Source organism: Streptomyces sp. NPDC032091 (assembly GCF_055580265.1).
In genome coordinates this window covers 7157-63266 of record NZ_JBVILR010000032.1, presented here as the reverse complement: position 1 = coordinate 63266, position 56110 = coordinate 7157, and the positions used below count along the sequence as shown (strand labels likewise).

The 56110-nt window shown below is 72.3% G+C and carries 49 protein-coding genes (1 of these 49 only partly in view); 11 read left to right on the top strand and 38 right to left on the bottom strand.

Annotated elements, in window-relative coordinates; genetic code table 11:
- The 7 genes from ACZ5NJ_RS34625 to ACZ5NJ_RS34595 all read right to left on the bottom strand — a co-directional run.
- A protein-coding gene (locus ACZ5NJ_RS34625) for a TetR/AcrR family transcriptional regulator (protein ID WP_468770319.1) crosses the window boundary here: on the bottom strand, positions 1–550 show its 5' portion. The gene continues 77 nt to the left of window position 1, outside the view; the window shows 550 of its 627 coding nt (coding positions 1–550); it begins with the start codon at positions 548–550; its stop codon lies beyond the left edge, outside the window.
- 97 nt (positions 551–647) lie between these two features.
- Positions 648–2237 (bottom strand): phosphoglycerate dehydrogenase, encoded by a 1590-nt coding sequence (gene serA, locus ACZ5NJ_RS34620; protein WP_468770318.1) that lies wholly within the window; start codon positions 2235–2237, stop codon positions 648–650.
- Between the two features lie 306 nt (positions 2238–2543).
- Positions 2544–3545 carry a ketol-acid reductoisomerase gene (gene ilvC / locus ACZ5NJ_RS34615; RefSeq protein WP_468770317.1) on the bottom strand — a complete coding sequence of 334 codons (1002 nt, stop codon included), beginning with the start codon at positions 3543–3545 and terminating at the stop codon, positions 2544–2546.
- 126 nt (positions 3546–3671) lie between these two features.
- Positions 3672–4196 (bottom strand): acetolactate synthase small subunit, encoded by a 525-nt coding sequence (ilvN, locus tag ACZ5NJ_RS34610; RefSeq protein ID WP_042816067.1) that lies wholly within the window; start codon positions 4194–4196, stop codon positions 3672–3674.
- Positions 4197–4228: 32 nt separating this feature from the next.
- Complete coding sequence (locus tag ACZ5NJ_RS34605; protein ID WP_468770315.1) at positions 4229–6115, bottom strand: acetolactate synthase large subunit; 1887 nt, start codon at positions 6113–6115, stop codon at positions 4229–4231.
- A 227-nt stretch (positions 6116–6342) separates the two neighbouring features.
- The gene (locus tag ACZ5NJ_RS34600) at positions 6343–9306 is read right to left on the bottom strand and encodes a putative bifunctional diguanylate cyclase/phosphodiesterase (protein WP_468770313.1); all 2964 of its coding nucleotides are present in this window, start codon (positions 9304–9306) and stop codon (positions 6343–6345) included.
- Positions 9307–9499: 193 nt separating this feature from the next.
- Positions 9500–10447: a 2-hydroxyacid dehydrogenase gene (locus ACZ5NJ_RS34595; protein WP_468770311.1), complete on the bottom strand. Its 948-nt coding sequence runs from the start codon at positions 10445–10447 to the stop codon at positions 9500–9502.
- 85 nt (positions 10448–10532) lie between these two features.
- Between ACZ5NJ_RS34595 and ACZ5NJ_RS34590 the strand changes: the two genes are divergently transcribed.
- Positions 10533–11540 (top strand): aldo/keto reductase, encoded by a 1008-nt coding sequence (locus ACZ5NJ_RS34590; protein WP_468770310.1) that lies wholly within the window; start codon positions 10533–10535, stop codon positions 11538–11540.
- Positions 11541–11696: 156 nt separating this feature from the next.
- Positions 11697–12947, top strand: a complete 1251-nt coding sequence (locus tag ACZ5NJ_RS34585) for a PQQ-dependent sugar dehydrogenase (RefSeq protein WP_468770308.1) — start codon at positions 11697–11699, stop codon at positions 12945–12947.
- A 66-nt stretch (positions 12948–13013) separates the two neighbouring features.
- Here ACZ5NJ_RS34585 and ACZ5NJ_RS34580 read toward each other — a convergent pair whose 3' ends face one another.
- The 6 genes from ACZ5NJ_RS34580 to ACZ5NJ_RS34555 form a co-directional block, all read right to left on the bottom strand.
- Positions 13014–16061 (bottom strand): helix-turn-helix transcriptional regulator, encoded by a 3048-nt coding sequence (locus ACZ5NJ_RS34580; RefSeq protein ID WP_468770357.1) that lies wholly within the window; start codon positions 16059–16061, stop codon positions 13014–13016.
- A gap of 80 nt (positions 16062–16141) precedes the next feature.
- Positions 16142–16309, bottom strand: coding sequence for a hypothetical protein (locus tag ACZ5NJ_RS34575; RefSeq protein ID WP_468770307.1), 168 nt, complete (start codon positions 16307–16309; stop codon positions 16142–16144).
- A 189-nt stretch (positions 16310–16498) separates the two neighbouring features.
- A complete protein-coding gene (locus ACZ5NJ_RS34570) occupies positions 16499–17110 on the bottom strand; it encodes a hypothetical protein (protein ID WP_468770305.1) in 612 nt (203 codons plus the stop codon).
- 103 nt (positions 17111–17213) lie between these two features.
- Positions 17214–17768, bottom strand: a complete 555-nt coding sequence (locus ACZ5NJ_RS34565) for a GNAT family N-acetyltransferase (RefSeq protein ID WP_468770303.1) — start codon at positions 17766–17768, stop codon at positions 17214–17216.
- Between the two features lie 27 nt (positions 17769–17795).
- Positions 17796–20027: an MMPL family transporter gene (locus ACZ5NJ_RS34560; RefSeq protein WP_468770302.1), complete on the bottom strand. Its 2232-nt coding sequence runs from the start codon at positions 20025–20027 to the stop codon at positions 17796–17798.
- A gap of 138 nt (positions 20028–20165) precedes the next feature.
- Positions 20166–20675 carry a cupin domain-containing protein gene (locus ACZ5NJ_RS34555; RefSeq protein ID WP_468770300.1) on the bottom strand — a complete coding sequence of 170 codons (510 nt, stop codon included), beginning with the start codon at positions 20673–20675 and terminating at the stop codon, positions 20166–20168.
- 4 nt (positions 20676–20679) lie between these two features.
- On the opposite strand from ACZ5NJ_RS34555, the gene ACZ5NJ_RS34550 reads away from it, so the two are divergent.
- The 4 genes from ACZ5NJ_RS34550 (at position 20680) to ACZ5NJ_RS34535 (ending at position 24810) form a co-directional block, all read left to right on the top strand.
- Entirely contained in the window at positions 20680–21465 is a 786-nt protein-coding gene (locus ACZ5NJ_RS34550; protein ID WP_468770355.1) for a GNAT family N-acetyltransferase, read from the top strand.
- Between the two features lie 114 nt (positions 21466–21579).
- On the top strand, positions 21580–22092 hold the full coding sequence (locus ACZ5NJ_RS34545) for a DinB family protein (RefSeq protein ID WP_468770299.1): 513 nt from the start codon (positions 21580–21582) through the stop codon (positions 22090–22092).
- A gap of 76 nt (positions 22093–22168) precedes the next feature.
- Positions 22169–24229: a penicillin acylase family protein gene (locus ACZ5NJ_RS34540; RefSeq protein ID WP_468770297.1), complete on the top strand. Its 2061-nt coding sequence runs from the start codon at positions 22169–22171 to the stop codon at positions 24227–24229.
- Complete coding sequence (locus ACZ5NJ_RS34535; protein ID WP_468770296.1) at positions 24226–24810, top strand: GNAT family N-acetyltransferase; 585 nt, start codon at positions 24226–24228, stop codon at positions 24808–24810. Before ACZ5NJ_RS34540 ends, ACZ5NJ_RS34535 begins: the two co-directional genes overlap by 4 nt.
- Here ACZ5NJ_RS34535 and ACZ5NJ_RS34530 read toward each other — a convergent pair.
- A complete protein-coding gene (locus ACZ5NJ_RS34530) occupies positions 24788–25591 on the bottom strand; it encodes an alpha/beta fold hydrolase (RefSeq protein WP_468770295.1) in 804 nt (267 codons plus the stop codon). The two genes, ACZ5NJ_RS34535 and ACZ5NJ_RS34530, sit on opposite strands and share 23 nt — an antisense overlap.
- A gap of 158 nt (positions 25592–25749) precedes the next feature.
- Here ACZ5NJ_RS34530 and ACZ5NJ_RS34525 point away from each other — a divergent pair, with 158 nt between their 5' ends.
- From ACZ5NJ_RS34525 to ACZ5NJ_RS34515, 3 genes are read left to right on the top strand one after another with little or no spacing between them, the layout of a single operon-like run.
- Entirely contained in the window at positions 25750–26574 is an 825-nt protein-coding gene (locus tag ACZ5NJ_RS34525) for a helix-turn-helix domain-containing protein (RefSeq protein WP_468770294.1), read from the top strand.
- On the top strand, positions 26571–26813 hold the full coding sequence (locus ACZ5NJ_RS34520; RefSeq protein ID WP_468770292.1) for a DUF397 domain-containing protein: 243 nt from the start codon (positions 26571–26573) through the stop codon (positions 26811–26813). The genes ACZ5NJ_RS34525 and ACZ5NJ_RS34520 overlap by 4 nt, the downstream gene beginning before the upstream one ends.
- Before the next feature lie 60 nt (positions 26814–26873).
- The gene (locus ACZ5NJ_RS34515; protein ID WP_468770291.1) at positions 26874–28391 is read left to right on the top strand and encodes a protein kinase domain-containing protein; all 1518 of its coding nucleotides are present in this window, start codon (positions 26874–26876) and stop codon (positions 28389–28391) included.
- A gap of 13 nt (positions 28392–28404) precedes the next feature.
- Here the strand turns inward: ACZ5NJ_RS34515 and ACZ5NJ_RS34510 are convergent, their stop codons facing one another.
- The 13 genes from ACZ5NJ_RS34510 to ACZ5NJ_RS34450 form a co-directional block, all read right to left on the bottom strand.
- Positions 28405–28929 (bottom strand): hypothetical protein, encoded by a 525-nt coding sequence (locus ACZ5NJ_RS34510; RefSeq protein WP_468770289.1) that lies wholly within the window; start codon positions 28927–28929, stop codon positions 28405–28407.
- A gap of 16 nt (positions 28930–28945) precedes the next feature.
- Complete coding sequence (locus tag ACZ5NJ_RS34505; RefSeq protein WP_468770287.1) at positions 28946–29320, bottom strand: type II toxin-antitoxin system VapC family toxin; 375 nt, start codon at positions 29318–29320, stop codon at positions 28946–28948.
- On the bottom strand, positions 29317–29565 hold the full coding sequence (locus tag ACZ5NJ_RS34500; RefSeq protein ID WP_468770286.1) for a type II toxin-antitoxin system Phd/YefM family antitoxin: 249 nt from the start codon (positions 29563–29565) through the stop codon (positions 29317–29319). The genes ACZ5NJ_RS34505 and ACZ5NJ_RS34500 overlap by 4 nt, the downstream gene beginning before the upstream one ends.
- A 143-nt stretch (positions 29566–29708) precedes the next feature.
- Positions 29709–31223: an Asp-tRNA(Asn)/Glu-tRNA(Gln) amidotransferase subunit GatB gene (gene gatB / locus ACZ5NJ_RS34495; RefSeq protein WP_468770284.1), complete on the bottom strand. Its 1515-nt coding sequence runs from the start codon at positions 31221–31223 to the stop codon at positions 29709–29711.
- A 16-nt stretch (positions 31224–31239) separates the two neighbouring features.
- Positions 31240–31419 carry a hypothetical protein gene (locus ACZ5NJ_RS34490; protein WP_468770353.1) on the bottom strand — a complete coding sequence of 60 codons (180 nt, stop codon included), beginning with the start codon at positions 31417–31419 and terminating at the stop codon, positions 31240–31242.
- Between the two features lie 62 nt (positions 31420–31481).
- On the bottom strand, positions 31482–32981 hold the full coding sequence (gene gatA, locus ACZ5NJ_RS34485; RefSeq protein ID WP_468770283.1) for an Asp-tRNA(Asn)/Glu-tRNA(Gln) amidotransferase subunit GatA: 1500 nt from the start codon (positions 32979–32981) through the stop codon (positions 31482–31484).
- A 5-nt stretch (positions 32982–32986) separates the two neighbouring features.
- Positions 32987–33283, bottom strand: coding sequence for an Asp-tRNA(Asn)/Glu-tRNA(Gln) amidotransferase subunit GatC (gatC, locus tag ACZ5NJ_RS34480; RefSeq protein ID WP_007266718.1), 297 nt, complete (start codon positions 33281–33283; stop codon positions 32987–32989).
- A gap of 160 nt (positions 33284–33443) precedes the next feature.
- Entirely contained in the window at positions 33444–35624 is a 2181-nt protein-coding gene (locus ACZ5NJ_RS34475) for a putative bifunctional diguanylate cyclase/phosphodiesterase (RefSeq protein WP_468770282.1), read from the bottom strand.
- A 356-nt stretch (positions 35625–35980) separates the two neighbouring features.
- On the bottom strand, positions 35981–38182 hold the full coding sequence (gene ligA / locus ACZ5NJ_RS34470) for an NAD-dependent DNA ligase LigA (protein ID WP_468770281.1): 2202 nt from the start codon (positions 38180–38182) through the stop codon (positions 35981–35983).
- 31 nt (positions 38183–38213) lie between these two features.
- Complete coding sequence (locus ACZ5NJ_RS34465) at positions 38214–39197, bottom strand: methionine synthase (RefSeq protein WP_468770280.1); 984 nt, start codon at positions 39195–39197, stop codon at positions 38214–38216.
- Positions 39194–39883 (bottom strand): SDR family oxidoreductase, encoded by a 690-nt coding sequence (locus tag ACZ5NJ_RS34460; RefSeq protein ID WP_468770279.1) that lies wholly within the window; start codon positions 39881–39883, stop codon positions 39194–39196. The genes ACZ5NJ_RS34465 and ACZ5NJ_RS34460 overlap by 4 nt, the downstream gene beginning before the upstream one ends.
- A gap of 64 nt (positions 39884–39947) precedes the next feature.
- The gene (locus tag ACZ5NJ_RS34455; RefSeq protein ID WP_468770278.1) at positions 39948–40292 is read right to left on the bottom strand and encodes a DUF1330 domain-containing protein; all 345 of its coding nucleotides are present in this window, start codon (positions 40290–40292) and stop codon (positions 39948–39950) included.
- Positions 40293–40346: 54 nt separating this feature from the next.
- Entirely contained in the window at positions 40347–41405 is a 1059-nt protein-coding gene (locus ACZ5NJ_RS34450) for a GlxA family transcriptional regulator (protein WP_468770276.1), read from the bottom strand.
- A 127-nt stretch (positions 41406–41532) separates the two neighbouring features.
- Between ACZ5NJ_RS34450 and ACZ5NJ_RS34445 the strand changes: the two genes are divergently transcribed.
- Positions 41533–42456 carry an NADP-dependent oxidoreductase gene (locus ACZ5NJ_RS34445; protein ID WP_468770274.1) on the top strand — a complete coding sequence of 308 codons (924 nt, stop codon included), beginning with the start codon at positions 41533–41535 and terminating at the stop codon, positions 42454–42456.
- A gap of 41 nt (positions 42457–42497) precedes the next feature.
- Here the strand turns inward: ACZ5NJ_RS34445 and mnmA are convergent, their stop codons facing one another.
- Complete coding sequence (mnmA, locus tag ACZ5NJ_RS34440) at positions 42498–43634, bottom strand: tRNA 2-thiouridine(34) synthase MnmA (protein WP_468770272.1); 1137 nt, start codon at positions 43632–43634, stop codon at positions 42498–42500.
- Between the two features lie 68 nt (positions 43635–43702).
- Here mnmA and ACZ5NJ_RS34435 point away from each other — a divergent pair, with 68 nt between their 5' ends.
- Positions 43703–44377 carry an N-acetylmuramoyl-L-alanine amidase gene (locus tag ACZ5NJ_RS34435; protein WP_468770270.1) on the top strand — a complete coding sequence of 225 codons (675 nt, stop codon included), beginning with the start codon at positions 43703–43705 and terminating at the stop codon, positions 44375–44377.
- Here ACZ5NJ_RS34435 and ACZ5NJ_RS34430 read toward each other — a convergent pair.
- From ACZ5NJ_RS34430 to ACZ5NJ_RS34385, 10 genes are all read right to left on the bottom strand, one after another.
- On the bottom strand, positions 44374–45537 hold the full coding sequence (locus ACZ5NJ_RS34430) for a cysteine desulfurase family protein (RefSeq protein WP_468770268.1): 1164 nt from the start codon (positions 45535–45537) through the stop codon (positions 44374–44376). The two genes, ACZ5NJ_RS34435 and ACZ5NJ_RS34430, sit on opposite strands and share 4 nt — an antisense overlap.
- Positions 45538–45832: 295 nt before the next feature.
- A complete protein-coding gene (locus tag ACZ5NJ_RS34425) occupies positions 45833–46684 on the bottom strand; it encodes a thioesterase family protein (RefSeq protein ID WP_468770267.1) in 852 nt (283 codons plus the stop codon).
- Between the two features lie 60 nt (positions 46685–46744).
- Positions 46745–47401 carry a trimeric intracellular cation channel family protein gene (locus ACZ5NJ_RS34420; RefSeq protein WP_468770265.1) on the bottom strand — a complete coding sequence of 219 codons (657 nt, stop codon included), beginning with the start codon at positions 47399–47401 and terminating at the stop codon, positions 46745–46747.
- 224 nt (positions 47402–47625) lie between these two features.
- Positions 47626–48675, bottom strand: a complete 1050-nt coding sequence (locus tag ACZ5NJ_RS34415; RefSeq protein ID WP_468770263.1) for an ABC transporter ATP-binding protein — start codon at positions 48673–48675, stop codon at positions 47626–47628.
- Between the two features lie 5 nt (positions 48676–48680).
- Positions 48681–49742 (bottom strand): ABC transporter ATP-binding protein, encoded by a 1062-nt coding sequence (locus tag ACZ5NJ_RS34410; protein ID WP_468770352.1) that lies wholly within the window; start codon positions 49740–49742, stop codon positions 48681–48683.
- Between the two features lie 32 nt (positions 49743–49774).
- Complete coding sequence (locus ACZ5NJ_RS34405; RefSeq protein ID WP_468770262.1) at positions 49775–50776, bottom strand: ABC transporter permease; 1002 nt, start codon at positions 50774–50776, stop codon at positions 49775–49777.
- A 105-nt stretch (positions 50777–50881) separates the two neighbouring features.
- Complete coding sequence (locus ACZ5NJ_RS34400) at positions 50882–52591, bottom strand: ABC transporter substrate-binding protein (protein WP_468770351.1); 1710 nt, start codon at positions 52589–52591, stop codon at positions 50882–50884.
- Positions 52592–52686: 95 nt separating this feature from the next.
- Positions 52687–53679, bottom strand: a complete 993-nt coding sequence (locus tag ACZ5NJ_RS34395; RefSeq protein WP_468770260.1) for an ABC transporter permease — start codon at positions 53677–53679, stop codon at positions 52687–52689.
- Positions 53680–54315: 636 nt separating this feature from the next.
- The gene (locus ACZ5NJ_RS34390) at positions 54316–55056 is read right to left on the bottom strand and encodes an enhanced serine sensitivity protein SseB C-terminal domain-containing protein (RefSeq protein WP_468770258.1); all 741 of its coding nucleotides are present in this window, start codon (positions 55054–55056) and stop codon (positions 54316–54318) included.
- A 63-nt stretch (positions 55057–55119) separates the two neighbouring features.
- Entirely contained in the window at positions 55120–55854 is a 735-nt protein-coding gene (locus ACZ5NJ_RS34385) for an enhanced serine sensitivity protein SseB (protein ID WP_468770256.1), read from the bottom strand.
- Positions 55855–56110 lie beyond the last annotated feature (256 nt).

Genomic DNA, 56110 nt, shown 5'->3' with positions numbered 1-56110 from the left:
CCAGCCGCCGCAGCCCCTCCGCGAACTCCTCGCCCGACGGGGCGGTGGCGGGGTCGAAGAGCCACTGGATCATCAGGCCGTTGAGCAGCGCCTGGTAGACCGCTCCGAGCGTGCGCTCGTCGCGCTCCGTCAGCTGCTCCTCTGGGGTGCCGGTCATCATCGAGACCAGGCCGCGGCGCCCTTCGAGCTGCGAGGCCGCCAGCATCGACTTCAGTTCCGGCTTCTGGTCCCGGCTCAGCGCGACCTCCAGGCTGGCCGCCCAGACCGGGCCGGCCGTGCCGTGCTCGGCGACGACCCCGTCCCACAGCGCGCGCAGCCGCTCCAGGGAGCCCGCGGCCCCCGCGAGCCCGGCCTGCCGGTCCTCGCCCCACTCCTCGATCAGGGCGATGAACGCCTGGGTGAGCAGTGCGTCCTTGGAGCCGTAGTGATAGCCGATGGACGCCAGGTTGGTCCCGGAGGCGCTGACGATGTCGCGTGCGGTGGTCCGCACGAACCCCTTCTCGGTGAGGCACTTCTTGGCGCCTTCGAGCAGATCTTCACGGTGTCCCATGCCGCTACGGTATCAAGACATCCGTTTAATACATGCGTATACACGGAGGGGCCCGGGGTGTGCACCCCGGGCCCCTCCACCAGCGAACGCGCGACGGTCAGACGAGGTTGACCGTACGGGCCGACACGGCGCCGATCTCCGCAGAGATGGCGGCGAGGACGTCCACCGGGACCTCCGCGTCGACGGTGAGGACGACGAGCGCCTCGCCGCCCTCCTCCGCACGGGCGACCTGCATGCCCGCGATGTTCAGGCCGGCCTCGCCGAGCAGCTGGCCGACCTTGCCGACCACGCCGGGGCGGTCGGTGTAGCGGAGCACGATCATGTGGTCGGCCAGGGCCAGGTCCACGTCGTACTCGCCGACGCCCACGATCTTCTGAAGGTGCTTCGGGCCCGCGAGCGTGCCGGAGACCGACACCTCCTGACCGTCCGCCAGGGTGCCGCGGACGGTCACCACGTTGCGGTGGTCGGGGGACTCCGAGCTGGTGGTCAGGCGTACCTCGACACCGCGCTCCTGCGCGAACAGCGGGGCGTTGACGTAGGAGACCGTCTCGTCGACGACGTCCTCGAAGACACCCTTGAGGGCGGAGAGTTCGAGCACCTTGACGTCGTGCTGGGTGATCTCGCCGCAGACCTCGACGTCGAGGCGGACCGCGACCTCGCCCGCGAGGGCGGTGAAGATGCGGCCGAGCTTCTCGGCGAGCGGCAGGCCGGGGCGCACGTCCTCGGCGATGACACCGCCCTGGACGTTGACCGCGTCCGGCACGAGCTCACCGGCGAGGGCCAGGCGCACCGACTTGGCGACCGCGATGCCGGCCTTCTCCTGGGCCTCGTCCGTGGACGCGCCGAGGTGCGGGGTGCAGACGACCTGGTCGAGCTCGAAGAGCGGGGAGTCCGTGCAGGGCTCCTTCGCGTACACGTCGAGGCCAGCGCCGGCGACGCGGCCCTCCTTGATGGCCGAGTACAGCGCGGCCTCGTCCACGATCCCGCCGCGGGCGGCGTTGACGATGCGGACGGACGGCTTGACCTTGTGCAGGGCCTCGTCCCCGATGAGACCGACGGTCTCGGGGGTCTTGGGCAGGTGCACGGTGATGAAGTCGGCGGCTTCGAGGAGCTCGTCGAGCGTCAGCATCTTGACGCCCATCTGGGCGGCGCGCGCGGGCTGCACGTAGGGGTCGTACGCGACGACCTTCATCCCGAAGGCCGACATGCGCTGGGCCACCAGGACGCCGATGCGGCCGAGACCGACGACGCCGAGGGTCTTCTCGCTGAGCTCGACGCCCGTGTACTTGTTGCGCTTCCACTCGCCGTTCTTCAGCGCGGTGTTGGCCTGCGCGATGTTGCGGGCGGTGGCGACGAGGAGGCCGCAGGCGAGCTCGGCGGCGGTGACGATGTTCGAGGTCGGGGCGTTCACGACCATCACGCCGGCCTTGGTGGCGGCGGAGACGTCCACGTTGTCGAGGCCCACGCCGGCGCGGGCGACGACCTTCAGCTTCTTGGCGGCGGCGACGGCCTCGGCGTCCACCTTGGTGGCGGAGCGGACCAGGATGGCGTCGACGTCGACGATGGCGGGCAGCAGCTCCGCCCGGTCGGCGCCGTTGACGTGCCGGATCTCGAAGTCCGGACCGAGCGCGTCCACCGTGGCGGGCGACAGCTCTTCGGCGATGAGTACGACAGGTTTCGAGCTCACGTGGGTCCTCACAAGTCCAGTGCGGACGGCCGTCCCGACGGCCGCAGGCGGTGGAGGGGGTAGCCGCGTGGAAGACGCACGACACTGTGGGCCTGACGCGTTGTGTTGAGCAGTGTAGTAGCGCTTCCGGCGCGGGATTCCGCCTGTACGGAAGGATCACCCGTCCGAGATTGGCCGGGGTGGACAATCCGCTCGATTCGAGGTCTACATTCCGTCGATTTTCGACCGGGCCGCAAGGGAGCGGCCGGCCGAGGCGGATGCGCGGCGGGGCCGGGACCTCGTGTCCCGGCCCCGCCGTGCGCGAGATCAGCTCTCGTCGTTGTCGACCCAGCTCATCAGCTTGCGGAGCTTCTTGCCGGTGGTCTCCAGCAGGTGCTCGGAGTCGGCCTTCTTGTACTCGTTGTACTTCGGCAGACCGGCCTTGTACTCGGCCATCCACTCCTCGGCGAACTTGCCGCTCTGGATCTCCTCCAGGACCTTCTTCATCTCGGCCTTGGTGGCGTCGGTGATGACGCGGGGGCCGGTGATGTAGTCGCCCCACTCGGCGGTCTCGGAGACCGACCAGCGCATCTTCTCCAGGCCGCCCTCGTACATGAGGTCCACGATGAGCTTCAGCTCGTGCAGGCACTCGAAGTACGCGATCTCCGGCTGGTAGCCGGCCTCGGTCAGGGTCTCGAAACCGGCCTTGACCAGGGCGGAGGCGCCACCGCAGAGGACGGCCTGCTCACCGAACAGGTCGGTCTCGGTCTCCTCGGTGAAGGTGGTCTTGATGACGCCGGCGCGGGTGCCGCCGATGCCGGCCGCGTACGACAGGGCCAGGGCGAAGGCGTTGCCCGAGAAGTCCTGCTCGACGGCGGCGATACACGGAACGCCGCGGCCCTCCTCGTACTGGCGGCGGACCAGGTGGCCCGGGCCCTTCGGGGCGACCAGGGCGACGTCCACGTTGGCCGGGGGCTTGATGAAGCCGTAGCGGACGTTGAAGCCGTGGCCGAAGAAGAGCGCGTCGCCCTCCTGCAGGTGGTCCTTGATGGACGCCTCGTAGATCTCGGCCTGGAGCGGGTCCGGGGTCAGGATCATGATGACGTTCGCCCACGCGGCCGCCTCGGCCACGGAGAGGACCTTCAGGCCCTGCTCCTCGGCCTTGGCCTTGGAACCGGAGCCCTCCTTGAGGCCGACGACGACGTCGACGCCGGAGTCACGGAGCGACAGCGCGTGGGCGTGGCCCTGGCTGCCGTAACCGATGACCGCGACCTTGCGGCCCTGGATGATGGACAGGTCGGCGTCGTTCTCGTAGAACAGCTCGGCCACTGGGATATCTCCTTGGTGCGCTGATGTTGCACCCACCGTACGGCGGGGAACGGAATAAGAGTTTGTCGGTCTCGCCATGCGAACCGGGCGTGTCCCGCCCGGTCCAGGCGTGGCGTCAGGCGAGTGTCAGGCGCTGCGTTCCAGGGAGCGCAGGCTGCGGTCCGTGATGGACCGGCCGCCGCGCCCTATGGCGATGGTGCCGGACTGCACCAGCTCCTTGATGCCGAAGGGCTCCAGCATCTTGAGCATGGCGCTGAGCTTGTCGCTGCCGCCGGTGGCCTCGATGGTGACGGCCTCCGGGGACACGTCGACGGTCTTGGCGCGGAACAGCTGGACGATCTCGACGATCTGCGAGCGCGTCTCGTTGTCGGCGCGGACCTTCACCAGAACGAGTTCGCGTTCGATGGCGTTCGACGGCTCCAGCTCGACGATCTTGAGCACGTTGACCAGCTTGTTGAGCTGCTTGGTCACCTGCTCCAGCGGGAGGTCCTCCACGTTCACGACGATGGTGATGCGGGAGATGTCGGGGTGCTCGGTGACACCGACCGCGAGCGAGTCGATGTTGAAGCCGCGGCGGGAGAACAGGGCGGCGATCCGGGCGAGGATGCCGGGGGTGTTCTCGACCAGGACCGAGAGCGTGTGCTTGGACATGTGAGTCGTTCTCTCTCTCAGGCTCTCTCGGCTCAGTCGTCTTCGTTGTCGCCGAAGTCGGGGCGGACGCCCCGGGCCGCCATGACCTCGTCGTTGGAGGTGCCGGCGGCGACCATCGGCCACACCATGGCGTCCTCGTGGACGATGAAGTCGACGACGACCGTGCGGTCGTTGATCGCGTTGGCCTCGGCGATGACCTTGTCCAGGTCCGCCGGGTCCTCGCAGCGCAGCGCGACGCAGCCCATGGCCTCGGACAGCTTGACGAAGTCCGGGACGCGGGTGCCCTGGCGGGGGGCGACGGACTCGCCGAGCTGGGAGCCCACGGTGTCGTGGCCGGTCTCGTCGCCGTGCAGGACGGTGTTGGAGTAGCGCTGGTTGTAGAACAGCGTCTGCCACTGGCGGACCATGCCGAGGGCGCCGTTGTTGATGATGGCGACCTTGATCGGGATGTTGTTCAGCGCGCAGGTTGCCAGTTCCTGATTGGTCATCTGGAAACAGCCGTCGCCGTCGATCGCCCAGACCGCGCGGTCCGGCATGCCGACCTTGGCGCCCATCGCGGCGGGGACCGCGTAGCCCATGGTTCCGGCGCCGCCGGAGTTCAGCCAGGTGCGGGGCTCCTCGTACTTGACGAAGTGGGAGGCCCACATCTGGTGCTGGCCGACGCCGGCCGTGAAGATCGTGCCCTGCGGGGCGAGGGCGCCGATCCGCTCGATGACCTGCTGCGGCGAGAGCGAGCCGTCCTCGGGCAGGTCGTAGCCCAGGGGGTAGGTCTCGCGCCAGCGGTTGAGGTCCTTCCACCAGGCGGTGTAGTCGCCCGTGTGGCCCTCGTTGTGCTCGGCCTGGACCGCCTGGACGAGGTCGGCGATGACCTCGCGGGCGTCGCCCACGATCGGGACGTCGACCTCGCGGTTCTTGCCGATCTCGGCCGGGTCGATGTCGGCGTGGATGACCTTGGCGAAGGGGGCGAAGCTGTCCAGCTTGCCGGTGACGCGGTCGTCGAAGCGGGTGCCGAGCGCGATCAGCAGGTCCGACTTCTGGAGCGCGGTGACGCCGGTGACGGAGCCGTGCATGCCCGGCATGCCCACGTGCAGCGGGTGGCTGTCGGGGAAGGAGCCCAGCGCCATCAGGGTGGTGCAGACCGGGACGCCGGTCAGCTCGGCGAGGACCTTCAGCTCGGCCGTGGCGCCGGACTTCATCACGCCGCCGCCGACGTACAGGACCGGGCGCTTGGCCTGGACGATGAGCTTGGCGGCCTCGCGGATCTGCTTGGCGTGCGGCTTGGTGACCGGCCGGTAGCCGGGCAGGTCCAGGGCCGGCGGCCAGGAGAAGGTGGTCTTCGCCTGGAGGGCGTCCTTGGCGATGTCGACCAGGACCGGGCCGGGGCGGCCGCTGGAGGCGATGTGGAACGCCTCGGCGATGGTCTTGGCGATGTCCGCGGCCTTGGTGACCAGGAAGTTGTGCTTGGTGATCGGCATCGTGATGCCGACGATGTCCGCCTCCTGGAAGGCGTCGGTGCCGATCGCCTTGGAGGAGACCTGGCCGGTGATCGCGACGAGCGGGACGGAGTCCATGTGGGCGTCGGCGATCGGGGTGACCAGGTTGGTGGCGCCCGGGCCGGAGGTGGCCATGCAGACGCCGACCTTGCCGGTGGCCTGGGCGTAGCCGGTGGCGGCGTGGCCGGCCCCCTGCTCGTGCCGGACCAGGATGTGACGGACCTTCTTGCTGTCCATCATCGGGTCGTAGGCCGGGAGGATGCAGCCGCCCGGGATGCCGAAGACGGTGTCGCACCCCACCTCTTCGAGAGAGCGGATGAGGGACTGCGCGCCCGTGACGTGCTCAACTGCGGTGGGCTGGTGCCCACCCGTACGGGGCCGCGGCTGCGGATGGTGGGCCCCGGAGGCCTGCTCGGTCATCGGCATTCTCTTCTCGAAGCTGAGGGTTTTACGAGGAGCGGGGGTGCCCGGGTTCTCGTCCGGGTGCGTGTGCCAGTGCAACAAAAAACCCCTCGTGCCAGGTGGCAAGCGAGGGGAGCGCGTCGGCGGTGTGGAGCGGGGACATGCAGGCCCCAGCTTCAGCCGACGCGCTTTCCAAGTACGAGAATTCGGGTGCGCATGGCATTGACCCTCCCTCCGGCGGGAGGTCGATGTCAAGCGGGTGGGACGGGCGTCTCATTATTTGAGCCTCTATGGATGACCATCGAGCCACCGGACGAGCCCCCGGCCAAGGCGGGCTGGGCCGTACCGCCCGGTACTGGGAACGTACCTCTCACGAGCGCGCGGCGCAGCCTGTATTCGTCGAGCGGGCCGGAAAACGCCATTCCCTGTCCATGGGTGCAACCCATGGCGCGCAGGGCCGCCACCTGCTCGGGGAGGTCCACGCCGTCGGCCACGGACTGCATGCCCAGATCGTTTGCGATGCGCAACAATCCGGCGGTGATCTTGTGCAGGCGGGCGGACTCGACGACGCCCTCGACCAGGCCCCGGTCCAGCTTGAGGAGGTCCACCGGGAGGCGCCGGAGGGCGCTGATGGCCGCGTAGCCGCTGCCGAAGCCGTCGAGGGCGATCCGGACGCCGAGCCGGTGCAGGGCCGTCAGGCGGCGCTCCAGCTCGTCGAAGGGGACCCTGGGGTCGGAGGCGGCCAGTTCGAGGACGAGGGCGCCGGAGGGCAGCCCGTGCCGGCCGAGCAGGGCCTCCACGGAGCCGCCGGGCACCGAGCGGTCGAGCAGCCGCTGGGCGGTCATCCGTACGACCACTGGTACGTCGTGTCCCGCGAGATGGCGCTCGGCGGCCTCGGCCACCGCCTCTTCGAGCAGCCATCGGCTCAGTTCGGCGGCGCGGGAGGGGTCCGGGCCGCATCCGGGGCCGCCCTCGCTGTGTTCGGCCACTCGGAGGAACTCGGACGGGGTGAAGAGGATCCCCTGGGCGGAGCGCCAGCGGGCCTGCGCGGCCACCGCGCTGACCTCTCCGCCGGCCAGGGAGACCACGGGCTGGTGCAGCAGGGCGAACTCGCCCTCGTGCAGCGCGGTGCGCAGCTTCCCGGCCAGCTCGGCCTTGCGGACGACCTCGGCCTGCATCTGTGGGGCGTACAGCTCGACGCGGTCCTTGCCGCCCGCCTTGGCCCGGTACATCGCGAGGTCGGCGTTGCGCATCAGGTCCGAAGGGGTGATGCCGGGGTCGGCGAAGGCCACGCCGATGCTCGCGGCGACCCGGACCTCGCTGCCGGCGATGCGGTAGGGCTGGGAGAGGGTGGCGCGCAGCCGGTCGGCGATCTCGTGGACCTGGTACTCGCGGGCGCTGCGGTCGCGGCTGCCGTCACCGAGGATGAGCGCGGCGAACTCGTCCCCGCCGAGCCGGGCGGCGGTGTCCCCGGCCCGGACGGCGTCCTGGAGGCGGCGGGCGGCCTCGACGAGCAGCTCGTCGCCCGCCTGGTGGCCGATGGTGTCGTTGACGGCCTTGAAGCCGTCGAGGTCGATGAAGAGCACGGCGGTGCTGTGGTCGCCCGCGCGGCGGCCGGTGAGGGCCTGGCGGACGCGGCGGGTGAACAGGGCCCGGTTGGGGAGGTCCGTGAGCGGGTCGTGCTCGGCGCTGTGCTGGAGCTGGGCCTGGAGGCGGACCCGCTCGGTGACGTCCCGGCTGTTGAGGATGAGTCCGCCTTGGTGCCGGTTGACGGTGGACTCCACGTTGAGCCATTCCCCGCCGCCGGATTTGAACCGGCATTCGATGCGGGTGGTGGGTTCTTCGGCGGGCGGGGCGGCCAGGAAGCGGCGCACCTCGTGGACCACGCGGCCGAGGTCGTCGGGGTGGATGAGGGCGGCCAGTTCGGTGCCGACCAGCTCCTCCGCCTCGCGGCCGTAGACGCCGGCGGCGGCGGGGCTGACGTAGCGCAGGGTCCCGGTGGGGGCGGCGATCATGATCACGTCGCTGGAGCCCTGGACGAGGGAGCGGAAGTGGTTCTCCTTCTGTGCCAGTTCCTGGGTCAGCGCGATGTTGTCGAGGAGCATGATGCCCTGCCGGACGACGAGGGCGAGCACCACGGTGCAGCCGGTGAAGACCACCATCCGGTCGACCTTCCGGCCGTCCACCACGTTGTAGAGGATGCCGAGCGTGCAGACCGCGGCGGCGAGGTACGGGGTGAGGGCGGGCAGGGAACCGGTGATGGGTCGGCTGTGGGGCCGGTCGGCGCGCGGGGGCGCGGGCCTCGGGAGGGGTTCCGGGCGGCGGGCCCCCCAGGGGGCGTAGGCGAGCAGCAGGGAGCCCGCGAACCAGCCGGCGTCGAGGATCTCCCCGGAGCGGTAGGTGGTGTTGAGCAGCGGCGAGGTGAACAGGGCGTCGCTCAGGACGGTCAGGGCGAGGGCCGCGATGGCCGTGTTGACCGCCGAGCGGTTGTTGGCCGAGCGCCGGAAGTGCAGCACCAGGACCATCGAGACCAGCGCGATGTCGAGGAGCGGGTAGGCGAGGGAGAGCGCGGCGCGCGGGACGCTGCCGGGCGCCCCGGACTGGGCGGTGCGCGCGGCGTTGGCGAGGGCCAGGCTCCAGGAGAGGGTCAGCAGGGAGCCGCCGATGAGCCAGGAGTCGAGCGCGAGGCAGACCCATCCGGCACGGGTGACCGGGCGTTTGGCGAGGACGAGCAGGCCCACGATGGCGGGCGGGGCGAAGCAGAGGAAGGCGAAGTCCGCGAGCGAGGGCTCGGGGACCTTCCGGTCGAGGACGACTTCGTACCAGCCCCAGATGCCGTTCCCCAGGGCCCCCATGAGCGAGGAGAACGCGAACATCAGCCAGGCGGGGCGCTCGCGGCGGTCGATCGCGCGGGCGTAGTGGTAGCAGGAGACGGCGGCCAGTAATCCGGCGGTGCTGAGACCGAAGTCGCCCATGACCTTGGCGAGATCTTCCGAGCCCCAGCCGAGGGCGGCCCCGACGGCGTAGCCGCCGCTGACCACCGCGAGGAGGAGTTGCGCCCCCAGGCCCTTGCCCCCGCCGCCGGCGACCGGCGGCCGGGTCAGGAGCGCCACCCCCGGGGGGCTCACCGGTCCCCCTCGCCCGCTCGTTCCGGCGCGGTCCAGTCCCGGCAGCGCCGCCTCCGGCGGCTCTGCCGCATCGGATCCTTCGTCCATTGGCCGTGCATCGCCCGTCGCCCCCCAAAGTGTCCGTTCACCCCAGCGCCAGACGTACGTGGCGCAGCCCCTTGTTCCGGACGATACACCACTTTCGTCACTCAGCGACATAGCTTCTCTACTCTCCGTCACCAACGGGAGGCGTGCGACAACTGCTCGCATACGTATGGACGCGGAGAGTGGGCGTCGTGGTTCAGTTGGTGATCAGAACGGTGTTCTCGACGGGCTCCCCCGCGGCGAACCGGGTGAGCTGGCGGGCGATCAGCCGCTTCGCCCGGGGCTCGAAAGCCGAGCTGCTGCCGCCCACGTGAGGCGTGATCAGAAGGTTCGGGGCGTGCCAGAGCGGGTGCCCCGGGGGCAGCGGCTCCGGGTCGGTGACGTCGAGGGCGGCGCGCAGCCGGCCGGACTCCAGTTCGGCCAGCAGGGACTTGGTGTCGGCGACGGGGCCGCGCGCCACGTTGACCAGGAGGGCGCCGTCCTTCATCCGGCCGAGGAACGCGGCGCCGGCCAGGCCCTGGGTGTCCTCGGTCAGCGGGGTGGAGAGGATGACCACGTCCGCGTCCGGGAGGAGGGCGGGGAGGTCGTCGAGGGCGTGGACGGGCCCGTGCGGGGCGGTGCGGGCCGAGCGGGCGACGCGGGTGATCCGGCCGCACTCGAAGGGCAGGAGCCGGTCCTCGATGGCCGCGCCGATCGCCCCGTAGCCGACGATCAGGACGGACTTGTCGGCGAGGGCCTCGTAGAAGCCGCCGCGCCACTCCTCGCGGTCCTGGCCGCGGACCATGCCGGGGATGCCGCGCAGGGAGGCGAGGGTGAGGGTCAGGGCGAGTTCGGCGGTGCTGGCCTCGTGGACGCCGCGCGCGTTGCACAGCCGGACCCCGGGGCGCAGGAGGCCGACGCCGGGCAGGACGTGGTCGATGCCGGCGGTGAGGGTCTGGACGACGCGCAGGGCGGGCATCGCCGGGAGCGGGCGCAGGGTCACGCTCTGGGACTTCATGTACGGGGTGACGTAGAAGACGCAGGCGGCCGGGTCGGCCGGGAACTCGTCCTCACCGTCCCACCGTCGGTAGCGGAAGGAGTCGGGGAGGCCGTCGATCTCCCCGGGCGGGAACGGCAGCCAGACGTCCGCGGTCGTTGCAGTCATGATCCCGAGGCTATGCGAAGCCCGCGTGATCAAGCCGTTAGTTTGAGGGCCGGACCGGGACAGGGCCGGGAGGGGGGACGCAGGGGTGGAGCGCAGGTCGATCGGGTCGGGACCGCTGACGGTGGGGGCCATCGGGCTCGGCTGCATGCCGATGAGCTGGGCCTACGCGCCGTCGCGGCGCCGGGGCGAGGAGTCGCTGCGGACCCTGCACACGGCGCTGGACCTCGGGGCGAACCTGCTGGACACGGCCGACCTGTACGGGCCGTTCACCAACGAGCTGGCGGTGGGGCGGGTGCTGCGCGAGCGGCGGGCCGAGGCCTTCGTGTCGGCGAAGGTGGGGCTGCGGGCGGGCGAGGGGCACGTGGTGGCCGACGGGCGGCCGGAGTACGTGCGGCGGGCGTGCGACGCCTCGCTGCGGCGGCTGCGGACGGACGTCATAGACCTCTACCAGCTGCACCGGGTGGATCCGGAGGTACCGGTGGAGGAGACCTGGGGGGCGATGGCGGAGCTGGTGCAGGCGGGGAAGGTGCGGGCGCTGGGGTTCTGCGCGCTGGGCGCGGGGGCCGGGCCGGGGGCGGGGCGGCGCGGGGACCGGGCGTACCGCTCGACGCTGCGGCACCTGGAGCGGGCGCAGCAGGTGTTCCCGGTGACGGCGGTGCAGGCGGAGCTGTCGGTGTGGTCGCCGGAGGCCGCGTGGCAGCTGCTGCCGTGGTGCGCGGCGCGGGGGGTGGGGGTGCTGGCGGCCATGCCGCTGGGCAGCGGGTTCCTGACCGGGACGCTGACACCGGGGCAGGGGTTCGAGGAGGCGGACGTGCGGGCGCGGCACCCTCGGTTCACGGCGCACGCGATGGCGTCGAACCAGGTGCTGGTGGCGGAGCTGCGGCGGGTGGCCCGGCGGCACGGGCCGGAGGTCACCGCGGCGCAGGTGGCGCTGGCGTGGGTGCTGGCGCAGGGGCCGCACGTGGTGCCGGTGCCGGGGGCGGACCGGGCGCGCTGGGCGGCGGAGAACGCGGGGGCGGCGGAGGTGCGGCTCACGGCCGGGGAGCTGGCCGGGTTCGCGGCGCTGCCGGCGGCGGTGGGTGCCTGGGACTGAGCCTGGGACCGGGACGGCCCCGTTGGAACGGCCCTGTCGGGACGGCCGCGACAACCACTCGATCGGGTGTACGAGCGATGGAACTCGGGCACCCGCCGGATCTGTTGAGTCTGGTGAAGGGCAGGACTGGAGGGCCGACCGGAGGGGAGCGGGACGATGCGGTACGGAGTGCGGTACGGAGTACGGGGCGCGGTGCGGGAAGGGCGTTTCGGTACGGGGGTCCTGGGGGCCCGGGGGGCGCGGCGCCGGGGGGCGCTGGCCGGGGTCGCGCTGGCGGGGTGCGGGGCGCTGCTGGCGGCGGGATGCTCCGGGCCGGGCGGGGCGCCGCCGGGGGCGGGGGGCTCACCGCCGGGGGCGCCGGCGGCGGTGTCCGCGGGGGCTTCGCCGGGGGCGGGGGCGTCGGCGCCGCCCGCCAGGGGCTCCGTGACGGTCACGGCCGAGGTGGCGAAGGGTCTGGACTCCCCGTGGGGCGTTGCCCCGCTGCCCGGAGGGGACCTGCTGGTCGGCTCCCGGGACAAGGGCACGATCAGCAGGGTCCGGGCGGACACGGGCGAGGTGACGCAGATCGGCAGGGTGCCCGGGGTGGCGCCCGGCGGGGAGGGCGGGCTGCTGGGGCTGGCGCTGTCCCCGCACTTCGCCTCGGACCGGCTGGTGTACGCGTACTTCACGACGGAGTCCGACAACCGCATCGCCCGGATGCGGTACGACGAGCAGAGGCCGCCCGGCCAGCAGCTGGGGGCGCCGGACACGGTGCTGAGGGGCATCCCCAGGGGGGTCTTCCACAACGGCGGGCGGATCGCCTTCGGCCCGGACGGGATGCTCTACGCCGGGACGGGCGAGACCGGGAACACGGCGCTGGCGCAGGACAGGAAGTCGCTGGGCGGGAAGATCCTGCGGATGACCCCCGACGGGAAGCCGGTGCACGGGAATCCCGAGCCGGACTCGGTCGTCTACTCCTGGGGGCACCGCAATGTGCAGGGCCTCGCCTGGGACGCGGACAAACGGCTGTGGGCGTCGGAGTTCGGGCAGCACACCTGGGACGAGCTGAACCTCATCGAGCCGGGCGGCGACTACGGCTGGCCGGTGGTGGAGGGGAAGGGCGGCAAGGCGGGCTTCCGGGACCCGGTGGCCGTCTGGAGGACGGACGAGGCCTCGCCGAGCGGGATCGCCTGGGCGGAGGGCTCGATCTGGATGGCGTCGCTCAAGGGCGAGCGGCTGTGGCGGATCCCGCTGAAGGGGGCCGTGCCGGCGGCGGAGCCGGAGGCCTTCCTGACGGGGAAGTACGGGCGGCTGCGGACGGTGGTGGCGCTCGGCGGCGACAGACTGCTGCTGGTCACGAGCGAGACGGACGGGCGCGGGTCGCCTCAGGCGGGCGACGACAGGATCCTGGGTCTGACGGTGCGTTGACCGACGGATCCCCGGTGGGGGGCGGTCCGGGGCGGGGCCCGATGGACCCCGACTCAGGAACCGTCCTCATACGCCCGGCCGCTGCGGCGACAGGGGGGTGAACAGGCGCAGCCGGTGGGCGAGCGCCGCGGCCTCCCCCCGGCTCGCGACGCCCAGCTTGGCCAGGATGTTCGAGACGTGCACGCTGGCCGTCTTGGGGGAGATGAACAGCTCCTCCGCGATCTGACGGTTGGTGCTGCCCGTCGCGACCAGGCGCAGGACGTCGCGTTCGCGGCTGGTGAGTCCCAGGGCCTCGATCGGGTCGGTGTCCGGGGCCGGCGCGGCGGGGCGGGCCTCGTCCGGGGTCAGCGGGAGCCGGGCGCGCTGGGCGAGCAGGGCCAGGTCCTCACGGAGCCGCCGGGAGCCCAGCCGGTCGGCGGTGGCGTGGGCGTCGCGAAGGAGGCCGGCGGCCGTCTCGCGGTCCCCTCCGGAGCCCAGGAGCGCCTCGGCGAGCCGGTGGCGGGCGCGGGCCAGCAGGTAGGGGCGTTCCAGGGGGCTGACGGCCGCCTCGACGGCCCTCCAGTCGGCGGCGGTGTCGCGGCCCTCGGCGCGCAGCAGCTCGGCCCTGAGGTACTCGGAGTGGGCGGTCCACAGGGGGGTCGGGGTGGCCAGGGAGCGGGCGGCGGTGCGCAGGGCCTCCAGGGCGGCGGCGCGGCCTTCCTCGGTGCCGGGCAGGCCCCGGGCGTCCGCCTCGGCGGTGGCGGAGGCGAGGAGGAGGGGCCAGGCGTAGCGGTGCTGGCCGAGCGGGAAGCCGTAGGCGATGGCCTGGGCCGTCTCGGCCCGGACGTCGGCGAGGCGGCCCTCCCCCTGGGCCACGCCGATGGCCAGCCGGAAGAGCGGTATCCGGTGCTGGGGCTGGGTGTCGTGGGTGCCGAAGTGGGCGTGTGCGGCGGCCACCTGGGTCGCGGCCTCGGCGAGTTCGCCGCGGCCCAGGGCCAGGTAGGCCAGGCGGGCGGAGGCGGAGCCGCGGGGGGCGGCGCCGTGGCCGACCTGCAGGGTGCGCCGGGCCGCCTCGGCGGCCTCGTCCCAGCGGCCCAGGCTGTAGAGGCTCTCGGCCATGTTCCCCCGGACCCAGGCCTCGGTGTCCAGGAGCCGGGCCCGGCTCACGAGTTCGACCCCTTGTTCGGCCAGTTCCACGGCTTCGCGGGACCGGCCCATGGATTCGAGTTGGGAGGTGATGTTGATATGGGCGCGGCCCGCGACGACGGTGAAACCGAGCGCGGTGGCACGGTCCTTGACCTCGTGGAGTTCGGCGAGGCCGGTGGCTCCGTCGCCGGAGTCCATGAGCAGGCAGCCGTAGGTGATCCGGGCGTTGAGCTCGGTCTCCTCGGCGCCGATCATGCGGGCGTACTCCACGGCCCGTTCGGCGGCGGCGAGGTTGCCGGGGCCCGGGTTGTGGAGCATGCCCCAGCCCGCGACCCGGACGAGGACGTCCGCGTGCACCTGGGACGGGGGCAGTCCCTTGACGAGTTCCTGCGCGGTGGCGATCTCCTGCCAGCCGTCGCCCCGGCCGAGGTTGGCGATGAGGCGGGAGCGCTCGGTCCAGAACCAGGCGGCGCGCAGCGGGTCGCCGCCGTCCTCGTCGAGGATGCGCAGGGCCAGTTTGGTGAGCTTCAGGGCGCGTTCGCGTTCGCCGCCGTATCGGGCGGCGACGGTGGCCTCGGCGAGGAGGTCGACGCGGTGGAGCGGGGTGGCGGCCGGGTCGCAGCCGCAGGGCGGGTAGGCCTCGGTGTAGTCGGCGGGGCGCAGTGCGTCGCGTACCTCGTCGGGGACGCTGTCCCACAGGTCCATGGCCCGTTCGAGCAGGCTGAGCTGTTCGGAGTAGGCGTGCCGGCGGCGGGCGGTGACGGAGGCGGCGAGGACGGCGGGCAGGGCCTTGGCCGGGTCGTTGGCGGCGTACCAGTAGTTGGCCAGCCGGATGATCCGCTCCTCGGCGCGGAGCAGGGTCTCGTCGTCCTCGACGGCTTCGGCGTAGCGCCGGTTGACGCGGGCGCGTTCGCCGGGGAGCAGGTCGTCGCTGACGGCCTCGCGGACCAGGGAGTGGCGGAAGCGGTATCCGTCGCCGTCGGCGGTGACGAGGAGGATGTTGGCGCCGACGGCGGCGCGCAGGGCCTCGATGAGCTCGTCCTCGCCGAGCCGGGAGACGGCGAGCAGCAGCGGGTACTCGACGGCGGAGCCGCCCTCGGCGACGATGCGGACCACGCGCTGCGCGGCGTCGGGCAGGACCTCGACGCGGACGAGGAGCAGGTCGCGCAGGGATTCGGTGAGTCCGGTGCGGCAGCCGCTCTCGTGGGAGGCGACGAGCTCCTCGACGAAGAAGGCGTTGCCGTCGGAGCGTTCGAAGACGGAGTCGACGAAGGCCTCGTCGGGCCGGGAGGCGAGGATGCCGGCGAGCTGGCGGCGCACTTCGCCGCGGTTGAAGCGGGCCAGCTCGATGCGCTGGACGGTCCGGAGCCGGTCGAGTTCGGCGAGCAGGGGGCGCAGCGGGTGGCGGCGGTGGATGTCGTCGGCCCGGTAGGTGGCGACGAGGACGAGCCGGCCCCGGCCGAGGGCGCGGAAGAGGTAGGCGAGCAGGTGCCGGGTGGAGGTGTCCGCCCAGTGCAGGTCTTCCAGGACGAGGACGACGGTGCGGTCGGCCGCGAGGCGTTCCAGCATCCGGGCCGTCAGTTCGAAGAGGCGGGCGGTGCTCTCCTCGTCGTGGGGGCCTCGGGGGGTCTCGCCGAGTTCGGGGAGGATGCGGGCGAGTTCGTCCTCCTGGCCGGCGGCCGCGGCGGCGAGTTCGGCAGGGAGCAGGCGGAGCAGGGTGCGCAGGGCCGTCGAGAAAGGGGCGAAGGGAAGGCCCTCCGCCCCGATCTCCACACAGCCTCCGACGGCCACCACGGCTCCGCGCCGGGCGGCCTCGCCGAGGAACTCCTCGGTCAGCCGGGTCTTGCCGACTCCGGCCTCACCTCCGATCAGGAGGGCCTGCGGCTCCTGGTCCGCGGCGCGGGCCAGGGCGTCGACGAGTACGGCCAGTTCGTCGGCTCGGCCGACGAACACCGGGCTGACAGATCTGGTTTCCACGCCGCCGAGCATCGCACACGGGTGCGGCCGGGCGGCAGTCGTCATCGGTGCGCTCGTCATCTCGCGTCATTCCACGTGCTGCGTGGCGCGGGTTACGCGGCGCGGGTGAAGAGGCTCCGGTGGCGATTCACCGACCTCTCGGGTTCCTGGCCGCGCGAGAAGGCGCGGGAGGCCTTCTTGGCCTCGCGGGCCACGCGGTACTCGTCGGCCTGGCGGATGAGGTCGGCGCGGCGGGCGGTGGCGATCTCGTACTCGAACATCTCGTTCTCCCTGGCTGCTCTTCTCGGGCACCTCGTTCGGTGTGATCCAAGATTCGCGTCCCAGAGGGGTGCGGCACATGGGGCTCATGCCGCATCTGTGCGGCCGCGGGGTCCTTAGGCGGGGGGCCGGGGGCCCTGAGAAGGCCTGGAGCCGCCCAGGGGCGGCCTAAGACACGGGTAAGGCGGTGCCTATTCGGCGGCCGTCGGGAGGGGTACGAGGAGGTCGAAGTACATGAGTCCGAAGAGCAGCGCACCGAGGACGCCGAGGACGACGGCGGCCCAGGAGACGGAGCGGACCCAGGCGGGGTGGACCCGGCCCGGGGCGCCGAAGGCGGGGGCCGCGAGGACGACGGCGGCGAGCAGCAGGGCGAGGGTGGACAGCAGGCCGTTGACGAGGGCGGTCATGTGCCAGGCGTCGCCGTACAGGGCGGCGATCTTCTCCTTGGCGGTGGTGGCGTTGGCCGAGTCGATCTGGCCGATGAGGGTCTGGCGCTCGCCCATGACGCGGGCGACCCAGCTGCCGCTGAGGGCGATGAGTCCGAGACCGGCGGCGGTGAGGGCGGCGGCCGCGGAGCCGACGCCGGTGGGCCGCTCGGGGAGGTCGTCCGCCGCGTCGTCGTCGGGGTCCTCGCCGGGCTCCTCGCCTGCGGGTTCCTCGACGGCGGTTTCGGCGGGGGCGGTTTCGGCGGCGGGTGCTTCGGCGGCGGTGTCCGCGGCCTCGGCCGGGGTGCCGGTGACCGGCTTGTCCTCGGCGGCGTCCGTCTCGGGAGCGGTCGGGGCGGCGGTCTTGGTGGTGTCCATGGCGCGCACCGTAGGCGGCGTTTCTGAGAGGCTCCTGAGAGGGCGGGCCCCCGGCCGGGCCGGGTGGGCCGCAGGTGCCGTGCGGTTCCTGCGGCCGTGGCGGCTACGCGGTGCGGGCGGCGGCCCATTCGGGGGCGAGGACCGACCAGACCTCGGTGTCCTGGCGGACGCCGCGGTGCAGGTGGTTCTGCCGCAGGACGCCCTCGCGGGTGAGGCCCAGGCGCTCGGCGACGGCGATGCTCTTGGCGTTGCCGCTGGCGACGTGCCACTCGACGCGGTGCATGCCGCGCACGTCGAAGGCCCAGTCGATGAGCACCCGGCAGGCCTGGGTGACCAGGCCGCGGCCGGTGCCGGCGGGCTCCATCCAGCAGCCGACCTCGCAGTTGCCCGCGGCGGCGTCGAAGTTCGGGAAGAGGACCCCGCCGACGAGCGTGCCCTCGACCCGGATCCCGTAGAGGCGGGCGCCGTCGGCGGCGCTCTTCTCGGCGTTGGAGCGCAGCAGCCGCCGGGCGGATTCGAGGTCGGTGGCACGGTCGGGGAAGCCGATGAACTGCCCGATGAACTCCCGGCCCCGGTCGATGTGCGCGAGGAACTCCTCCGCGTGCCAGATCTCCAGCGGGAAGAGCTGGGCGTCGTCGGCCAGGTCTGTCGCGAACATGTGTGCTTCCTTGTGGTGGGTGACCGGTCAGTGGGAGAGGTCGGCCGGTGCCTCGTGGTCGGCGGCCGGCCGCTGCGCGGGGAGTACGGCGCGGGGGCGGCACTCCGGGGGTTCGATGCTGATCCTGGGCAGCCGGCGCTCCAGCCAGGCGGGGAGCCACCAGTTCGCCCCGCCGAGCATGTGCATGAGCGCGGGGACGAGGAGAGTGCGCAGGACGAAGGCGTCGAGGGCCACGGCCACGGCGAGCGCGATGCCGAACATGGCGATGATCCGGTCTCCGCTGAGCACGAAGGCCAGGAACACCGAGATCATGATGACGGCCGCCGAGTTGATCACGCGGCTGGTCTCGGTGAGACCCACGCGCACGGCCCGCCGGTTGTCGCCGGTCTCCAGCCACTCTTCGTACATCCGGCTGACCAGGAAGACCTGGTAGTCCATGGAGAGCCCGAAGAGCACGGACACCATGATCACCGGCAGGAAGGGCTCGATGGGGCCGGCGCTGCCCAGGCCCAGCGGCTCGCTCCCCCAGCCCCACTGGAAGACCATGACGACGACGCCGAAGGAGGAGGCCACGGCGGCGACGTTCATGGCGGCCGCCTTGGCGGGGATGCCGAGGGAGCGGAAGGCCAGCAGCAGGAGCAGGCAGCCGAGGGCGATGACCACGCCGACGAAGAGCGGCAGCTTGCCGACGATCACGTCGGCGAAGTCGTCGTAGCCGGCGGTGACCCCGCCGACGTGGGCCTCCATCGTGCTGCCGTGTCCGGCGCGGGGGATGACGTCCGCGCGGAGGCGGTCGACCAGCTCGCTCGTGGCCCGGGACTGCGGGGCGGAGTCGGGGACGACCGTCAGGATCGCGGTGTCGCCGCTGCGGTTGAAGACGGCCGGGCCCGTGGAGGCGACGCCGCGGGTGGTGCGCAGGGCGTCGCCCAGCCGCTCGACGGCGAGGCGGTCGCCGGCGCCGTCCAGCCGGGCGACGACGGTGAGCGGGCCGTTCACGCCCGGCCCGAAGCCGTCGGCCAGCAGGTCGTAGGCCTTGCGGGTGGTGGCGGAGGCCGGGTTGTTGCCCTGGTCGGAGGTGCCGAGGTGGAGCGAGAGCGTGGGCAGCGCCAGGGCCGCCATGACGAGGGCGGCGACCAGGCCGAGGAGCTTGGGGTGGCGTTCGACGAAGGCCGACCAGCGGGCGGCGAACCCGGTGGGCGTCTCGGGCCGGGGGCCTTCGGCGGCGAGCCTGCGGCGTTCGCGGCGGGACAGGGCCCGTATGCCGATGTACGAGAGGAGGGCGGGCAGCAGGGTGACGGAGGCCGCCACCGTCAGGACCACCGTGAGGGAGGCGGCTATCGCGACGCCGTTGAGGAAGTCGAGCCGCAGCACGAGCATGCCGAGCAGGGCGATGCAGACGGTGGCTCCGGCGAAGACGACGGCGCGGCCGGTGGTGGCGACGGCGTTCTCGGCGGCCTCCTCGACCGTCAGCCCGCGGGCCAGGCCTTTGCGGTGCCGGGTGACGATGAACAGGGCGTAGTCGATGCCGACGCCGAGGCCGACGAGGGTGCCGAGCATCGGGGCGAAGTCGGCGACGGCCATGGCGTGCCCGAGGAGGGTGATGCCGAAGTAGGCGCTGCCGACGCTGACCAGCGCGGTGGCGATGGGCAGCAGGCTGGCGGCGAGGGAGCCGAAGGCGAGGAAGAGGACGACGGCGGCGATGGCCACGCCGATGACCTCGGCGAGGTGGGGGCTGGGTGCCTCGGTCAGGCCGATGGCGCGGCCGCCGAGTTCGACCTGGAGGCCGTCGGCTTCGGTGGCCGGGTTCTTCGCCGCGTCGACGACGGCCCGGGCCTGGGCCTTGGGGACGGAGTCGGCCTGCCGGTCGAAGGTGACCACGGCGTAGGCGGTGCGGCCGTCGGGGCTGATCCGGGCGGCGCCGGCGGGGCCCGGTCCGTAGGGGCCGCTGACGGAGCCGACTCCGGGGAGGGCCGCGACGGCGTCCAGGGCCCGGGTCATCCGGCGTTCGACGTCGGGGGTCCGGGCCGTCTGGTGGTCCGGGGTCCGCCACACGATGGTGTCGGTGTCGCCGCCCTGGCCGTGGAAGCCTTCGCGCAGGAGGGTGTTGGCCCGGTTGGACTCCGTGCCGGGGACCTCGTAGTCGTTGGAGAACGCCGTTCCGGCGGCGGCGGCCGCGGCGGCGGTCCCGCCGAGGGCGAGCAGCCAGATCAGGACGGTGACCAGCCGGTGTCGCATGCACCACCGTGCGATTGCTGCCAACGGACGTGCTCCCTGGTGGTTCGGATCTTCAGCGGGAGTCGGCCCGACGCAAAGAACGCTTGAACTCGTGAAGTCGTGGACTGGTGAGTCGTGAACTTGTGAAAGGTCCGGCCGCCACCGGCGGCCAGGGTGCTGGGTTTACACCTCGTTCGACACGATCGCAGCGTTTCGTGATCGTTGGTCGCTTTCGTGTGCATCGTCACAGGCCTGGCCTTCGGCGGGTCCTTCGGCCCGGTAACCGGGGACGGAGGGCCAGCGGACGGTGAGGACGACGCTGTCCTCCTCGGCGTACCAGGAGTGGTCGACGCCCCGGCCCCAGACGACGTAGTCGCCCTGTTCGGCGAGGACGACCGTGCGGCCGGGGAACTCCAGCCGGAAGCGGCCGCTGATCAGCACCTGGAGGGCGGTGCGCCGCTCCCCGGTGACCCAGCGTCCGCGCGCCTCGCCCTTGGGGTGGACGCCCCACTTGATCTCGACGTCCTCACTGTGGCGGGGGTCGCCCGGTTCCTTGAAGTGCCCCAGGAGCCAGCCCCGGTCGGCGGCGGCGTCGGGGGTGGCGTTGCCGGTGTAGAGGGTGAGGTCGTCGTTCACGGAGGTGAGGCTAATGCACTTGTGGGGGCGGAGGTTCGGCTGATGAGGTGCGCCCATGACGATGGATCTTGATGAACTGCTGAAGGTGCGCGACCGCTACGACACCGAGGTGCGGCGCGGCGCGGAGGGACCGCACGTGGAGCGGGCGGGCCGGGTCCTGCGGATGAGCCTGCCCGGCTGGAACGGCGTGGTGTGGTCGGACCTCGACGAGGACACGGCGGACGCGGAGATCGCGGCGCAGGTGGCGCACTTCGGCGCGGGCGGGCCGGCGCGGGGCGGGCCGGTGTTCGAGTGGAAGCTGTACACCCATGACCGTCCGGCCGATCTCGCCGACCGGCTGCGTGCCGCGGGCTTCGCCCCCGAGCCCGCCGAGACGCTGATGGTGGGCCGGACCTCCGACCTGGCCGGCCTGTCGGCGGAGCCGCCGGAGGGGATCACCCTGCTGCGGGTGACGGACGAGGCGGGCGTGGACCTGATGATGGCCGCCCACGACCGGGCCTTCGGAGTCGAGCGGCCGCGGATCAAGGAGGGCGTCCTCGCCCAGCTGCGGGAGGACCCCGACTCCATCGAGGTCGTGGTGGCGATGGCCGGGGAGGTTCCGGTCAGTTCGGCGCGGATGGAGATCTCGGCGGGCAGCGACTTCGCCGGCCTGTGGGGCGGCGGCACGGCCCCGGAATGGCGGGGCCGGGGCATCTACCGCCTGCTGGTGGCCCACCGCGCCCGGATCGCGGCCGAGCGCGGGATCCCGTACCTCCAGGTCGACGCGTCGGACGACAGCCGGCCGATCCTGGAGCGCCTGGGCTTCGGGGTGCTCGGCGTCACCGTCCCCTACATCTGGCAGGGCTGAGGGGCCGTACGGCGGCCGCCGGGGCCGGTGAGGCCCCCGGCGGGACGCCGCCCCGCGCCACCCCGGGCGCGAAATCGCTTTCAGGGGCTCCGAAGAGGCGGCAGGATCACCCCCATGGACCTCACCGAACGTATCGGCCCGCCCCTGACCGGGGACGAACGCGAGACCCTCCGGGCCTTCCTCGACTACCACCGGGCCACCCTCGCCTGGAAGTGCGACGGACTCACCGACGAGGAGCTGCGCCGCCAGGCCTCCCCGCCCTCCACCCTCTCCCTGCTGGGCCTGGTGCGGCACATGGCCGAGGTGGAGCGCCAGTGGTTCCGCCGGACGATCGGCGGTGACACCGACGTCCCGCACGTGTGGTCGGACAACCGCGACTTCCAGGCCGCCTACGACGTCTCCGGCGCGACCCGCGCCGAGGCCTTCGCCGCCTGGGAGGCGGAGGTGGCCCACTCCCGCGCGGTGGAGGCCGGCGCCGAGTCCCTGGACGTGACGGCGTACGTGCCGAAGTGGGAGGAGGACGCCTCGCTGCGCCTGGTGATGCTGCACATGATCCACGAGTACGCCCGCCACAACGGCCACGCGGACCTCCTCCGTGAGGCGGTCGACGGCACCGTCGGCGCCTGACCGGACCTGGCGGCCACCCCTCCCCCGGACACCCTTATAGTTAGGCCAGCCTAACCTAAGACACCGGGGGAAGAGCGTGAGCGCTGCTGTGACCACCGAGGCCTACGAGGTCTACCGCGACAGCTGGGGCATCCCGCACCTGCGCGCGTCCGACCCGCTCCGCCTCTCCTACGCCCAGGGCCGGGTCACCGCCCGGGACCGGGCCTGGCAGCTGGATGTGGAGCGGCACCGCGCCCAGGGCTCCAGCGCCTCCTTCCTGGGGGCCGACTGCGTGCCCTGGGACCGCTTCGCCCGCCAGGCCCGCCTCGACGACACGGCCCGCCGCTGCTTCGAGGCCCTGGACGCGGACACCTCGGCCTGGGTCACCGCCTACGTCGACGGGGTCAACGCGGGCCTGGCCGAGGGCGCGGCCCGCGACGACCGCTTCGCCGACGCCGGCCACGCCCCGGCTCCCTGGGAGCCGTGGGTCCCGCTCTCGATCTGGATCGCCACCCACATCCTGTTCGCGGGCTTCGCCACCAAGCTCTGGCGCGACCGCGTCGCCCACGCCCTCGGCGACGGCGCCACCACCCTCTTCGCCACCGACGGCCCCGGCACCGCCGGCAGCAACGGCTGGCTCGTCCCGGGCGAGCGCACCGCCACCGGCGCCGCGATCATCGCGGGCGACCCGCACCGCTTCATCGAGGACCCGGGCGTCTACCAGCAGATCCGCCTGGCCTGCCCCGAGTACGACGTCCTCGGCCTGGCCGTCCCCGGCGTCCCGGGCCTGGCCCACTTCGGCCACGCCGGCTCGGTCGCCTGGGCCATCACCAACGCCATGGCCGACTACCAGGACCTCTACACCGAGCGGCTGCGCCCGGCGGCCCACGGGGTCGAGGCGCTGGGCCCCGACGGCGTATGGGAGCCGGTCGCCCGCCACACCGAGACCCTCACGGTGGCCGGCGCCGAGGACGTCGAGGTCGAGGTCCTGGAGACCGCCCGCGGGCCGGTCATCGTCCACGACGACACCGCGTCCCTCTCCCTGCGCTACCCGCCCCGCGTCCGCGCCGACCTGGGCTTCGCCGCCCTGCCCGCCCTGCTGCGCGCCCGCACCGTCGCCGATGTCGACCGCGCCCTCGACGGCTGGGCCGAGCCCGTCAACGTCGTGCACGCCGCCGACTCCGAGGGCGGCCTGCTGCACCGCGTCGCGGGCGCCGTCCCCCTGCGCGAGGCCGCCAACCGGCTGCGCCCGGTCCCCGCCTGGGACGCCCGCCACGCCTGGCGGGGCTGGGCCGAGACCCCCGCCGAGCCGGTCCAGGGCTTCGCCGTCATGGCGAACGCGCGCGGCATCGCGTCCCCGCTCGGCGTGGAGTTCGCGCCCCCGCACCGCGCCGACCGGATCCGCGCCCTGCTCAGCGGCGCCGCCGACTGGACCCCGAAGGCGATGGCGGACGTCCACCGCGACACCCGCCTGGCCTCCGCCGCACCGCTCCTGGCCCTGCTGCCCGGCCTCGGCGCCCTCTCCCCCGCCGCCGCCCGGCTCCGCGACCGGCTGCTGGCCTGGGACCGGCACATGGAGGCCGACAGCACCGACGCCGCCGTCTTCGCGGCCTTCCGCACGGCCGTCGTACGCCGCCTCGCGGCCGACCCCGTCTTCGCGGACCTGGCCGGCGCCCCCGCCGGCCCGGAGGTGTTCCACCCCTGGCTGTACCTGGTCCCCCGGGTCGGCTACGCCCTGGAGGGCCTCCTCACCACACCCCTGCTGCCCGGCCTGGACCGCGCCGCCCACGTCCGCGCCGCCCTGGAGGAGACGGCGGCGGCCGACGACCCCGGCGCGCCCTGGTCGCAGGCGCACCGCCTGACCCCCTGGCAGGCCGTCCCCGACCCGGACGCCGCATGGCCGGGCCTGGGCGGCGACCACGACTGCGTGAACGCCACATCCTCCGTCCCCGGCGTCACCGACGCCGTCGCCCGCGCCTCGGCCGCCCGCTACGTCTGGGACCTGGCCGACCGGGAAAGCAGCCTCTGGGCGGTCCCGCTCGGCGCGGACGGCGTCACCGGCTCCCCCCACCACCGCGACCAGCTCCCGCTCTGGGCGCGCTGCGAACTCGCCCCCGTCGTCACCGACTGGACCCGCCTCACCAAGGAACGCCCATGACCCGCACCGCCATCCACACCCACCCCGTCGAGGGCTTCGGCACGGTCTCCTTCACCCCCGTCGACCCCGCCGCCGACGCCGCGCTGATCCACAGCTGGGTCAGCGAGGACCGGGCGCGCTTCTGGGGCATGGGCGGGGCCAGCCGCGAGCTGGTGCAGGAGATCTACGCGGACGTGGACCGCCGCACCACCCACCACGCGTTCATGGTCAGCCTCGACGGGGAGCAGGTCGCGCTGTTCCAGACGTACGACTGCGCCGAGGACCGGGTCAGCGAGTGCTACGACGTGCGGCCCGGCGACGTGGGCGTGCACCTGCTGATCGGCCCCACCCGGGGCGCGGCCCGGCACGGCTTCACAGGAGCCCTGATAGAAGCCTTCCTCGCCTACTTGTTCACGGACGGCGGCGCCCAGCGCATCGTCGGCGAACCCGACGCCCGCAACGCGAAGGCCATCGCCCTGCTGGAACGTTCCGGCTTCGAGCTCGGCCCGGAGGTGGAACTCCCCGAGGTCGACCTCCCCGAGGTCTACCTCCCGGCCAAGCCGGCCCGCCTGGCCTTCCTCAACCGGCCCGCAGCCCGCTGAGGAACTCCGTGATCAGCGCGGCCCATTCGGCCGGGCGCTCGGCGAAGGGGAGGTGCCCGGTGGGCAGCTCCGCGTACCGGGCGCCCGGCACGGCCTCGGCCAGCTCCCGCTGAAGTTCGAGGGGCACGAGCCGGTCCTCGGTGGTCGCGATCACCAGGGCCGGCACGGAGACCCCGGCGGCCTCATCCCGCAGGTCGGCTCCCTTGATCAGGTCGACCTGGCCCACCGTCCCCGCCGACACGGACGCGGCGGTCGCCCGCACCACCTCCTCGGCCTCTTCGGGGCTCAGCCCCTCCAGCACCGCCGGGTTGAGCGCCAGCGGCACCATCAGCCGCGCCAGCAGCTCGTTCTCCCCGCGCGCGGCCAGCTCCGACCACAGGTCGCCGACCAGCTTCAGCCGGTTCCCGGCGCGCACGAAGGTGGCGGTGAGTACCAGCGCGGTGACCCGCTCGGGGTACCGGGCGGCGATCCGCAGCGCGACGTTCCCGCCGAGGGAGTACCCGAGCACCGCGAAGGTCTCCAGCCCCTCGGCGTCGGCGGCGGCCACCAGCTGATCGGCCAGCTCGTCCAGCCGCAGCGGCCCCTCGGCCGCCGGGGTGCCCCCGGCTCCGGGGTAGTCGACGCCGACGACGCTGTGCCCGGCGGCCAGTTCGTCGAGGATCACCCCGAAGTTGCTCTCGACGGCGCCGCCTCCGCCGTGGGCCAGCAGCAGACCGGGCCCGCCGCTCTCCTTGCGGACGGTGCGGGCGTAGGTGGCGGTGGTCGTCGTATGGACGGGCATGGCAGGACCTCGTTCATTTCCCTAGCGGTCGTTACAGATTGAACGGTACACGGATTCACTAGCGATCGCTACAGAACTAGCCCGTACACCGATTTTGTACGGGTGGCGTACGTGCGGTTCGCGCGTCAGCGGAGCGACAAGAGGGGAAAGTGTCGGGCATGCCCCAACGCAACAGGCCCCAGCGCAACGCCTCTTGGAAAGTCGTCGGCGTCCTGCTGGCCCATCAGCGCAAACTCGTCGGCCTCACCCAGGCCAAGCTGGCCGAACTGGCCCACTGCGACGTGGAGTCCATCGCCTCGGTGGAACAGGGCCGCCGGCCGCTGTCCGTGAAGATGGCCCAGGTCCTTGAGCCCCATCTCGACGCGAAGGGGGCTGTATTCAACGCGGCGGCCGCGATCCCCCGTAGGGAGCGGTACCCGGCGTTCGCCCGGGAGTACATGGAGCACGAGGAAGAGGCGCTGAGCCTGCTCTGGTACGAGAACGCGGCCATCCCTGGCCTGCTCCAGACTCCGCAGTACGCGGAGGCGGTGTTCTCGAACTTCTATCCGCCCATGCCCGTCGACCAGATCACTCAGTCGACCGAGGACCGCATGGCCCGCCAAAGCCTCTTCCACCGGAAACCGCAGCCGCCGGTCATGCATTTCATCATCGAGCAGTCCCTGGTGGAGCGACCGATCGGTGGTCGGGAGATCTTGCGCGGGCAGCTGCGCCACCTGCGGGAGATGACCGAACTCCCCTACGTGGGACTCCAGATCATGCGCACCGATCGCGAGACCCACGCAGGTCTCAACGGCCCCATGATCCTCCTCGAAACTCCCGACCACGACCAGCTCGGCTACCTGGAAGGGCAGCACGTCAGCTTCCTCCAAGACGACCCGGACGAGGTCCATCTCCTCCATCTCAAGTATGGGATGCTGCGTTCACAGGCCCTCTCGTTCGAGGACAGCAAGAGCCTGCTGGACGACCTGCTAGGAGAGTCATGACGCACCAACTGGCCTGGTTCAAGTCGAGCTACAGCGGGGACGCGGGCGGTGCATGCGTCGAAGTCGCCTACCACTGGCGGAAGTCGAGCTACAGCGGCGACGCCGACGCCGCCTGCGTCGAGGTGGCCGCCCACCCCGCCGCCGTGCACGTCCGCGACTCCAAAGTGACCGACGGCCCCACCCTCACCGTCGCCCCGGCCGCCTGGTCCGCGTTCCTCGGGACCGCCGTTTCCCATTGACCCCACCCGCCCCGGCCAGCCAAGCTGATCTCCATTCAACTGACTGGTTCGGGGGGCGGATTGACCAGCCAGAAGCTGTACATCGGACCCGACTCGGCGCCCGACCGGTACCGGTTGCTGCGGTCCATCGGGCGCGGTGGCGAGGCCGTGATCCATCTCGCGGAGATCGAGCTGGCGGGCGGGGCCGAGCCCGTCGTGGTCAAGGTGCTCGACTCCAGGACGACGATCACGTCCGAGGAGTTCGCCCGGGTCAGCAAGAAGTGGAACGAGCAGGCCGAGCTGCTGCGCTTCGTCCACCGGCCCGGCGTCGTCGGCGTACGGGAGCACTTCGAGGGCCCGCCGATCCACCCGGCGGGTGAGGCGTCCGGGCTGTCCGGGCGGTCCCTGGTGCTGGTCATGAACCACGTGGACGGGCTCGACCTGCGCGACTGGCGCGCCGAGCGGGACCTCGCCACGCCCGCCGGACGGCGCGAGGTGATGCGAACGCTGGAGCAGCTCGCCGACGTGCTGGACTGGCTGCACTCGGGGAAGGCCACCCCGTCCGGGCGTCAGGTAGTCCACGGCGACCTCTCCCCCGGCAATGTGATGGTCGACGCCGACGGGCAGGCCACGCTGGTCGACTTCGGCCTCAGCAAGCTGACCGCCGAACACCGGACCGCCGAGGTCTGGTTCACCCCGGGCTACGCGGCCCCCGAGGTCTTCGACGGCCGCCGCACACCGGCCACGGACCGGTACGCCTTCGGCGCCCTCGCGTACTTCCTGCTCAGCGGGGAGCCGCCGCCCCGCACCCCGGGGCTGCTGGCCGGGGCGATGGCGGAGCTGCCGCAGGTCGCGGCGCTGGACCCCGAGCGGCGGGCCCGGATCGCGGCGCTCTGCGCGAGCGACCCGGAGGAGCGGCCGCTGAGCCTGACCGGGTGGGTGCAGGACGTCCGCCAGGCCGTGGTCTCCGTCCCGCCGGGCGACGTCCAGGACGCGCGGCCGGCCTCGCCGGCGGCTGGCCGTCGGCGCCCGGTGTCCTGGGCGGCGGGCGCGGTGCTCCTGGCGGCCCTGGCGCTCACCGGTGTGAAGCTGTTCGGGGGCGGGGACGACGGCAGCCCGGACCGCGCGGGAGACACGCAGCCGACGGCCCCGTCCGCGTCCCGGTCGGCCTCTCCGCCCCCTGCCGCGGCCGACCCCGGCGGGGTCTCGCTGACCACCCTGACGCCGGTCGCCAAGAGCGAGTACGCCTGGTTCGAGGCGGGCGACGGCACGCTCGGTTCGCAGCGCTACGACACCGCCCTGGTGGCCGCCGGGCCGTACAAGATCTGCGACGGGGCGGCCTCGTACGACCTGGGCGGCGGCTGGAAGACCCTGACGATGGTCGCGGGCGTCGACGACGCCTCGACGCACGCGAACGCACGCGTCAGCGTGGAGGTGGACGGGAAGTCCGTGTGGAGCGGGACCCTGCGGGTCGGGTCCCCGAAACCCCTGTCGCTCGACGTGGCGGGCGGCAAGCGCCTCGACCTCTCCTACGTCGACCCGGGGAACACCTGCGGAATGGGCCGGCTCGTCCTGGGCACGCCCACGCTGAGGAAGTAGCGGGGCGGCGGCTTCAGTCGGCCGCCGACACCCCGAGGTCCACCCGCATGGCCGCGCGCATCTTCCGGAGCAGGGCCCAGATCTCCTGCTGGGCCCGGGAGACCGTCTCCATCGTCTCGCCCGCCTCGGGGGCGTCCCGCTCCAGGCGCTTGACCTGTCCGTAGACCAGGGTCAGGGCGTGGTTGACGGCGGTCGCGGAAGCGAGCACGGCGTCCGGGGCAATCATCTGCGCCTCGGAGTACGTGTCCCGGTGCGCGGCCTTCGCCGCGTCGAGCGCCTCCCGGTCCGCGTCCTGCACCCCCTGCTCCCGCATCACGTGCAGGTGGCGGTTGAGGGCGGTGGTGTACTGGCGCGAGTCCCGGTTGAGGGCCGCGTAGCAGGTGCGCCGCAGGGCCAGGTTCTCCCGTACCTCCTCGTGCGCCCGTACGAGCTCTATCTCCCGCCGCTTCGCCCGCTCCGCGCCCCGCTGCGTGAGCAGCGACGCCCCCAGCGTCCCCGCCACACCCACGACGGCGACGACCATCGCCCCGATCTCCACCCCTGCCCCCCCGCCGTCAGACCGACAGGACCGGTACGTCGTACTGCTCGATCCACTTGTCGCGGGTCACGAGGGTCAGGCCTTCGATCTGGGCCTGTGCGACGAGCAGCCGATCGAAGGGGTCCCGGTGGTGCTGCGGCAGTCTGCCCGCCCGCACGCCGTGCCCGGCGGTGATCGGAAGCGAGGTGAACTGGCTGTCCCTGACACGTTCCGCCAGGCCTTCAGGACCGGTCAGTTTCCCGAGCGACTGCTTGATGGCGATCTCCCACGGGGTCACCGCACTGACGTACACCGCCGGCTCGGTGTCGAGCAGATCCTTGACCTCCCCGGACAGCTCGACCGAGTCCGTCAGCCACCACAGGACGACGTGGGTGTCGAGGAGGAGCCTCATCCACGCATCCCGAAGGCGTCGGCGATGTCGTCGGGCAGCTCGTCGAAGTCGTTCGCGAAGTGGACCGCGTCGGCCGCGAGGGACCCACGGCCGGTGCGCCTCACCTTGGGGCGCAGGGGCACCACCTTGGCGACCGGCTCGCCCGCCTTGCTGATCACTACCTCTTCGCCCGTCGCCACCTGTTCCAGGATCCGGGAGAAGTGCGTCTTGGCCTCATGGACGTTGTACTGCCGGGCTGCTTCCACGGCTGCCTCCCTTGCTCGGTGACGGGTGGACTAAGGCATGGACTAACGGTAGCGCAACCCGGCGCGGTCCGGCAGCGGAAAAGGCGGAGTGGCCCGCACCGGAATCCGGTGCGGGCCACTCCCCTGCGGTGCGAGACGTCGGCTCAGCCCTCGGAGACGCCGAGCTTCTCCAGGATGAGCTCCTTGACCCGGGCCGCGTCGGCCTGGCCTCGGGTGGTCTTCATGACCGCTCCGACCAGGGCGCCGACGGCGGCGACCTTGCCGCCGCGGATCTTGTCGGCGATGGCCGCGTTGCCCGCGATGGCCTCGTCCACGGCCGCGCCCAGCGCGCCCTCGTCCGAGACGACCTTCAGGCCGCGCTTCTCGACGACCTCGTCCGGGGTGCCCTCGCCGGCGAGGACGCCCTCGATGACCTGGCGGGCCAGCTTGTCGTTCAGGTCACCGGCCGCGACCAGGGCCGCGATCCGGGCCACCTGGGCCGGGGTGATCGGCAGCTCGTCGACCGAGACGCCCTGCTCGTTGGCGTTGCGGGCCAGCTCGCCCATCCACCACTTGCGGGCGGCCGCCGAGTCGGCGCCCTCCTCGATCGTGGCGACGATGGAGTCCACCGCGCCCGCGTTGAGGATGGACTGCATGTCGTGCTCGCTGACGCCCCACTCCTCGCGGAGGCGGTTGCGGCGAAGCCGCGGCATCTCCGGGAGGCCTCCGCGCAGCTCCTCGACCCAGGCGCGGGCCGGGGCGACGGGGACCAGGTCGGGCTCCGGGAAGTACCGGTAGTCCTCGGCGTTGTCCTTGATGCGGCCGGCCGTGGTGGAGCCGTCCTCCTCGTGGAAGTGCCGGGTCTCCTGCACGATCGAACCGCCGGACGAGAGCACCGCCGCGTGGCGCTGGATCTCGAAGCGGGCCGCGCGCTCGACGGAGCGCAGCGAGTTGACGTTCTTCGTCTCCGAGCGGGTGCCGAATTCCTTCGTCCCGTTCGGGCGCAGCGACAGGTTCACGTCGCAGCGCATCTGACCCTTGTCCATGCGGGCCTCGGAGACGCCGAGCGCCTTGATGACCTCGCGCAGCTCGGCCACGTACGCCTTGGCGACCTCGGGGGCCCGCTCGCCGGCGCCCTCGATCGGCTTGGTGACGATCTCGATGAGGGGGATGCCGGCGCGGTTGTAGTCCAGCAGGGAGTGGGACGCGCCGTGGATGCGGCCGGTGGCACCGCCGACGTGCAGCGACTTGCCGGTGTCCTCCTCCATGTGGGCGCGCTCGATCTCCACGCGGAAGATCTCGCCGTCCTCCAGCTGGACGTCCAGGTAGCCGTTGAAGGCGATCGGCTCGTCGTACTGGGAGGTCTGGAAGTTCTTCGGCATGTCCGGATAGAAGTAGTTCTTCCGGGCGAAGCGGCACCACTCGGCGATCTCGCAGTTCAGCGCGAGGCCGATCTTGACGGCGGACTCGACGCCGATCGCGTTGACGACCGGGAGCGAGCCGGGGAGACCGAGGCAGGTGGGGCAGGTCTGCGAGTTGGGCTCGGCGCCCAGCTCGGTGGAGCAGCCGCAGAACATCTTGGTCTTGGTGCCGAGCTCGACATGGACCTCAAGGCCCATGACGGGGTCGTACGAGGCGAGAGCGTCCTCGTACGACAGCAGTTCGGTGAAGGTGGTCACGGTGAAACTTTCCCTCTCAGCCCAGCAGGACGTCGTCGTCGCCCAGGCGCTTCAGCTCGCGGTACAGGATCGCGAGGCCGGTGACGATGGCGGCGGCGGACACGACGGCGTCGACGAGCTGGAGCGTGTCGTGCTCGGTGCGGGCCTTGCGCACCTGCTTGAACACACTGATGGCACCGAAGGCGGTGGTGCCCATCGACAGGTAGGTCCCGGTCTTCGACTTCTTGAAGCCCTTGGCCTTGGACAGCGCACTCGAACTCACAGCGACGGAGCCTCCTCAAGCAGCGGGTGGCCCCAGCGCTCGACGAAGGCGGCCTCGACGGCCGCGCCGACCTTGTAGAGACGGTCGTCCTTCATCGCCGGGGCGATGATCTGCAGACCGACCGGCAGGCCGTCCTCCGGCGCGAGGCCGCAGGGCAGCGACATGGCGGAGTTGCCGGCCAGGTTGGTCGGGATGGTGCAAATGTCCGCGAGGTACATCGCCAGCGGGTCGTCGGTGCGCTCACCGATGGCGAAGGCGGTGGTCGGGGTCGTCGGGGAGACGATCACGTCGACCTGCTCGAAGGCCTTCTCGAAGTCCTTCGTGATGAGCGTGCGGACCTTCTGGGCGGAGCCGTAGTACGCGTCGTAGTAGCCGGAGCTGAGCGCGTACGTGCCGAGGATGATGCGGCGCTTGACCTCGTCGCCGAAGCCGGCTTCGCGGGTCAGGGCGGTGACGTCCTCGGCGGACTTCGTGCCGTCGTCGCCGACGCGCAGGCCGTAGCGCATGGCGTCGAAGCGGGCCAGGTTGGAGGAGGCCTCCGACGGCGCGATCAGGTAGTACGCGGCCATGGCCAGGTCGAAGGACGGGCAGTCCACCTCGACGACCTCGGCGCCGAGCTCCCTGAGGAGCTCCACCGACTCGTCGAAGCGCTGGGTGACGCCGGCCTGGAAGCCCTCGCCGCGGAACTGCTTGACGACACCGACGCGCATGCCGGCGACGGAGCCGTTGCGGGCCGCCTCGACGACCGGCGGGACCGGGGCGTCGATGGAGGTGGAGTCGAGCGGGTCGTGGCCGGCGATGACCTCGTGCAGGAGCGCCGCGTCCAGGACCGTACGGGCGCAGGGGCCGCCCTGGTCGAGGGAGGAGGAGAAGGCCACCATGCCGTAGCGGGAGACGCCGCCGTAGGTGGGCTTCACGCCGACGGTGCCGGTGACGGCGGCGGGCTGGCGGATGGAGCCGCCGGTGTCCGTGCCGATGGCGAGCGGGGCCTGGAAGGCGGCCAGGGCGGCCGCGGAGCCGCCGCCGGAGCCGCCGGGGATCTTGGTGAGGTCCCAGGGGTTGCCGGTGGGGCCGTAGGCGCTGTTCTCGGTGGAGGACCCCATGGCGAACTCGTCCATGTTGGTCTTGCCGAGGATGACGACGTCGGCTTCCTTGAGCTTGCGCGTCAGGGTGGCGTCGTAGGGCGGGATCCAGCCTTCGAGGATCTTCGAACCGACGGTGGTCGGAACGCCGACCGTGGTGAAGATGTCCTTGAGGGCGAGCGGGACGCCGGCCAGCGGGCCGAGCTTCTCGCCCGCGGCGCGCTTGGCGTCGACGGCGCGGGCCTGCGCGAGGGCGCCTTCGCGGTCGACGTGGAGGAAGGCGTTGACCTTCTCGTCGGTCGCGTCGATGCGGGCCAGGTGGGCCTCGGTGACCTCGACGGCCGTGAGCTCGCCGGAGGCGATCTTCTCGGCGGTCTCGGCGGCGGTCAGCTTGATGATGTGGGTGTCAGCCATGGTGATTAGTCCTCCCCCAGGATCTGCGGCACCTTGAAACGCTGCTGCTCCTGGGCGGGAGCGCCGGAAAGCGCCTGCTCGGGGGTGAGCGAGGGACGGACCTCGTCCGCGCGCATGACGTTCGTCAGCGGGAGCGGGTGGGAGGTCGGCGGGACGTCTTGGTCGGCGACCTCGGAAACGCGGGCGACCGCGCCGATGATGTCGTCGAGCTGTCCTGCGAAGTGGTCGAGCTCTTCGCTCTTCAGCTCCAGACGTGCCAGCCGAGCGAGGTGGGCGACCTCCTCGCGCGTGATGCCAGGCATGCGGCGATCCTCTGGGGGTGGTGAGTGTGTAGTTTCGGGCCCAATCCTATGGGGCCCGGCCCCGGAGCTGGTAAACGGTTTGCCGGTGGCCTGCGGGGCGGGGGCGTGACGCCGCGCGGAGCCCCTTCGCGGGGCTCCGCCCGAGCCCCGCGGCGGGCCGCTACGGGGCCGGGGTGTCGGCGGTGGCGGCCAGTTCCGCCGTGATGTCCGCCGGGCGGCGCCAGCCGCGTTCGCCCCGGGCCAGGAGCCAGGCCGTGGCCTCCTGGGGCGGCATGGCCGCGGCGACGAGCCAGCCCTGGACGGCGTCGCAGCCCAGGTCCCGCAGGCGTTCCCACGTCTCGTCGTCCTCGACGCCCTCCGCGACGACCAGGAGGCCCAGGGAGTGGGCCAGGTCGACCGTGCAGCGGACGATCTCCGCGTCCTGGGCGTCGACCGCCAGGCGGGCGACGAAGGAGCGGTCGATCTTCAGCTCGCTCACCGGGAGGCGGCGCAGGTGGACCAGGGAGGAGTAGCCCGTGCCGAAGTCGTCCAGGGACATCTTCACGCCGTGGCCCGTGAGGCCCGCCATGGTGTCGGCGGCGCGCTGCGGGTCCTCCAGCAGGACGTGTTCCGTTATCTCCAGCTGGAGGCCGCTCGCGGGCACCCCGTGGCGGGCCAGGCGGGCCGCGACGGCGCCGGCGAAGCCGGGGGTGTGGACGTCGCGCGGGGAGACGTTGACGGCGACCGGGACCTTGAGGCCCTGGGCGCGCCAGCGGGCGACCTGGGCCAGGGCGGTCTCCAGGACGTACTCGGTCAGGTGCGGCATCAGGCCGGAGGTCTCGGCGATGGCGATGAACTCGTCGGGAGGGACCCGGCCGCGTTCCGGGTGGACCCAGCGGACCAGGGCCTCCAGGCCGGCCACCTGGCCGTCGAAGCGGACCTTGGGCTGGTAGTGGAGTTCCACTTCGCCCGCGTCGAGGGCCCGGCGGAGGTCGCCGAGGAGGCCGAGGCGGTCGGGGGTGTTGCTGTCGCGCTTGGACTCGTAGACCTCCACGCCCGTGCGGTCCCGCTTGGCCTGGTACATGGCCACGTCGGCCCGGCGCAGCAGGCCCTCCGCGTCGAGGGCGTGGTCCGGGAAGACGGCGAGGCCGGCGCTGGCCTCCAGGACGAGGGTGAGTCCGTCCAGGTCCAGCGGGGAGCTGAGCTCGGCGACCAGGTGGCGGGCGACGCGCTGGGCGCTGGTGGTGGAGTCGGTGGTGGGCAGGAGGACGGCGAACTCGTCTCCGCCGAGGCGTGCCGCCTCCGCCTCCTCCGGGAGGGCCTGCCGCAGGCGGGCGGCGATCTGGAGGAGGAGGCGGTCGCCGGCCAGATGGCCGAGGGTGTCGTTGACGGCGCGGAAGCGGTCCAGGTCGATCAGCACCAGAGCCGACCGGGTGCCCAAACGTTCAGCCTCGTCGAGGGCGGACCAGGTGCGCTCCAGCAGCCACTGCCGGTTGGGCAGCCCGGTCAGCGGGTCGCGCAGCTGTTCCTCGGCGCGGGCCCGGGCGATCCACAGGGTGGAGTCGAGCGCGATGAGCGGTACGGCGAACAGCGGCAGCAGCACCGGCTGGGTGCTGGCGACGACGCAGATCAGCGGGGCGATGCCGAGCAGGGCCGCCGCCACCAGGGCCTGGCGCAGGAGGGCCGTACGGGCCACCGTGGGCAGGCCGCCGCCGGGCGGGGTGAGGGCGAACCACAGCAGGACCCGGGTGACCAGGAGGTAGGAGACGGCCACCAGGGCCACCTCGGGCGCGGCCGCCAGGTCCCAGGTGGTGGGCAGCCACGGCGACTCCACGCTCGGCGCGTCGCCGAAGGCGGCCAGGACGAGGGCGCCCACGCCGATGCCGAGGATGTCGGCGGAGCCGTGCAGCAGCCCCTGCCGCCAGCGGTGCCGGCGTGCTGCCCCGACGAGGGAGACCACCGCCAGCGAGACCAGTCCGGCGGGGACCCAGCCGTAGAGGATGAGCACGCCGAGGGTCAGGGCGGCGCCCGAGCCCGTACCGCCCCACCAGCGGTCCCGGCCGAGGGCGACGAGGTGGCCGACGATGATGCCGGTGAGCAGGGCCAGGGCCCAGCCGACCGTGCCGCCGGGGAACAGGGCCTGACGGGCGGTCAGTGCGGAGACGACCCCGCCCACGAGCACCACGGCGGCGGAGCCGACGACGGCCGCGGGCAGCACGGTGCGCCGCTGCCGCCCCGCTCCGGTGTCCAGAGGGCGGGTCTGCGGTGTCCTGGCACCCAGGACACCCAGCCGGCCCGCCCGCAAGGACGGGAGTTCCCCGCCGAATTCAGGTGACGGGTCGGCGCTTTCGGTGGGTTTCATGCCCGTCCCTCTCACAGCCGGCGATGCCGATGTCGCGCGATGGCCCCGAGTCATGCCATCACGGCTGGAAGGCACATCAGGCAGCCGCGCACGACAGGCGCACCCCACAACAGTAGGACGGGAGAGGCTCCCAGGGGCAGCAGTCGGCGGTGGTTGCCCGAATGCGACCCAGCCATCCTCATCAGTACGGTATCCGCCGAACGGGTGAGTTTGGACCAGGACTCCCCCTGTCACCCCTCCGATGATCCGACAGGTCACCGGCCCGCGACCAGCCGGGTACCGGCCGTTTGCCACCGGGCGCCGCGCCGGGCGTGCGCCCGCCCGTACGGCCGCACGCCGCGCATCCGTTCGCGGTGTTACTCCCCTTCGGCGCCGCCGTCCAGGGGGAGCGCGGCCTCGCGGGCCGCGTCGGGCCCCTGTTCGAGCAGGACGGCGAACCCGGCGTCGTCGAGGATCGACAGCTTCAGCTGGACGGCCTTGTCGTACTTGGAGCCGGGGTTGTCGCCGACCACCACGAAGGAGGTCTTCTTGGACACGGAGCCGGTCACCTTGGCGCCCCGGCTCTGGAGGGCCTCCTTGGCGCCGTCGCGGGTGTGGCTCTGGAGGGTGCCGGTGACGACGACGGTCAGGCCCTCCAGCGGGCGCGGGCCCTCCTCCTCGCCGGAACCTTCCTCCTCCATGCGCACGCCGGCCGCCCGCCACTTGCGCAGGATCTCCTGGTGCCAGTCGACGGCGAACCATTCCTTCAGGGAGGCGGCGATGATCGCGCCGACCCCTTCGGTGGCGGTCAGCTCCTCCTCGGTGGCCTGTTCGATGCGGTCGATCGACCGGAACTCACGGGCGAGCGCCTCCGCGGCGACCGGGCCGACGTGCCGGATGGAGAGGCCGTTGATGATGCGGGCCAGCGGGCGCTGCTTGGCGGCGGCGATGTTCTCCAGCATGGCCAGGGCGTTCTTCTTCGGCTCGCCCTTCTGGTTGGCGAAGACCGTGACGATCTTCTCCTCGCCCGTCTTCGGGTCCCGCTTGGGCAGTCCGCTGTCGGGGTCGCGGACGTAGGCCTTGATGGGCAGCAGCTGCTCGATGGTGAGGTCGAAGAGGTCGCCCTCGTCCAGCAGCGGCGGCTGCGCCGGCTCCAGCGGGCCGGTCAGGGCGGCGGCGGCCACCATGCCGAAGTTCTCGATGTCCAGGGACTGCCGGCCGGCCAGGTAGAAGAGGCGCTCGCGCAGCTGGGCGGGGCAGGTCTGCCCGTTGGGGCAGCGGACGTCGATGTCGCCCTCCTTCATCGGCCGCAGGGCCGTCCCGCACTCGGGGCACTCCGCCGGCATCACGAACTCCCGTTCGGTGCCGTCGCGCAGGTCCACCACCGGTCCGAGGATCTCGGGGATGACGTCGCCCGCCTTGCGCAGGACGACGGTGTCCCCGATGAGCACGCCCTTGGCCTTGACGACCTCCTGGTTGTGCAGGGTCGCGAACTCCACCTCGGAGCCGGCCACCGTCACCGGCTCGACCTGCGCGTACGGGGTGACGCGCCCGGTGCGGCCGACGCCGACCTTGATGTCGATCAGCTTGGTGTTGACCTCTTCGGGGGCGTACTTCCAGGCGATGGCCCAGCGCGGGGCGCGGGCGGTGGAGCCGAGCCGGCCCTGGAGGGCGATCTCGTCGAGCTTGACGACGACGCCGTCGATCTCGTGCTCCACGGAGTGCCGGTTCTCGCCGAAGCGGGTGATGAAGGCGCGCACCTCGTCGAGGGTGGAGACCACCGCGTTGTGCCGGGCGGTGGGCAGGCCCCACTCGCGCAGCAGCTCGTACGCCTGGGACTGGCGTTCGATCTCGAAGCCCTCGCGGGCGCCGATGCCGTGCACCACCATGTGCAGCGGGCGGCTCGCGGTGACCTTGGGGTCCTTCTGGCGCAGCGAGCCGGCCGCGGCGTTGCGCGGGTTGGCGAAGGGCTTGCCCTCGGCCGCCACGAGGCGGGCGTTGAGCTCCTCGAACTTCTCCATCGGGAAGTACACCTCGCCGCGGATCTCCACGAGCGCCGGGATCCGGTCCCCCTTCAGGCGGTCCGGGATCTCGGCGATGGTGCGGACGTTGGGCGTGATGTCCTCGCCCGTGCGGCCGTCGCCGCGGGTGGCGGCGCGGGTGAGACGGCCGTTCTCGTAGGTGAGGTTGACGGCGAGGCCGTCCACCTTGAGCTCGCACAGGTAGTGGTAGTCCGGGGTGTTCACGTCCCGGGCCACCCGCTCGGCCCAGGCGGCCAGTTCCTCGTCGTCGAAGGCGTTGTCGAGGGAGAGCATCCGCTCCCGGTGCACGACCGAGGCGAAGTCCGTCTCGTACGCCCCGGCCACCTTCTGCGTCGGGGAGTCGGGGGTGCGCAGCTCGGGGTACTGCTCCTCCAGGGCCTCCAGCGAGCGCAGCAGCTGGTCGAACTCGGCGTCGCTGACGACCGGCTGGTCGTTCACGTAGTACCGGAAGCGGTGCTCCTCGACCTGCTCGGCGAGCAGCTGGTGCTGCTCGCGCGCCGCCGTCGGTACTGCCGTGTCCTGCTGTTCGGCTGCCATGCCGTGTCCTCCCGTGGCCCGTGCTCGACCGTCACTCAGGGTTGTCGGCGAGTGACCTCGCCGCCCTGACGCAGTGGGCCTGCACCGCGCGGGCGTACGCGGGCGAGGCGCCCGCCAGACCGCACGACGGGGTGACCACGACGGACTCGGCCAGAGTCCCCGGGGCCAGCCCCAGCCTGCGCCAAAGCTTCCTGACACCCATGACGCTACCGCCCGGGTCCGACAACGGGCCGTCGGTGCCCGGCACCACTCCGGCGAAGAGTTTCATGCCGCCTTCGACGGCCTCGCCGATGGCGTCGTCCTCGCGCTCGGTGAGCAGGGAGAAATCGAACGAGACGGCCGCGGCCCCGGCCCGGCGCAGCAGCGCGAAGGGCACGTCGGGCGCGCAGGAGTGCACGACGACCTCCCCGTCGTGGACGGCGAAGAGGTCGCGCAGGGCGCTCTCGACGACCTGCCGGTCGACGGCCCGGTAGGTGCGGTAGCCGCTGGCCGAGCGCACCCGGCCGCGCAGGACGGCGGTGAGCGAGGGCTCGTCGTACTGGAGCACGATCTCGGCGCCCGGGACGCGTTTGCGCACGTCCGCGAGGTGGCCGCGCATGCCTTCGGCGAGGGAGGCGGCCAGGTCGCGGCAGGCTCCGGGGTCCTGGAGGACGGCCTCGCCGCCGTGCAGTTCGAGGGCGGCGGCCAGGGTCCACGGGCCGACGGCCTGGACCTTGAGCCTGCCGGTGTACCCCTGGGTGAACTCCTCCAGCGCGTCGAGGTCCTCGCCGAGCCAGGAGCGGGCCCGGCGGGTGTCGCGGCCGGGGCGGTCGCTGATCCGCCAGCCGCTGGGCTCGACGTGGGCGTACAGGTCGACGAGCAGTCCGAGGGACCGGCCGATCATGTCGGCGCCGGGGCCGCGGGCGGGGAGTTCGGGGAGGTACGGGAAATCCTCGAAGGAGCCCGTGGCGGTCTTGGCGGCCTCACGGGCGTCGCCGCCCGGCAGGGATCCGACACCGGTGGCGCCCGCGGTCATCGGCCGGGCCTCACGCTCAGGTCGTTGACCTCGGCGTCGCGCGGCAGGTCGACGGCCATGACGATGGTGGTGGCCACGGACTCGGGGTCGATCCAGGCGGCGGGGTCGTACTCCTTGCCCTCCTGGGAGTGGACCTTGGCCTGCATGGGGCTGGCGGTGCGGCCGGGGTAGACGGAGGTGACGCGGATGCCGTTGGCCCTCTCCTCCCCGCGCAGGGAGTCGGCGAGGGCCTTCAGGCCGTGCTTGGAGGCGGCGTAGGCGCTCCACTCGGCGTGGGCGGTGAGGCCGGCGCCGGAGTTGACGAAGACGACGGTCGCCTTGGAGGCGCGCAGGGTGGGCAGCAGCAGGCGGGTCACCTCGGCGGGGGCGATCAGGTTGACGTTGAGCTGCTGGTGCCAGGTCTTGGGGCGCAGCTCGCCGACGGGGCCGAGGTCGACGATTCCGGCGATGTGCAGGAGGGAGTCGATCCGTTCGGGCATCGGCTGCTTGGAGAAGGCCCACGAGAGCCGGTCGGGGTCCGCGAGGTCGCCGACCAGGGTCCGCGCGCCGGGGTAGCGCTCGACGAGCTGCCGGGCGCGGGCGGCGTCGCGGGCGAGCAGGACGAGGTCGTCGCCGCGGGCGTGCAGGCGGGCGGCGACGGCGGCGCCGATGCCGGAGCCGGCGCCGGTGATCAGGTGAGTAGGCATACGGCCATGCTCGCATCCGCCCGACCCCGGCCGCCGCCTCGGTGCGGCGGTCCCGGCCGGGGGCCTACAGTCCGGCTGCCTCGCGGAGAGCGGCGGCCCGCGCCGGGGCGTCGTAGTCGGCGGGGACGCCCTCGACGAGGAAGGCTTCGCCGGGGATGTGGTCGGTGCGCAGCGGGAGGATGGCCTGGTAGGCCGGGGAGGCGTACCAGGCGCGGGCCCGCTCGATGTCGGGGAAGCCGATGACGACGACGGTGCCGGGGAAGGGACCCTCCAAGACCTCGACTTCCTTGCCGTGGACGAGGAAGCGGCCGCCGAAGGGGTCCATGGTCGCCTGGATCTCCTCGATGTAGCGCAGGACGTCCTCGTTGACGGTCGGCCGGCGCAGGTGGGCGATGGCGTACGCGGTCATGTCGGTCTCCCCTGTCGGTGCGCCGGGGCGGTCCCGGCCGTTGCACCGATGCTGTCAGCGGGTGTCGGCCGTGGCGATTACCCCGGAGGTCATGGCGGCGGGCCGGAACGTGCGGCGGTAGGCGATCGGGGAGACGCCGAGGGACGCGCGCATGTGCTGGCGCAGGGAGTTGGCGGTGCCGAAGCCGGCACGGTGGGCGACCAGGTCGACGGGCAGGTCGCTGGACTCCAGCAGGTCGCGGGCGACTTCGAGCCGCTGGGCGGTGAGCCACTGCACCGGGGTCATGCCGACCTCGTCGCGGAAGCGGCGGGTGAAGGTGCGCAGGCTCATCCGGGCGTGGGCGGCGAGCTCGGCGAGGCTGACCGGTTCGGCGAGGCGTTCCAGGGCCCAGGCGCGGGTGGCGGTGGTGGTGGCGACCGTGGGTTCGGGGACGGGGCGGTCGATGTACTGGGCCTGTCCGCCGTCGCGCCAGGGCGGTACGACGCAGATGCGGGCGGCCCGGTTGGTGACGGCGGCGCCGTGGTCGCGGCGGATCAGGTGCAGGCACAGGTCGACGCCGGCGGACACCCCGGCCGAGGTGAGGACGTCCCCGTCGTCGACGAAGAGCACGTCCTCGTCGACGCGGACCGTGGGGTAGGCCCGACGGAACTCCCGGGCGAGGTTCCAGTGGGTGGTGGCGGGGCGGCCGTCGAGGAGGCCGGCGGCGGCGAGCACGTAGGAGCCGGTGCAGATGGACACCAGGCGGGTGCCGGGGCGGATGCCCGCGATGGCCGCGGCGACGGCAGGGGGCAGCGGACCGCCGCGGCCCAGCTCGGGCATGGCGTGGGTGGGCGGGACGATCACGGTGTCGGCGGCGGCGAGGGCTTCGGGTCCGGCGGCGGGCTGGAGGGTGAAGCCGGAGTCGCTGGGCACGGGAAGGCCGTCGGCGGTGCAGACGACGACCTCGTAGAGGGGCTCGCCGTCGTCGTCCACGGCGCTGCCGAAGACCCGGGACGGGATGCCGAGCTCGAACGGCGGGAAGCCCGGCAGCGCCAGCACCGCGACCAGGTGCCTGCCGTCCGCGCCGCTCCCGCGGCGGATCGTGTCCTCGGCCCGTTCCCGCGTCTCACTCATGGCCAGATCCTGTCACATAGTGGCCAAACGGCCAACACCACCGGGATGAGCGGTGCCCCACTCTGAGATGCGTCGCCGGGAAACAGCCCGGAATCGGACGCAATCAGAAGGAATGAGGCAGACGGACATGCGCGCGATCGTCGTGAACGAGTGGGGCGGCCCGGAGAACCTGGTCGAGCGGGAGATCGACCGGCCCGAGCCCGGTTTCGGCGAGGTCCTCGTCCGGGTCCACGCGGCCGGCGTGAACCCGGTCGACTGGAAGACCCGGGCCAGTGGGGCCCTGATCGCCTGGGACGAGACCCCGGCCGTGGGCTGGGACGTGTCCGGCACCGTCGAGGCGGTCGGCCCCGGCGTCACCCTCTACACCCCCGGTGACGCGGTGTACGGCATGCCGCACTTCCCGCGGCAGGCGGGCGGCTACGCCGAGTACGTCGTCGCCCCCGCCCGGCAGCTGGCGGCGAAGCCCGCCTCGCTGAGCCATGTCGAGGCCGCCGCCCTGCCGCTGGCCGCGCTGACCGCCTGGCAGGCGCTGGTGGACACCGCGGACGTGCGCCCCGGCGCGCGGGTCCTGGTGCACGCGGCCGCCGGCGGCGTCGGGCACCTGGCGGTGCAGATCGCCAAGGCGCGCGGGGCGTACGTGATCGGTACGGCCAGTGCGGGCAAGCACGAGCTGCTGCGCTCGCTGGGTGCGGACGAGGTCGTGGACTACCGCGCGGTGGCCTTCGAGGACGTCGTCTCGGACGTGGACGTGGTCCTGGACGGCCTCGGCGGCGAGGTGGCCGAGCGCTCCCTCGCGGTGCTGCGCGAGGGCGGCCGGCTGATCACCCTGCCCGGCCCGGACGACGTCCCGGCCGACACCCGGGGCTTCCGCGCGCACTGGCTGCTGGTCGAGCCGGACCGGCTCGGGCTGCGCGAGATCGCGGCCCTGGCCGACAGCGGCGCGCTGAAGCCGCTGGTGGAGACGGTGCTGCCGCTGGAGCAGGCCGGGAAGGCGCACGAGATCGGCGAGCTGGGCCGGACCACCGGCAAGATCGTCCTGACGGTGGCCTGAGCCCGCCGGGGGGGCCTACGGGCCCCCTGGCGGCCGCCGGGTCAGACGGCGGCGGCCGTGGCCCGGGTGGTGGTGGCGATGGTGGCCGAGCCGACCACGCGGGTGCCGTCGTAGAGCACGATCGCCTGGCCGGGGGCCACGCCGCGGACCGGCTCGGTGAAGCGGACGCGCAGCTCGCCGTCCACGACCTCGGCGAAGACCTCCGTCTCGCCGCCGTGGGCGCGCAGCTGGGCGGTGTAGGTGCCCGCGGCCGCGGCGGTGGAGCCGCACCAGCGGGGGCGGATCGCGGTGAGGGCGGTGACGTCGAGGGCCTCGGCGGGGCCGACGGTGACGGTGTTGTTCACCGGCGAGATGTCGAGGACGTAGCGGGGCTTGCCGTCGGGGGCGGGGTGGCCGATGCGCAGGCCCTTGCGCTGGCCGATGGTGAAGCCGTACGCCCCGTCGTGGGTGCCGACCTTCTCGCCGGTCGCCTCGTCGACGATGTCGCCCTCGGCCTTGCCGAGGCGCTGGGCGAGGAAGCCCTGGGTGTCGCCGTCGGCGATGAAGCAGATGTCGTGGCTGTCGGGCTTCTTCGCCACGGCCAGGCCGCGGCGCTCGGCCTCGGCGCGGATCTCGTCCTTGGTGGTGACCGTGTCGCCGAGCGGGAAGAGGGCGTGGGCCAGCTGCTTCTCGTCGAGGACGCCGAGGACGTAGGACTGGTCCTTGGCCATGTCGGAGGCGCGGTGCATCTCGCGCGTGCCGTCCTCCTTCTCCACGATGGTCGCGTAGTGGCCCGTGCAGACGGCGTCGAAGCCGAGGGCGAGGGCCTTGTCGAGGAGCGCCGCGAACTTGATCTTCTCGTTGCAGCGCAGGCAGGGGTTCGGGGTGCGCCCGGCCTCGTACTCGGCGACGAAGTCCTCGACGACGTCCTCGCGGAAGCGCTCGGCGAGGTCCCAGCAGTAGAAGGGGATGCCGATGACGTCGGCGGCGCGGCGGGCGTCGCGGGAGTCCTCGATGGTGCAGCAGCCGCGGGCTCCGGTCCGGAAGGACTGCGGGTTCGCGGAGAGCGCCAGGTGGACGCCCGTGACGTCGTGCCCGGCCTCGACCGCGCGCGCGGCGGCGACGGCGGAGTCCACGCCGCCGGACATGGCGGCCAGGACGCGGAGGGGACGGGCGGTGCGCGGCAGGTTCTCAGTCATAGCGCCTTCCAGGGTACGGGGAACCGCGCGCGGTCACAGCGCGTTGTCGGAGGTGGGGGGTGGATCACATGACGGAGAAGGGGAAGGGCGGGCGCCGGACCCGGCGGGCGGTGCTGTTCGGCGGGCTCGGGGTGCTCGCGGCCGGGGCGCTGGCGGCGCAGGACGGGATCAGGCGGGCCTGGTGGCTGCTGCCGGGGGTGGGCAAGCCGCGCAAGGAGGGGGAGGTGGACTTCCCGGGGGTGGGCTGGACGGCGGCCTCGCCGGCGAACTGGCGGATGGCGGACCGGCCCGACGACTACCGGGTGGACCGGATCGTCGTGCATGTCACACAGGGGGACTTCGCTTCGTCGGTGGAAGCGTTCCAGAACCCGTTCCACAAGGCGTCGGCGCACTACATCGTCCGCCAGGACGGGCACGTGGAGCAGATGGTGCGCGAGCTGGACGTCGCCTTCCACTCCGGGAGCCGGTCCATGAACGAGCGCAGCGTCGGCATCGAGCACGAGGGCTTCGTCGACCGGCCGCAGGACTTCACGGACGCGATGTACGCGGCGTCGGCGCGGCTCGCGGCGGACGTCTGCCGGAGGTATCACATACCGGCGGACCGCACGCACCTCCTGGGGCACTCCGAGGTCCCGGGCGCCGACCACACCGACCCGGGACCGCACTGGGACTGGGACCGCTACCTGCGGATGGTCCGGGAGGAACTCGCCCGGCCCGCTCCCGCGAAAGCGGCCGGCGGCTAGCTCAGGCCGGCCGTGCGGGCGCGGGCCACGGCCGGGCCGATGGCCGCCGCCACGGCCGCGACGTCCTCCTTGGTGGAGGTGTGGCCGAGGGAGAAGCGGAGGGTGCCGCGGGCCAGCCGGGGGTCGGTGCCGGTGGCGAGCAGGACGTGGCTGGGCTGGGCGACGCCCGCGGTGCAGGCGGAGCCGGTCGAGCACTCGATGCCCTGAGCGTCCAGGAGCAGCAGCAGGGAGTCGCCCTCGCAGCCGGGGAAGCTGAAGTGGGCGTTGGCCGGGAGCCGGTCCTCGGGGTCGCCGCCGAGGACGGCGTCGGGGACGGCCGCCAGGACGGCGCCGATCAGTTCGTCGCGCAGCGCGCCGACCTCGGCGGCGAACCGCTCGCGCCGCTCGGCGGCGAGTACGGCCGCCACCGCGAAGGCGGCGATGGCGGGCACGTCGAGGGTTCCGGAGCGGACGTGCCGTTCCTGGCCGCCGCCGTGCAGGACGGGGACGGGGGTCTGGTCGCGGCCGAGGAGCAGGGCGCCGATGCCGTAGGGGCCGCCGATCTTGTGGCCGCTCACGGTCATCGCGGCGAGGCCGCTGTCCCCGAAGCGGACGTCGAGCTGCCCGACGGCCTGGACGGCGTCCGAGTGGAGCGGGAGGCCGTGTTCCCGGGCGACGGCGGCCAGCTCGTGGACCGGCATGACGGTGCCGATCTCGTTGTTGGCCCACATGACGGTGGCCAGGGCGATGTCGTCGGGGCCCCGCTCGACGGCCTCGCGGAAGGCCTCGGGGCGGACGCGGCCGTGGTGGTCGACGGGGAGGTACTCGACCTCGGCCCCTTCGTGCTCGGCGAGCCAGTGGACGGCGTCGAGGACGGCGTGGTGTTCGACGGGGCTGGCGAGGATGCGGGTACGGGCCGGGTCGGCGTCGCGGCGGGCCCAGTAGAGGCCCTTGACGGCGAGGTTGTCGGCCTCGGTGCCGCCGGCGGTGAAGACCACCTCGCTGGGGCGGGCGCCGAGCGCTTCGGCGAGGGCCTCGCGGGCCTCCTCGACGGTGCGGCGGGCGCGGCGGCCGGCGGCGTGCAGGGAGGAGGCGTTACCGGTGGCGGCGAACTGCGCGGTCATCGCCGCGGCGGCTTCCGGGAGCATCGGCGTGGTCGCGGCGTGGTCGAGGTAGGCCATGATTTTTTGATTCTACGAGCCACCGGGCCCCCCGCCCCCCGCCCGGGTCGCCTTGGTCCGACCAGCACGGCGGCGGGCGGGCCCGGCGGGGCGGGGTCGCCGGGGCCCCGCAATGCCTCTAGGGGGTGTCCGCAAAGTAGCGTCGTCCGCCCGCAGGGCGGGCCCCGCGGCGTCCGGTGCGTGCTCTCGGTGCGCCGGGCGCGAGACCTCGTACTGGACGTACTCGGTCGTGCGCCCGGTGCGGCGAGAGTGCGTGCCGGGCGTCGCGGGGCAGGCGGGACTTTGCGGACACCCCCTAGCGGGGGGCTCGTGCCAGCTGGCGGGACTGGGCGACCAGGCGGTTCGCCGAGTCCCAGACCTCCGCGTCCTCCTCCAGGAAGCCGCCCGCGAGGTTGCGGGTGACGATGCCCACGCGGAGGGGGCCCGGGGCCGGGCGGTGGCGGATGTGGGTGGTGAGTTCGACCGTGGGGGCCCAGCCCAGGAGGCCGAGGTCGAAGGCGGTCGGGGGCAGGGCGTCCACCGCGAGGAGCAGGGACAGGGGGTCGGCGTCGCGGCCGTCGGCCAGCTCGAACCAGGCCCGCATCTCGCCCTTGCCCGAGGGCGCCCCGACCGCCCAGCCCGCCGTCGCCGGGTCCAGCCGCAGCCGGAGGCGGTCCACGATGGCGTTGCTGCCGGGGATGGGGGCGGGGCCCGCCTCGGCGCCGAGGCAGTCCTCGTAGGCCGGCATGGCGGGCGGCTCGGCCACGGTGTGCACGCTGTCGGGAAGCGCCGCGAGGTCCCCGTACGAGGCGAGCACGCGGATGCGCTCGACCTCGGCGCCGTCCTCGTCGAACTGGAACAGCGAGGCCTGGCCGGTGGAGAGGGTGCGGCCGACCCTGACAACCTCGGTGCGGATCACGGCGGGGCCGGGCACGGAGGAGGTCAGGTAGTGGGCCGAGACGGTGAAGGGGTCCGGGTGCGGCAGGGCCGCCGACAGGGCCCGGCCGACCAGGGCCAGCAGGTAACCGCCGTTGACGGCGGTGATGATCGTCCAGCCGGCGGAGAGCTCCGCGTCGTACACCCCGGGCTCGCCCGCGCGGGGCGTGATGGTGGTGTCGCGGTCGAATTCGCTGTCGCCGATGGATGCCTTGGCCGCTGCGTGTGACATGACGACGACGGTACACGCGCAAGCTACTAAGCGGTAGCTTTTGTTTGGGGCGTGAAGGACCTAGGGTTCTTCGGCCACCGAGGAGCGGCGGTTCCAGGCCAGCGGGGCGCGCCAGTGGTGCTCCATGGCGAGGATGCGCAGGACGAACGTGGTGACGATCGCGAGGGCGGTCGTCAGGGCGTTCAGGACGTGGAAGCTGATGAAGAGGGCCACCATCGAGGCGCCGACGACGGCGGGGACGGCGTACATCTCGCGGTCGCGCAGCAGCGAGGGGACCTCGTTGGCGAGGACGTCGCGCAGGACGCCGCCGCCGACGGCGGTCGCCACGCCCAGGGCGGCGGAGGAGGTCAGGCCGAGGCCGTACTCGTAGGCCTTGGTGGTGCCCGACACGCAGAACAGTCCGAGGCCGGCGGCGTCGCAGACGTTGATGGCGCGGTTGATGCGCTGCACCTCGGGGTGGAGGAAGAAGACCAGCGCGGCGGCGAGCAGCGGTGTCACGAAGAAGCTGAGCTGGCTGAAGGCCGCGGGCGGGACGGCGCCGATGCAGAGGTCGCGGAAGAGGCCGCCGCCGAGGGCGGTGACGAGGGCGAGTACGGCGATCCCGAAGACGTCGAAGTTCTTGCGGACCGCGAGGAGGGCGCCGGCCAGGGCGAAGACGAAGATGCCGGCGAGGTCCAGGGCGTGCTGGACGCCGGGCGGGAAGAGATCGTGGAGCACGTCTCATTGTCGCCCGGCGGGCGGGGCCGTCGGGCCAGGGGCTCCGCCGGCGGGCGGGGCGGGGTCGGGTTCCGCTGCGCGGAGCCGTCTCCCCGCCCCGCCCTTTCACCGTTTCCACCTCGAACGCCGGTGGGGCTGGAAGGTCCGCCTCAAACGCCGGCGGGGCTGGGGGTGCCGGTGGGGCTGGAGGCGCCGTGGAGCTGGAGGCGCCGGGGGTGGGAGGGTCAGGCGTCCGCGGGGGTGGGGGCGGACGGGGTGTGGGCCGGGGCGTTCTCGGGGTGGTGGCAGGCCGTCTGGTGGCCCGGCTTCAGGGCGACCAGGGGCGGGTCCTGGGTCTTGCAGATCTCCGTGGCCTTCCAGCACCGGGTGTGGAAGCGGCAGCCGGCCGGCGGGGAGATCGGCGAGGGTACGTCGCCCTTGAGCAGGATGCGGCCGCTCTTGGCACCGCGCCGCCGCGGGTCCGGGACCGGGACGGCGGAGAGCAGGGCGTTCGTGTACGGGTGCATCGGGGACTCGTACAGCGACTTGCGGTCGGCCAGCTCCACGATCTTGCCGAGGTACATCACCGCGATGCGGTCCGAGACGTGCCGGATGACCGACAGGTCGTGCGCGATGATCACGTACGTGAGGCCGAGCTCCTGCTGGAGGTCGTCCAGCAGGTTGACCACCTGGGCCTGGATCGACACGTCCAGCGCGGAGACCGGCTCGTCCGCGACGACGAGCTTGGGCTTGAGGGCCAGGGCGCGGGCGATGCCGATGCGCTGGCGCTGACCGCCCGAGAACTCGTGCGGGTAGCGGTTGTAGTGCTCCGGGTTCAGGCCGACCAGGGACAGCAGGCGCTGGACCTCCGCCTTGACCCCGCCCTCCGGGGTGACGCCCTGGAGGTTGAAGGGGGCCGAGACGATCGCGCCGACCGTGTGGCGCGGGTTCAGGGAGCCGTAGGGGTCCTGGAAGATCATCTGCACGTCGCGGCGCAGCGGACGCATCTGGGAGACGCCGAGGTGGGTGATGTCCCGGCCCTCGAACTCGATGCGGCCCGAGCTGGGCTCCAGCAGGCGGGTGATGAGGCGGCCCATCGTCGACTTGCCGCAGCCGGACTCGCCGACGACGCCGAGGGTCTCACCGCGCCGGACCTCGAAGTCGATCCCGTCGACGGCCTTGACGGCCCCGGCCTGGCGGCGCAGCAGCCCCTTGTTGATGGGGAAGTGCTTGACCAGCCCGGTCACCTTCAGGAGCGTTTCCGCCTCGGGGGCCTCGGCGGAGTCCTTGTTCATGTCGGTCACAGCTTCGGCGCAATCTCTTCGGTCCAGATCCGGGTCCGCTCCTCCTGCGACATGTGGCAGGCGGACCAGTGCCGGCTGCCGTCCTCGGTCAGCTCGGGGCGCTGGGTGCGGGTGATGCCGCCCTTGGGCACGTCGGCGTAGGGGCACCGGGGGTTGAAGGCGCAGCCGCTCGGGATGTTGATGAGGCTGGGCGGCGAGCCCTTGACCGGGATGAGCCGGTCGGTCTGGTCGCGGTCGATGCGCGGCATGGAGCCGAGCAGGCCCCAGGTGTACGGGTGCCGGGGCTCGTAGAAGACCTTCTCGGCGGAGCCCCGCTCCACGCAGCGGCCGCCGTACATCACGAGGAGGTCGTCGGCCATCTCGGCGACCACGCCGAGGTCGTGCGTGATCATGATGACCGCGGAGCCGAACTCCTTCTGGAGGTCGCGGATCAGGTCGAGGATCTGCGCCTGGACGGTGACGTCGAGAGCGGTGGTCGGCTCGTCCGCGATGAGCAGTTCGGGGTTGTTGACCAGGGCCATCGCGATCATCGCGCGCTGGCGCATGCCGCCGGAGAACTCGTGCGGGTAGGCGTCCACGCGCTGGTGGGGCTCGGGGATGCCGACACGGTCGAGCATCTCCACGGCCCGGGTGCGGGCCGTCTTCTTGTCGACGTCGTGGTGGGTCCGGTACGCCTCGACGATCTGCTTGCCCACCGTGTAGTACGGGTGCATCGCGGACAGCGGGTCCTGGAAGACCATCGCCATCTTGCGGCCGCGCAGCCGGCGGACGTGGTCGGCGTCGGCGCTGACGAGCTCCTCGCCGTCGAGGACGACCTCGCCGGAGATGTGCGGGCGGCTGCGGGCGTTGCCGGTGCGGTGCAGGCCCATGATGGCCAGCGAGGTGACGGACTTGCCGGAGCCGGACTCGCCCACGATGCCGAGGGTCTTGCCGCGTTCGAGGTCGAAGGAGAGGCCGTCGACGGACTTCACGAGGCCGTCGTCGGTGGGGAAGTGCACCTTCAGGTCGCGCACGGACAGGAAGGGGGCGCCGTCGCGCGGGCTCCCCTGCTCGGGCACGAAGGCGGGCGCGCCGTTGTTCTGGTTCTCGGTCACGTCAGCCTCACGCGCGGGTCGATGACGGCGTACAGCAGGTCCACGATCAGGTTGGCCAGCACCACGAACAGTGCGGCGAGCAGGGTGACGCCCATGATCACGGGCAGGTCGCCCTGGCTGATGGCGGCCACGGCCGCCGTCCCCAGGCCCTGGAAGTTGAACGTGGTCTCGGTGAGCACCGCGCCGCCGAGGAGGCCGCCGAGGTCCAGGCCGAACATGGTGACGATCGGCGTGAGGGTGGAGCGCAGGGCGTGCTTGCGGATGACCACGCCCTCCTTGAGGCCCTTGGCGCGGGCGGTGCGGATGTAGTCCTCGCCGAGGACTTCGAGCATGGTCGCCCGGGTGATGCGGGCGTAGGTGGCGGCGAAGAGGAAGGCGAGGGTGACCCAGGGCAGGATCAGGCTGTTGAGCCAGGCCAGCGGATCCTCGGTCAGGGGTTTGTAGTTGGAGACCTTCAGCCAGCCGAGGCTGTAGACGAAGATCGCGGGGGCGACCATGCCGGTGAAGAAGATCGGCAGGGAGACGCCGGCGAGGGCGCCGACCATCACCGTGCGGTCGATGGCGGTCCTGCGTTTGAGTGCCGAGACGACGCCGGTGGCCACGCCCGCGATCACCCAGATGACCGCCGCGCCGAGGGCGAGCGAGAGGGTGACCGGGATGCGGTCCATCATCGTGTCCCAGACGGGCGCCTCGGTCTTGAAGGAGTAGCCGAAGCACGGGGCGGCGCAGTGCGTGACGCCCGCGCCGCCGTCGTAGTCGCGGCCGGCGAAGATTCCCTTGACGAAGAGCAGGTACTGCTCGGAGATCGGCTTGTCGAAGCCCATCTTCACGCGGATGCCCGCCAGGGCGGTCTCGTTGGTCTCGCGTCCGGCGTACATGAGCGCGGGATCGCTGCCGGTCAGCTTCGGGACCGCGAAGAAGATGCCGAAGGTGACCACGGAGACCACCAGCAGCGTGGCGGCGACGTTGAACAGCCGCCGTATGAGGTAGACGAGCACTGCAGTCGGCCGCCCGGCGCGGGTGACCGCCGCCCCTCGTGGGGGCGGCGGCCACCGCCTGCGGCCTTCACCTGCCCTTCGGACTAGCGCATGTGCGTGAAAGGGTTACTGCTTGATGCCCACGGTGGCGAGGTCGATCTTGCCGAAGGACTCGTTGAAGTAGACGTTCGTCAGGCGCGGGTTGTGGTAGACGAGCGCCTTGTCGAAGTTGATCGGCAGGTAGAGGGCCTTCTCCATGACCTTCTGGTTGATCTGCGTGTAGAAGGGGGCGGCCTCTTCCGGAGACTTGGTGGCGGCCGTCTTGAAGAGGCCGTTGATCTCCGGGTCGTTGATCATCGTGTAGTTGTTGTTGCCGTTCGGCAGGATGAACGAGCCGTCGACCAGCGGCTGGAGGAAGCCCGAGCCGGAGTTGTAGTCGGCGCCCCAGCCCATGACGATGATGCCGTAGCCCTTCTTCTTCACGTTCTCGGGCGAACCGATCACGGAGGAGTTGAGCTTGCCGTCGTACTGGTCGATGGTGGCCTTGATGCCGACCTTGGCGAGCGAGGCCTGGAGGGACTCGGCCGTCTTCACCTCGGGCGCCTTGTTGTTGCGCACCGCGATGGTGGTCTCGAAGCCGCCCTCCTTGCCGCAGGCCTTCAGGGCCTCCTTGGCCTTGGCCTCCTGCGGCTTGCCCTTCGTCAGACCGAACGGGTCGTAGCTCTTGTCGGAGCCGGGGACGCCGGGCGGCAGCATGTTCGCGCCGAGGTCACCGCTGGTCGGGCCGCCGCGGGCGGTCTGCAGGGACTTCGGGTCGGCCGCGTAGATGACGGCCTTGCGGCACTCGATGTTGTCGAACGGCGCGACCGTGGTCGGGAAGGCGAAGTAGCGGATGTAGCCCGTGAAGGGGTTGTCCGCGTTCTTCTTGAGGTTCGCGTCCTTGAGGATCTTGTTCTTGGCGGCCTGCTGCACACCCGTGCCGTCGATGGCGAGGTCTATGTCGCCGGAGAGCAGGCGCTGGTCCATGTCGTCCGGGTTGGTGGTCACCGTGAAGGAGACCTTGTCCGGCAGGCCCTTGCGGAGCGTGTCCGTCTTCGGGTCCCAGTTCTCGTTGCGGACGAAGGTCGCGCCCTTGCCGGCGGTGAAGCTCTCCACCTTGTAAGGACCGGTCGACAGCGGCTTGTTGGTGTACGTGGCGCCCGTGTCCTTGGCCGCCTGGACGGGCGAGGAGGTCGGCATGGCCAGCAGGTAGCTGAAGTCGGCGTTGGCGCTCGCCAGGTTGAAGACGATCGTCTTGTCGTCCGGCGTCTGGACGGACTTCAGACCCATCTTGTCCGGGTCGGTGTCCTTGTACGGGCCGGGGTACTTCTGGCCCTGGTCGAGGACGTCGATCAGGTAGGTCGGGCCGCCGGACAGCACGTCCTGCGCGAAGACGCGCTCGATGCCGTACTTGACGTCCTTCGAGGTGATCGGCGTGCCGTCCTCGAACTTGACCCCGTCCTTGAGCTTCAGGGTGTACGTCTTGCCGTCGTTGGTGACGACCGGCAGGGCTTCGGCGAGGTCGGGAACGGCCTTGGTGCCGTCCTTGCCGGGCTTCGCGTCGTAGGCGAGCAGGCTGCGGACGTACAGGCGCTGGAGGTCCCAGACGAAGCCGTAGTAGGCGCGCTGCGGGTCGAGGTAGTCGACGTCCTGCGGGGACCAGAGCTTGAGCTCGCCGCCCTTGGCGTCGGAGGCGTTGATCACGCCCTCGGCGGCACCGCTGTAGCCCTTGCCGCTGTCGGCGTCGGCCTTGGTGTCGTCCTTGGTGTCCCCGTTGCCACCGCACGCGGCGGTCATCGACAGGGCGGCGATCACGGCTGCGATCGCGAGGGCCTGCTTTCTGCGGATCACGGTTGTCCAACCTCCATAGGTGGGTGAATCGAAGAAGCGGTTCAGCTGCCCTTGGGGTCGAGTGCGTCACGCAGCCCGTCCCCGAAGAGGTTGAACGCCAGGACGGTGATGAAGATCGTCATACCGGGGACCACCATGTACGTGGGGTCGTCCTGGTAGATGGGGACGGCGTCGGAGAGCATCTTTCCCCAGGAAGAGGTGGGGGGCTTGACGCCGGCGCCCAGGAAGCTGAGGGCCGCTTCCGTCAGGATGTTGGTCGGGATGATCAGCGTGGTGTAGACGAGGATCGGCGCGACCAGGTTCGGCAGCAGTTCCTTGACGAGGATGTAGCCGCGGCCGGCCCCGAGGCTGCGCGCCGCCTCGACGTACTCGCGTTCCCGCAGGGAGATCGTCTGGCCGCGGACGATGCGTCCGATGTACGGCCAGCCGAAGAAGCCGATGACGAGGATGAGCACGCCCATCCGGACACCCGAACCCTCGAACCCCCAGACGGAGTTGGGGACGACGGAGACGAGCGCGATGGTGAACAGCAGCTGCGGGAAGGCCAGCAGCAGGTCCATGATGCGGCTGATGACGCCGTCGACCCAACCGCCGATGAAGCCGGCCAGGGCGCCCAGGAAGCTGCCGAGGACCACCGAGACGAAGGCGGCCAGGAAGGCGACGATCAGGGAGATGCGGGCGCCGTAGACGATCCGGCTGAAGACGTCGCGGCCGTTGGTCGGCTCGACGCCCAGCAGGTGGTCGGCGCTGATCCCGCCGAGGGAGCCCAGCGGCGTGCCCAGGTCGGGGTCGATCAGGTCCTCGTGGAACTCGTTGGGGTCGTGGCCCAGGAGCTTCACGATCAGCGGCGCGAAGACCGCCACCAGGATCAGGAAGATCACGACCAGTCCGCCGGTCAGCGCGACCTTGTCGCGCTTGAGCCGCATCCAGGCGATGCGTCCGGGCGAGCGGCCTTCGATGGCCTTGGCAGGGACGTCGGCTACGGACACGGGAGCGGGCGTTTCCGCGCTCGTGTCGTGCAGTGGTGCCGTCATCGTGGTGGGGACCCCTCTCGGCCGACGGGTGGTCGGCCCATGCCCGCCGCTGTGGCGGCGTTGGTGCGGAGTGGCGCTCGGAGTGCTCGGGACACGGGAACGCGGACGAGATGCGTCGGGAGGTGCGTGAGTACTGCGAGAACTGCGGGAGGTGCAGAGGTGCGAGAAGTGCAGGGTGACGCGGGGGAGATGCGGGGACTGCGGGCGTGCGGAGGTGCGGGAAGTGCTGTGCGGAGCGACAGGCGCAGTGCACGTGCCGAGCCGGGTCCGGGAGGACTGACCGGCTCTTGGGTGGGGAGTCTTCATCGGGCGCTCGACCAGCCGCCAGACCCGCAGATGAAAGGATGCGCAACCGTGATCTGAGGCTTGAGTTCCCGTTATCCGGACTCCGCTCGCGGCTCAGCGGAGCAACACCGTCCGTTCGGTATCCAAACGGGACATGGCACCCAACTCCGTGGAGGAGCACGCCAATTGGTTGACCATTCGGGGTGAAATCCGGACAAGCGGAAGGCCGCCGGGAACGATGGTTCCCGACGGCCGGAAGTCGCTCCGGACGGCCCGTCTCACAGTGCGGGCAAACCCGGAAATGTCCCTGTAACGGACTCGGTGTTCGCCCCGGAGGCCCGGGGCGACGGCTCAGTAGGCGGCCGCCTGCCCCTCGCGGTCGTAGAACGGCCGGGTCTGCGCGCGCAGCCACATGGCCACCGGATCGTGCTCGTCCGCCAGCGCGACGGTGCACACCGGGACGCCCTCGGGCACCGCTCCGACCGACTGGCGCATCATCTCCCGCACGGACTCCAGCGCGGGCGCGGAGGCGTCGTACAGGTCGAGCCCGACGGCGAGGTACGCCGACCCCAGCGCGGGCTGCACCCAGGCGCGGCGCAGCGAGCGGACGGCGGGGGTGCGGTGGGCGTGCCGGGTCAGCAGTCCGTAGAACTGCGGGAGCTCCAGGGCGGGCTCGGACAGCCGCAGCGGTCCGGCCGGCATCCGGTCCAGGCCGGTCGCCACCCGGCGCAGGTCCGCCCAGGGGATGCCGAGGCCGCCGCCCTGGGCGTGCGGGTTGACCCACAGGCCCCAGCGGTCGGGGTAGAGGGCGCGGGCGATGTCCCGGCCGGTGACCACCTCGTAGCCGCGGTTCCAGCCGCTGGCGGCCAGCTCCTGCGGCGAGGTCACGCAGGGCGCGTAGCCGAGGCCCTCGACCTCCATGCCGCCGTACTGGGCGTCCGGTGAGCCCGGCTGCCCCTGCCAGAGGAGCATCCACAGCCGGCCCTCGGCGAGGGCGTGCAGGAATGACTCGTAGCTCTCATAGCGCCCGGGAGTCACCTGGCGCAGCATGTGCTCGACCTGCCCGGCCGCGGCCGTGCCTGACGCACTCACCCGGGTACCCCTCTTCGTCTTCGTCCGCCCGTCGTCTCCACGTCCCGAACAGCTTAAGCGTCGCTACGGCAGGTAGAAGGGGCGCACGCGCTCACGAATCCAGTCCGTGACCGGGTCCTCGGCGGCCTCCAGCAGGATCAACTGCACCGGCCAGGGCGCCGGTACGCGTGCCAGGGCGCGGCCGAGCGCCTCCAGCGGGGCGGTCCGGGATCCGGCGTCCCATCCCACCAGCTGGACGCCGATGTAGAGCTCGGGGTCCTTGCCCTCGACGCTGGCCAGGCAGCGGTGCGCCGCGGAGACGACGCCGGTGGCGCGGAACTCGTCGGCGGCGGCGGCCAGGAAGTCGACGGGGTCGTCCTGCCAGTCGGGCTCGAAGAGGCGGACACGGGCGCCGGTGGCGGGGCCGTCGAGCTCGGTCCGGCCGGCGCGGCAGAGCTGTGCGACGGCGGCGGGGGGCAGCGGGACGCCGACGGCGCCCTCGGGGTTGACGGCGATGCCGAGCTGCGGGGGCAGGCCGCGGGCGAACTCGACGGCGGGGGCTATGACGAAGTCCATGGCGGGGCCGGCGGCGAAGCGGAACTGGGCCTCGGAGCTGTAGACGGGGACGTACGCCTCGCCGGCGATGAGCATGGTGGGGAGGTCGAGGGACGTGCTGTCGGGGCCGCCGCCCTGCGGGAGCGGGACCCAGACGTGGCCGCGGGCGAGGGCCTCCAGGATGCGGGGGCCGGCGTCCGGCTGCCCGAGGGCCGCTCCGAGTACCTGCTCCAACTCGTTCGCCGGCCAGCCGTTGCCGTGCATGTGCCCCTGCCTTTGTGTGTCCGTCCCGCTGATGTCGCCCCGAGGCTACCGGGTGGCTGCGGCGGCGGGCCGGGGGCTGCGGGGTCCCGCTGCGCGGAGCCGTGTCCCCGCCCCGCCCTTTCGCCGTTCCCTGGGGGCTCCGCCCCCAGACCCCGCGCGGGCTGGAATTGCCCTGCGGGCAATCCAGCCCGGGAGGGGAGCTAGCGCTCCGGGTGAGGAGAGTTGGGGGGGGGGTCAGGGGAGGAGACAATGGGAA

Coding starts and splice junctions, on each gene's coding strand:
- ACZ5NJ_RS34535 (WP_468770296.1), top strand. CDS start 24,226: ATGACCCGCACCGCCATCCACACCCACCCCGTCGAGGGCTTCGGCACG.
- ACZ5NJ_RS34395 (WP_468770260.1), bottom strand. CDS start 53,679: ATGACGGCACCACTGCACGACACGAGCGCGGAAACGCCCGCTCCCGTG.
- ACZ5NJ_RS34505 (WP_468770287.1), bottom strand. CDS start 29,320: ATGAGGCTCCTCCTCGACACCCACGTCGTCCTGTGGTGGCTGACGGAC.
- ACZ5NJ_RS34565 (WP_468770303.1), bottom strand. CDS start 17,768: ATGTTCGCGACAGACCTGGCCGACGACGCCCAGCTCTTCCCGCTGGAG.
- ACZ5NJ_RS34425 (WP_468770267.1), bottom strand. CDS start 46,684: ATGTCACACGCAGCGGCCAAGGCATCCATCGGCGACAGCGAATTCGAC.
- ligA (WP_468770281.1), bottom strand. CDS start 38,182: ATGGCAGCCGAACAGCAGGACACGGCAGTACCGACGGCGGCGCGCGAG.
- ACZ5NJ_RS34435 (WP_468770270.1), top strand. CDS start 43,703: ATGACGGAGAAGGGGAAGGGCGGGCGCCGGACCCGGCGGGCGGTGCTG.
- gatC (WP_007266718.1), bottom strand. CDS start 33,283: ATGCCTGGCATCACGCGCGAGGAGGTCGCCCACCTCGCTCGGCTGGCA.
- ACZ5NJ_RS34605 (WP_468770315.1), bottom strand. CDS start 6,115: ATGCCGATGACCGAGCAGGCCTCCGGGGCCCACCATCCGCAGCCGCGG.
- gatA (WP_468770283.1), bottom strand. CDS start 32,981: ATGGCTGACACCCACATCATCAAGCTGACCGCCGCCGAGACCGCCGAG.
- ACZ5NJ_RS34385 (WP_468770256.1), bottom strand. CDS start 55,854: ATGCACGGCAACGGCTGGCCGGCGAACGAGTTGGAGCAGGTACTCGGA.
- ACZ5NJ_RS34525 (WP_468770294.1), top strand. CDS start 25,750: ATGCCCCAACGCAACAGGCCCCAGCGCAACGCCTCTTGGAAAGTCGTC.
- ACZ5NJ_RS34460 (WP_468770279.1), bottom strand. CDS start 39,883: ATGCCTACTCACCTGATCACCGGCGCCGGCTCCGGCATCGGCGCCGCC.
- ilvN (WP_042816067.1), bottom strand. CDS start 4,196: ATGTCCAAGCACACGCTCTCGGTCCTGGTCGAGAACACCCCCGGCATC.
- ACZ5NJ_RS34600 (WP_468770313.1), bottom strand. CDS start 9,306: ATGGACGAAGGATCCGATGCGGCAGAGCCGCCGGAGGCGGCGCTGCCG.
- ACZ5NJ_RS34595 (WP_468770311.1), bottom strand. CDS start 10,447: ATGACTGCAACGACCGCGGACGTCTGGCTGCCGTTCCCGCCCGGGGAG.
- ACZ5NJ_RS34445 (WP_468770274.1), top strand. CDS start 41,533: ATGCGCGCGATCGTCGTGAACGAGTGGGGCGGCCCGGAGAACCTGGTC.
- mnmA (WP_468770272.1), bottom strand. CDS start 43,634: ATGACTGAGAACCTGCCGCGCACCGCCCGTCCCCTCCGCGTCCTGGCC.
- ACZ5NJ_RS34455 (WP_468770278.1), bottom strand. CDS start 40,292: ATGACCGCGTACGCCATCGCCCACCTGCGCCGGCCGACCGTCAACGAG.
- ACZ5NJ_RS34430 (WP_468770268.1), bottom strand. CDS start 45,537: ATGGCCTACCTCGACCACGCCGCGACCACGCCGATGCTCCCGGAAGCC.
- ACZ5NJ_RS34475 (WP_468770282.1), bottom strand. CDS start 35,624: ATGAAACCCACCGAAAGCGCCGACCCGTCACCTGAATTCGGCGGGGAA.
- ACZ5NJ_RS34570 (WP_468770305.1), bottom strand. CDS start 17,110: ATGGACACCACCAAGACCGCCGCCCCGACCGCTCCCGAGACGGACGCC.
- ACZ5NJ_RS34555 (WP_468770300.1), bottom strand. CDS start 20,675: ATGGGCGCACCTCATCAGCCGAACCTCCGCCCCCACAAGTGCATTAGC.
- ACZ5NJ_RS34545 (WP_468770299.1), top strand. CDS start 21,580: ATGGACCTCACCGAACGTATCGGCCCGCCCCTGACCGGGGACGAACGC.
- ACZ5NJ_RS34490 (WP_468770353.1), bottom strand. CDS start 31,419: ATGGGCACCACCGCCTTCGGTGCCATCAGTGTGTTCAAGCAGGTGCGC.
- ACZ5NJ_RS34530 (WP_468770295.1), bottom strand. CDS start 25,591: ATGCCCGTCCATACGACGACCACCGCCACCTACGCCCGCACCGTCCGC.
- ACZ5NJ_RS34465 (WP_468770280.1), bottom strand. CDS start 39,197: ATGACCGCGGGCGCCACCGGTGTCGGATCCCTGCCGGGCGGCGACGCC.
- ACZ5NJ_RS34415 (WP_468770263.1), bottom strand. CDS start 48,675: ATGAACAAGGACTCCGCCGAGGCCCCCGAGGCGGAAACGCTCCTGAAG.
- ACZ5NJ_RS34580 (WP_468770357.1), bottom strand. CDS start 16,061: ATGCTCGGCGGCGTGGAAACCAGATCTGTCAGCCCGGTGTTCGTCGGC.
- ACZ5NJ_RS34400 (WP_468770351.1), bottom strand. CDS start 52,591: ATGACCGCCGCGTGCGGTGGCAACGGGGACACCAAGGACGACACCAAG.
- ACZ5NJ_RS34520 (WP_468770292.1), top strand. CDS start 26,571: ATGACGCACCAACTGGCCTGGTTCAAGTCGAGCTACAGCGGGGACGCG.
- ACZ5NJ_RS34550 (WP_468770355.1), top strand. CDS start 20,680: ATGGATCTTGATGAACTGCTGAAGGTGCGCGACCGCTACGACACCGAG.
- ACZ5NJ_RS34585 (WP_468770308.1), top strand. CDS start 11,697: ATGCGGTACGGAGTGCGGTACGGAGTACGGGGCGCGGTGCGGGAAGGG.
- ACZ5NJ_RS34450 (WP_468770276.1), bottom strand. CDS start 41,405: ATGAGTGAGACGCGGGAACGGGCCGAGGACACGATCCGCCGCGGGAGC.
- ACZ5NJ_RS34575 (WP_468770307.1), bottom strand. CDS start 16,309: ATGTTCGAGTACGAGATCGCCACCGCCCGCCGCGCCGACCTCATCCGC.